Raw genomic sequence first — 57671 nt, forward strand, 5'->3', positions numbered from 1 at the left:
GGTAGCCGGTGCCATCGCCCGATTCGGTCATTTCTTGCAGGGAATTGAACCAGTTGGTGACGTTGTAACCGTCGGCATAATTAACGGTGATCAGGTTGCCCTGCTGGTCGTAGTTGTTGATGGTGACCGCCTGAACCGGGGTGCCGAGGGCATTGGTGATATAGCTCACGCCGCCGCAGGGACAATAGCCAAAGGCAGTGACGACGCTGTTGGCGTTGGTTTCGGCGATTTCGCGGCGAAGGGCGTCATAGACGTAGTAGGTCCAATAGCCGAGCCGGTCTTTGGCGGCGGTGAGGTCCAGGATGCTGGTGCCGCCGCTGCTGTTGGCGTAGGGCGAGCCGCTCAGCAAATAATACAGATTGGTGGTGGAGGTTCCGTCCGGGTAAAGCCTGCCGGTGGGCCGGTGGAGGGCGTCCCAGAAGTTGGTGACCGTCAGGCCGCGCTCGTCGGTGGAGCTGAAAACGGTTCCGTCCGTGTTCCAGGTATAGCTTCGCGTGCGGTTTATGGGCGAATCCGTCACCTGCTGGAGGCGGTGACCGGCGTTGTAAGCGTAGCTGGTTGTTAAGCCCGAGGCGTACGTTGCGTTGGTGATCTGGTGGGTTGTGCCGTCGTAGGCGTAGGTGGTCGCCTGCCCGAGGGCATCGTAATTGGTGGTGACCTGGTGGAAGGCATTGAAGATGTTACTTGTGGCGACAATGCCCAGGGTGTTTGTCCAGGCGATGAGGTCGCTGTTGTTTGCGGACCAGAAGTAGCCCTCGGAGCGGGTCAGGACCGAGCTGCCGCTGAGCCAGGCTTCGGTGATTTGCGTCGGAAGCCCGTTTGTCAGGAGCTGGAGGTACTGGTACCAGGTGCTGCCGTCGGGCATTACGCGGGCGATGACCGAGGGCATTTTTTGGGCGCCCACCTCGTAATCGACGCCTGCGGGTTTGCAAGCGTAATCGTACCAGGTGATTTGGCCTTCGGTGGTTCCGTCGGGGCTGGGGGCCTGTTCGAGGGAAAGGGAATCCCAATGGGTGTACGTGGGCTCCGTGTCCGCCAGCCAGTGACGGATGCGGGCCTGCTTGAAAATGGCCCAGTCAAAGCTGCCGGGATCGGTGTTCACGTAATTAGCGAACTGCTCGGGATTCCAGTAGAATGTGTTGCGCTCCTGGCGGCTGCCGGCGTCTTTGTCCAGCGTCCCAACAGGAGTGTTGGTGGGGATTTGACTGGTGGCGTAATCGGGCCAGTCGGTGTTGGTGTACTGGTTCATTTGGGCGTAGAACTCCTGTTGACCGAGGGAGTTGGTGACCAGGACGGTGCGGTCGAAAATCCCGGTTGAGTCGTTTTCGGCAAAGGACGTTGTGCCGTAAGGAGTTATCAACTGGCTCAGGGGGCCGCCCCAGGCGTTCGTATAGACGAATTGCGAAGCCAGTCCGGCGGCATCGACGAGGTTGGTCAGGATGGGCCAGTAATAATCGAAATAGCCGAAGGACACGGAGGCTCCATAGGAGGCTACCACGGCGGTCACCGCGCTTGCCGTGTTATTGGTGAACTGCAGGGAGAAGGTTGTGCCGTCTGCCGCAGTGACATTGGTCAGGTAAAAATTCTGATCATAGGCGAAAGAGGTGCTGATTCCCGAGGCATCTGATGCCTGGGTCATGTAGAAAAGCCCCTCATACGATGTATCGCTGCTGTCTTCCAGGCCATAACTGGCTTGCGAGCCGTTAGGAAAGTGCAGCACGAGGTTGGTGATAGCGCCCGCCGGTCCTTGCTTTTCGAGGTAAATTTGGTGCCAGTAATTAATCGAGCTTATACTCGAGCCCGATGCAAAGTCGAATGTGGCCCAGGCTCCTGTGGGCAGCATCAGGTCTGCCGTGTATTCGTCGGAGCTGAGTTCGACGAAGGAAAAGAAGGAGCAGGACCAGAGGCCGGAGCTGCCAGCGTTGTTTCCCATTTGGGCGCCGTGCCAGTAGGCGCCGGAAACCCTGCTCGCAGCGGTTCTGTCGTGGAAGGATAGTCCCAGTTGCACGACGGGACCGTAGGCAGGCTGGTACTGCATCGGGGTATCGTGCAGCCAGACGTTCACAAAGGGTTCCGTCACAAACCATATTGGCATGCCGCCGCAGGAACTGCACGTTTGGGCCTCGGGTGGTGGCGAGTTGGGAGGTGGACCCGCTGGTGGAGGGGCGCCGGGTGGGGGGCCGCTAGCTGGCGGCTCATTGGGGGGAGGACCTCCTGGAGGACCTCCGCCCCCGCCGCCGCTCGGGTTTGTTGGACAGGGGCACGATGTCGGCGTGGCGTTTGTGCACCCCGGATCGTTGTGGTCCGGTACGAAAGGGTTGTGGCACCGCCCACGGTAACCGGCCGCTGTGAGCGGATCGATGCTGGTGAGAGAGGTCGCTGTGGACGGCGGGAGCGCATCGCTGACCACAACACAGCCGGTAGCCTCCTGGGCCATTTCCGGCGCCGTTAGCCATGTTGAGCCATAGGCAACGGGATCGTAGATGTTGTAAAACGCGCCACGTTGCTCGCGGATAACCACGAAGTGGTCGGAGCGGAGGTGCATTATGGACGGAACAGGAAGCGCGCTAAAATTAGTAAGGAACGCAGCGTGCACCCTGAGGCCCGCTGCGGTGGCAATGGTGAGCAGGTCTGCGGCGGTAAAGCCGTTGGTTGAGGAAGCAACCTCATCCACGTCCTTCGGGAGGAACTGGCCCGGCTGGGTCAACCGGCCGAGCTGGTCCAGGCAGTAAAGGCCGCATTTGTAGGATTCGTTGGGGTGTTTGGCGACCCAAGCGCGCATTTCGCGCGCCCATCCCCACTCGCTACCACCAGCGGGCAAACCGAGCTGGGAAACTTCCGACTCCAAAGTGTTCAGGTCCGCAATCCTCCCGGTGAGGGCAAGCAGTTTTGCCAGTCCGGCGCTCGAGGAGATCGCGACGGATTGAGCCACCGCGTCGGAGGAGCCTTGGGCGGCGTCGAAAGCATCGAGGAAATGGTTCATAGCCAGAGAATAGCCGCAGCGCACGAGAGCGCGGCGCCCCAGCCATAGGTGAACGCTGGGCGTCCAGGCGGAGGCGGGGTTATTGGTTGTGAAGCTCTCGAGTTCGGCACGCAGTTCATCATCGACGGGAGAGGGCCTCGGTTTGTATATCCAGGTGCTGTTTCATAGGAAATTGATTTGGGTCTCATCCTCTTATACGGAGCGAGGGGTCAAAATCTTTCAAAGACTCGTCAAACTATTTGAGATTCTTTTTGGGGCGCAGTGTGGGAGGAGTGAGGTTGGCATGGTCCAACTTGCTGGCATCCGAGGGGAAAGCCACTGGGCATTTCCGAGGTTCGTTTAGGGTTTTGCAGGAGTGGCGGATTGGCTCTTTTCGCCCTGAGTGCGTTTTCCACTTCGCGTTGGCAACATCATCGTTCGCGTCCCTCCGTGGCTAATGACAGAGTCGAAGCAACGAGCCGCCATTCCTGAGTGTAGGAGACGACGTAAGGAGTCTCTGATCAGCAACTTCCGGGTGAACCAAAGGCGGCCAGTCTGACAATCTTGATTAGAGACTCCTTACGTCGTCTCCTACAAAGGTTTGGAACTGCCTCGCCATTTTCCAAAGAGGTTCCTAGGATGTCGAGAGCCTTGTTTGGAAAAGGCTCTGACATGAGAATTTTGGCCATCGACCATGGGACAAAGCGCATCGGCATTGCAATCAGCGATGAACTGAAAATGATTGCGCAGCCTCTCCAGTACATTGAGGCGGAGCCTTTCGAGGCGTTTCTCGCGCGGCTGAAGGAATTGCTGCGCCAAAAGGAGGTGGAACTGATCCTCATCGGGATGCCGCGCAATATGGATGGTACCTACGGGCCTGCAGCCGCCAAGGTACAGGAGTTCGTGAGCGCTTTGAGGGCTGGCCTGAGCGTGCCCATCAAAACATGGGATGAACGCCTGACCTCCGCGCAAGCCAATCGCCTTCTCATCCAGGGCGGTGTCCGGCGCCAGAAACGAAAGGAGACGGTGGATAAAATGGCGGCTGCAATCCTGTTGCAAAGCTATTTGGACGGCCTCTCCGGCTGATCCGGCCTCATGGGCACCGCATCAAAAGGCTCGGCCAAAATCGCCTCGATACAGCGCCTGGCGGCGGATGATTTGGCCAAATTTAAGCTGGTCATCGCGTATGACGGCTCGGGTTACGAGGGATGGCAGATACAAAAGATCGGCACAGGCGTGCAGGAAAAGGTCGAGCAGGCCCTGGCAAAGCTTTTTGCGAGCCGCCCTCGGGTGCACAGTTCGAGCCGCACCGATACCGGCGTGCACGCTTTGGGCATGGCCGCGCATTTTGAAGTCCCACGCGCCCAGGCCAGGCTCTCCGTGCGCAAACTGATGCTCGCTCTCAATGCCTGGCTGCCACAAGACATCCGGGTTGTGCGCGCCGTGCGGACCGGAAAGGATTTTCATGCCCGCTTCAACGCCAGCGGCAAGCAGTACCGATACTTCGTTTGGAATCATGCCGCAATGAACCCGTTGCTGCGCGCGAGTGCCTGGCACGTTCCGCGTTCGCTGGATTTCAAGGCAATGCGCCTGGCCGCCCCTCTCTTCATCGGCAAGCACGACTTTCAATCCTTTGCGGCAAATACCGGCTACGCCAGGCAATCCACCGTGCGCAACCTCCGCCGTTGCGAATTAAGGCGCGCGGGGCCTTTGCTCACTTTCATCATCGAAGCGGACGGCTTCCTCTACAAGATGTGCCGCGGAATAGTGGGAACCCTCGTTCAAGTAGGACTGGGGAAATTTTCTGCCGGCGAAATCCCGTCGATGTTGGCGAAACGGGACCGGCGCGTGGCAGGGATGACCGCCCCAGCGCATGGATTGGTTCTTTGGAAGGTGTTTTACAAACAACATGCACATCGTCCTGGTCGAACCTGAAATCCCTCCCAATACAGGCAATATCGCCCGGCTCTGCGCGGCGACGCACAGCGTCCTGGACCTGATCGAGCCGTTTGGATTCAAGCTCGATAACGCGCAGCTCAAACGGGCTGGAATGGACTACTGGGAGCATGTCCAGTGGCATCGCTGGGCAAACTGGGCGGCTTTTGCATCGAGCTTGCCGGAAGGCGCAGGTCTCTGGTTTGTGGAATCCCATGGGCCGCGCCTGTACAGCGAGGCACAAATCGCTGCAGATGATTATCTCGTGTTTGGCCGCGAGACGGCAGGATTGCCGGGAAAATTACTCGAAGAAAACCGCCAGCGCTGGCTGCGCATTCCGATGTTCAATCCCAAAGCTCGTTCACTAAATCTTTCCAATTGTGTGGCCCTGGTCCTCTTTGAGGCCCTGCGCCAACAGGGCTTCCAAGGCCAACTATAGGTGGCCAGAAGAAAGAACTGGGCAAAGCCCGCCAAATCCTGTTTGCTCGGCGCATGAATCGACGCGCCTTTGTGCGAACCGGCGCCGGGGCCGCGGCCATGCTCTTTGTCCCCTCCTCCTGGTCCGCCGAAGCTCGCCTATTCAGGCTTGCTACCGCAGCTCCACAACAGGCCGTCCCTTCACTTTCCGTTCCCGAAGCCACTCAAATCCTTAGTACTCTAAAAGCCGTTCACCCACGGCTTTTGATCTCAAAAGAATCGGTTGAACATCTCAAAATCCAAATCGCCTCTGACCCTCTGCTGCGGCAATGGCACAAAACCCTCATCAAAAAGGCCCAGGACATTCTGCTCGAAGAACCCTCGCGCTATGAAATCCCCGATGGCTTGCGGCTGCTGGACACCAGCCGCCGAGTGGTCAGCCGGGTTTACACTTTGGCCCTGGCCTACCGGCTTGATGGCGATCGGCGCTACGCCGAACGCGCTTGGCGCGAACTGGCCGCCGCCGCTGCGTTTAAGGACTGGAACCCGCGCCACTTCCTGGATACGGCCGAGATGACCCATGCGTTCGCGATTGGTTATGATTGGCTTTACGATGTCTGGACTCCGGAACAGCGAGAAACAATCTGCCAATCGATAGTCGAGAAGGGGTTCCAACCCGCTTTAAAGGTCTATCGCGCCAATAACTGGTGGGCCAGCGCGCGGCATAATTGGAACCAGGTCTGCAACGGCGGCATCGGCATGGGGGCACTGGCCGTCGGCGATGTCGAACCGCAGGTCGCGGGCGAGGTCCTTCACTTTTCCCTCAAATCCTTGCCGCTCGCTATGAGCGAGTTTGCCCCGGACGGCGCCTGGAAAGAGGGACCCGGTTATTGGAATTACGCAACATCTTATAATGTGGTGTTTCTTGCCGGATTACAGACAGCCCTCGGAACCGACTTTGGTCTCTCGAAGCTGCCAGGTTTCAGCGACACCGGCCTCTTTCCGCTCTATCTCACCGGGCCGTTGCGGCGCACGTTCAACTATGCAGATGGGGGTGATGGCGCCATTCGCGCCCCGCAGATGTTCTGGCTGGCCCGTCAATTTAACAGGCCTGTGTATGCCGATTACGAGCGTCAGTTGGCTGCCCCGGCTCCCCTGGACCTGGTCTGGTTTTATTCACCCGGCGACGCCCAGGCGCCCGGGCTGCCCCTTGATAAGTATTTCCGGAATGCAAAGGTCGTTACATTGCGAAGCGATTGGCACGATTGGAAGGCCTGGTTCGTCGGCTTCAAAGGCGGTGATAATAAAGCCAACCATAGCCACCTGGATTTGGGCACCTTCGTCTTTGACGCCTTGGGGGCGCGGTGGGCTGTCGATTTGGGCGCGGATAATTATAATCTCCCCGGTTACTTCGATTTCGCCAAAAGACGATGGACCTACTATCGGCTGCGCGCTGAAGGGCATAACACCCTGGTCATCAACCCCGGCGCGGGACCGGACCAGGTCCTCGCCGCCAGCTCGCCCATCGAGCGCTTTGACCCCAGACCGGACCGCCCGTTTGCCATCGCCGACCTGAGCCGAGCTTATCAGGGCGCCGCGCGCAAAGTGCGGCGCGGGATTTCCCTCGAGCGAGGCAATACACTGCTCATTCAGGACGAGATTCAAGCTGACAAACCCGCTGAGGTTTGGTGGTTCATGCATACCCCCGCAAACGTCGAGATAGAAAAGGATGGCCGCCGCGCCATCCTTCGGCAAAAGGGCGAAGAACTCGAAGCCGGCCTCCTCTCGCCGGCGAATGCCACGTTTGAGGTCATGGATGCCGCCCCTTTGCCGGAGTCGCCGCACCCGGTGAAACAGGCCAAAAACAATGTCAGGAAACTCGCCATCCACCTCACGGGCGTCACCGAGTCACGCCTGGCCGTGCGCCTGGCGGCTTCCTCCCAAAATGCGCGATCTAATTCAAACGCGCCCCTCGTGCCCCTGTCAGAATGGTGAAAAAAAGGTTTTGATGCCTTCGGATGAATGCAAGAGAAGGCGCACCTGCCCCCTTCGAGGTTGAATGTTCGACGTTGAGCGTTGAATGTTCAGGTTTGCGGCAATCCTGACCAGTGCCAGGAGTTTTCCAGGGACGCAGTTTTTTTATCCTTCAGTCACATTGAGCCTCCGCAGGGTCATCAAATTGACAAGGGCTTGAATCCAGTCGAGCATGACTTCGCGGAGCGCATGGGTATGACTGACTTAGACCAGGATGAGCAATTCTATCGGGACACCGAGAGCGTGGCCTTTCCCAAGCTGGATGACCGGCAACTGGCCATGCTCGAACCGCTCGGCGTGCGGCGCATGGTGCGGCGGGGCGAGTTGGTATTCAAAGCGGGTCAGCGCGACCTGGGGATGGCGGTGGTTTTGCGCGGCGCCCTGGCAATCTTCGAGTCGCGGGATGGCCAGGAGCAGATTCTCGCGACCCCCGGGCCTCGTGATTTTGTCGGCGACGTGGCAATGCTGATGGGCACGGCGGCGCTGGCCAGCGCCCGAGGCGAGGCGGAAGAAAGCGAGATTCTAGAAGTGCCGGCCAATCGGCTGCGGCAGGCGCTGGCGGACCTTCCCGGGGTGGGCGAGCCTATCGTGCGCGCCTTTATCATGCGCCGGCAACGGCTGCAACGAGACCGGGAGTTTGCCGGGATGCGCATTGTCGCAAAGGAGGGCTCGCGCGAAGGACTCCAGCTTGACGATTTTCTCGACAAAAACCACGTCCCACACCGAGTGATCGATTTTCAAAGTGAATATGGACGGGGCCTTTGCGAGAGACTGCACCTTGCCAGCCGGGATTTGCCCGTGCTGCTTACGGCCACCGGTAACCTATTGCGACATCCCTCCTTGCGCGAGGTCGCCCGGGTAGCCGGACTGCTGCGCTCCGTAGCGGCTGATGAAGAGAGCGAGATTACCTGCGACCTGGCTATCATTGGCGCAGGGCCGGCCGGCCTGGCCGCCGCCGTCTATGCTGCTTCGGAAGGCCTCAAAACCATAGTTCTGGAGAGCTACGCGCCGGGGGGCCAGGCGGGGGCCTCTTCATTAATCGAGAACTTCTTTGGCTTCCCCACCGGTGTGGCCGGCGGGGAGTTGACCTACAACGCGCAGCTTCAAGCGTATCGGTTCGGCGCGAAGTTCGCCACACCGGCCCAGGCGCTCTCACTGGAATTTACTGACGGAGACCACCGCGCGAGCCTGCGAGCCGAAGGCTGTACCGCAAGCTTGCGCGCCAAGTGCGTCGTTATCGCCACGGGGGCTGAGTACCGGCGGCTGGACGCCGAGAGACGCGAGGAGTTTGAAGGGTGCGGGGTTTATTACGCCGCAACTGGCCGGGAAGGACGGCTCTGCCGGGGCTCGACAGTGATTGTCGCCGGTGGCGGCAACTCGGCCGGGCAAGCGGCAATGTTTCTCTCCGAAGGGGCCGAGAAAGTGCTGCTCGTCATCCGCGGCGAGGGCCTGGCAAAAAGCATGTCGAGTTATCTGGCGCGGCGGGTTGAGGCAAAAGAGAACATCGAGATTCTGGCGCACACGAAAATCTGCAGGATGCTGGGTGGCAAGGCCCTTGAAGCCGCCGAGTTGGAGAATACCAGCACGCATGAACGGCGAACTATCCAGACGCCGGCCATTTTTTCCATGATTGGCGCGAACCCCTGCACCGGTTGGCTGCCCTCTGAGATTGAATGTGATGAAAAGGGCTTCATCAAAACCGGCAACGCCGTAGTCGGCGCTCCCGCGTGGAAGGGGATGAGCCGTTCGCCCGGCCCGCTCGAGACGAGCCGTCCGGGCATTTTTGCCGCAGGCGACGTGCGCTCCGGCTCGGTGAAACGCTGCGCTGCGGCCGTTGGCGAGGGCGGCATGGCGGTGGCCGGCGTACATGACGTGCTCGGAACCTACGATTGACCCTATTGACTCTGAAGCTCCTTGTATGTTGGATTGGCGCGGTTGAATATACGCGAACGAATCCTGTTCGTTATCTGCGCAACAGCGGCGCTTGCGCTTCCACCTCGTTCACCAAACTCGTGAAGTACTGCATCCTGCGCGCGCTGGTCGGCTTGGCCGTGTTGGCGCCGCTGATATGCGAACCCGCGCCCTTGAATCGGACTCTGGCCACCCTTTTTACGTACACTTTGGCGCGCGAGGGCGATGCCGAAGCCTATGACGAGGCGCTGGCGGCGGCTTGCCTGCAGGGGATCATCAACAGGGAATCGCCGCAGCTTTATCTGTTGTCGGGCAAGAACAGCCCGCCTCAGTACTGGCTCGACCTGCTTTCGGCGAAGGGCCGTTGGCTTGAACAACGCGAGCTAAAGCCGCTGCCGGACCTTAATGCGCTGGTAAAGCTGGCGGGAGCGCGATTGCGAGGCGCGGTCATTTGGGACCCCGCCGTGCCCGCCACAGTGAATGTCGCGACTACGGTAGCAGGCGTCGAGGACGGGGTGGTTCTCAGCCCGGAGTTCGCCAATCGTTATGTGTCGCGATGGGGCCTGAAAGTGCTTGCCGATTTGCGCGGGCGCTTCACAGGAACGGAAACCGGCAGCCCCAAAAACGACGCCTATCGCTGGGCAATCCGGGAGTACCTGGCCAAAGGGCGCTGCTTCCCGCATCGGCTTTGCCTGTTTGAAGATTCTTTTTCCACACGGTCGCGCGGTGACCTGGGTTATGTCGTCATGCGCGACTGGGCGGTGTATAATCGCGCGTTTGTTTTTGACCTCTCGCCCTGGGGCGACGAGCCACCGGCGGACGATGCTGCCCAACGCGCCGGGCTGGACCTGGAAACCTACAAAATGATCCTGGGCCAAATCCTGCGTCAATCCGCGGGAAAACAGATGACAGAAGTGGCGGGCTTTTTTGTGTTTTCGAAGTACAGCAACGTGCCCGGGCACAAAAGCGCGCATGAGCCGGTGCCGACCGAGTGGGAGACGGTCTGGCTGATAACCCCTTACAACTGTTACCAGAACACCGTGGCCAGCGATTGCTTCAACCAGTCGTTTCACACCCAGGCCCCTCGCCGCCCGCTCCAGCAGCATCCGGCAATCAAAACAGTCCCCTTGCAGAAAAAAAACTACATCTGCATTCTGATGGCGGACTATGATTCGGCACAACCCCTGTATGATTTCCTGCCGAAGTACTGGTCGAGCCCCGAGCGTGGCAGAATTCCACTGGCTTGGGGCATCAACCCGAATTTGCTGGAAACCTACCCGGACCTGATCGCCTACTTTTACCAAACGGCATCTCCGGCGGACACCTTCACGAGCGACGCCAGCGCCGCAGGCTATATGAACCCGAACCGCATCCGGAAGGAATACCTTCCGTTATTTGTGCGGCACAACCAGCGTTTCTTTCACGAGGCCGACATGACCATGGCGCCGATGGTGCTGGATTGGGATGAGCCCTCGGCCGAGGTGAAGGACGCCTTCCGGCAATTCGCGCCGGATGGCTTCGCCACCATCGTAATGGATTTGCACAATGGCGGCGGGAAAGCTCCTCGACCGCAAGTCTGGAAAGGGATGCCCGTGCTTGAACTCATTAATGATACCTGCAACTTCGCAGGACCGGAACAGACAGCGCAGGTCATGGCGCGGGCGATTACGGCGCATGGCGGACGGGCGCCAGGGTTCTATTTCTTTCGGATTGTGTGGGTCAGCCCGACAGATATTTCCGCAACCCTGACCGCGCTGCGCCAAAAGCGAACAGATTTCGAGGTCGTTGACCCGCACACCTTCTTTGCCCTCTTTAAGCAATCCCAGCAGACGCGCGACAAAGGCAGCCTGCCGCCAAGTGGCAAGTGAAGCGCGCCTCGTGGTCAATCGAATCACCGCAACACTGCCAACTGGATCATCAGACCCGTGCAAATGAACCCAAATAACGCGACTGTCGTTTCAGGCCGTCCCGGCGCGCCAACGGCTTCGTGGCTAACTGCAGGTTTTCTGGCAGGAACGGTTTGAGAAAGGGCGGCAGGTCGCGTCGGCCACCCCTCTGATAATCCTGCCAAACGGTTTGGGCCGTTTCCTGTTTTGGTTGGCCAAGTTCGGCTGTCAAGAACTCGAACAACAACGCCGCCAGGCGGGTGAGGGCGATGCTGTCAGTACGGCCGACGCGGGCGTAGAGCCACTCGCTCCAACGCAGAAACGCCCGGAATGGCGAAGGGGCGCTTTTCCAAATCAAAGGAGTGCTTTCGATAAAGTTGCCGCTGTTGCCCACGAGGTCCCAGTAACGGGCGAAGCGGCGCAAACACTGCATCTGGGCGAAGCTGATCAGCTTGTTCTGGAGCACTTCATAGGGCGGCTTTGGATGATAGACCATTTGCCATTCGGCGTCGTGGCGCACAATGGGTGTGCCGCGCAAACGCTTGAGGATGCCCACCTGGATTTCCTGCGGCCCCAGGGCTACCAGCCGGTCAAAGCCGCAACCAAAACTCTCGACTGTCTCCCCAGGCAACCCGGCGATGAGATCGGCGTGCAGATGCGCGCCCGTCTCTTGGCGCAGGAACCTGAAGTTCTCTTCGAGTCGTTGATAATTCTGGCGCCTCTTTATCAGCGCGCCCACTTCCAGGTTGAACGTTTGGATGCCCACCTCGAATTGCAGCGCGCCGGGCGGGAACCTGGTGATGAGGCTTCGCAACTCTTCGGGCAAACGATCAGGAACCATCTCGAAGTGCATGAAATGACCCGGCTGATAACGTTCGAGAAAAAATTCGAGAATGGCGCGGCCCGCGCGGGGATTCAGATTAAACGTGCGGTCCACGAACTTGAACTGCCTGGCGCCGCGGTCGAGCAGGTTTTGCAAATGGCCGAGCAAGGCCGGCAAGGGCGCCTGTCGCACAGGAATCTCAAGCGATGAAAGGCAAAACTCGCAACTGAACGGGCAGCCCCTCGAGGCCTCGACGTAAATGACCCGGTGAGCGATGTCCTGGCTATTATATAATTCGTAAGGCAGCACCAGGTCGCAAAAGGCCGGCGGTTCCGCGTTCATAATGCGCCCGGGAGGATTTTCCCCAGCCAGGAGCTGAGAGCAAAGCTTGGCAAATGCCAGGTCTGCTTCCCCCGTGATGAGATAATCGGCCATCCCGACGATGGGCTGCGCCTCCCATTCATAACTCACCTCCGGGCCGCCCAGGATAATAATAAGGCCCGGCAGCACCCGCTTGAGCGCGGAAACCAGTTCGGTCGTCTGTGCCACATTCCAGATATAGACGCCCAGGCCCACGATTTTGGGCTTTTGCGCCAGGATTCTTTCGGCAATGTCCAAGGGCCGCTGATTGATATCGAACTCGGCGAGTGCGGCGTTGTGTTGGAGCGGGCCCAGGTTGGCCATCAGATAGCGCAACCCGAAAGCCGCGTGGATATACTTCGCATTGAGAGTCGATAGGATGATATCGGCCATCGTCAGCGGCAAGATAGCGGACAGACCCAGTCCGCGCAATTCCAGCTAACCAGTTGATTCCGCTGCGGGTTGACGGGTGCCTTTCACCGATTTCGAGCGCCTGGCGCATCCGAAAGCAGTCAGCTTTACCAATTGAAAGGCAAAGGGTTCAACCCTCGACCCTAAACCTAAACCTAAGATCATTCGGATTATTCGGGACTAAAAAAGTGGCAGCGGCTTGACGCCGGTGCCACTTTGCAATGTGCAGATTTTCAAGCGGCTTGCCGCGTCTTTTCGGCGGACCTTTGGTTTACACCCGCCCTGGCAAGCTCGGTCAGTTTCTTATCGGTTTCTTCTTCCTCTTCAAGGGTTTGACCGAGAAGCCGTTTCACATCATTGCGCCCCAGCATAGCAGCCCAGGTGGCGGCACTGCCGTAGCTGGCAATCTCATAGTGCTCGACCTTCTGTGCGGCCATGATGATAGCCGCATCAAGCGTCTCGGGTGTGCCTTTTTGAGACATCACTTCCTCGCCTTCGTCCAGAATCCCTTCCATCCCCTTGCACTTAACGCTTTTGGCGGGCTGGCCAAGCATTTCAAAAATCTGCTCCAACCGGTTCACATGTTCCTCGGTTTGTTGCAAATGCTCCTCGATGGCATCCTTCAGCTCCTGGGAAGAAGCCTTTTTGGCTACTTTCGGGAGAGCCTTTACCAGTTGTTGTTCAGCGTTGTACAGGTCCTTGACTTCATGCAGAAGCAGGTTTTCAAGCGAATCGATTCTATCCATAATAAGCCTTTCTTTCGGTCTGGTTTTTGAGTTCGGAACTCAACGTGCTTGAGCGTATCTGGCACAAGGGGGTCCGCGCCATGGGGACAAGTCCCGAGTTGCAGTCCGGGCCGGACGCTGTGTTTTTGAAAGGCGCCTCAATGCTTTCTTACGCCCTCCACATGGCGTGATTCCTGCTATTTCATCCCTCAGAATTGGAATGAAAACCGGTGGACTACACGCGGCAGCGGGACCGTTTCTCTTCGGGAGGAGCGCTCCAGCCCTGCATAAAAGACTCTGATGACCTACTCCCCAGTCTATAACTCGGTGGTTGGTCTTCTGCAACTCATTGTCCCTTCTTATGCTTTGCGGTTGAATCGGCTGTTTGGGACGCGGCGGGTGGGCTGGCCGGTCTTCGTTACTTTTATCCTCCTGGCGCTGTTGCACCTGGTGCGGGCCTTTCAACCGGCTGGCTGGGGGTTCAATCCGGAGATGACCATCGAAGGGCTTTACATCCTGATTCCTATACTGCTGGTCATTGGAATGGCCCATATTGAATCCTTGTTTAAAGAACGATTGCGCGTCGAGCAGGAGGAGAAGCGATTGATGGCGGATTTGGAACGGCAAATCAAACAGCGGACAGCCGATTTGGCCAAAGCCAACGCCGACTTATCCCAGGAGATGGTCCTGCGCGAGCAAAATCAGGAAGCCCTCAAGAAATCCGAGGAACAATACCGCTTGATGTTCGTTGAATGCCCGGAACCCATGTGGATTTACGACCTGCGCTCTCTTGCGTTCTTGGCTGTAAACAAGGCCGCCATGCGCCATTACGGCTACAGCGAGGAAGAGTTCCTGGCCATGAGCGCAAAAGACATCTGCCTCCCGGGCCAGATGGCCGCCTTTGCAGCCGAGTCCGCCAAACCTCTGGCCGGCGTGCAGTCCCGAGGTTTATGGCGTCATTGCAAGAAAGACCGCAGCCTCGTTGAAGTGGAAATCACCGCGCTGGATTTAATGTATAAAGAGCAGCCGGCCCGCCTGATGATGGCCGAAGACCTCACCGAAAACCGCCAGCACCTGCGTGAATCCCTGCAGACCCAGAAGGTCGAGCTGACGACACGTCTGGCGGGCGGGGCGGGACAGCGTTTCAACGGACTTGTCAGCGTCATGGAAGGATATGCCGATATGTTGCTGCAGCGCGGACAGCATCCGGAGACGACTGAGTTGCTGATGCGCATCGTTGCCAACGCGGAGAGCGCATCGTGCTTTGCGCGTCAACTCCTGGCCATCGCCCGCCAACATCCCCAGCACATGGAGTGGGTTAACTTGAACGAGCTGGTCGAGAACCAAATCCGGGTGATGAGCCAAATGGTGGGTCAGACGGTTGTCGAGCGGCATCTCGCGTCCAAGTTGCCAGACATCCAGGCCGATCCGGGTCTCGTCGGGCAAATCCTCCATCACTTGGCTCTCAATGCTCTGGAATCCATGAGCGGCACCGGCGTGCTGACGATCGGCACCGCCCCCATCAGCATCGATGCCTCCAGTCAGCGGCGCCATCCCGATGCACGGCCAGGCGAGTTTCTGTGCCTGACCGTTTCCGATACTGGCTGCGGCATGACCCCGGAGGTTCAAGCCCATCTGTTCGAACCCTTCTTCACCACAAAACAAAGGGAGCAGGGCAAACCTGCCGCCGGTTTGGGCCTCGCCACCGCCCTGGGCTTTGTGCAGCAGCATTCCGGCTGGATTGAAGTTACCAGCCAGCCCGGCGCCGGCACACGCGCGCGAGTTTTCTTCCCTTTGGTAAAGCTCTAAACCGGGAGTTACGCAGTTGGTGCTTGGAATGATCAGAGCCTTGTCCAACTTGGCTCTGTGGATGGTCCCCTGAACACGCCGACTGACCCATCTGTTTTGTACGTTTTTGAGACAAAGGATGGTCCTGGAAAGCTCGGAGATGTCCAGTTATTGGCGGTCATCCCCGTCCTCATAGGGACGCTTAAACTCAATTCCGATGCCACGGGCTGAGCATTCGCGCCGAAAACGTCCCCTCCCTGGCCGAGCCAGACCGAAAGGACATGGCGGCGGGCGCAGCTTCTGTTTCCGTCGGCCCTTACGTTCTTCTAAGAGTTTCCGAAACGGGCGCCGCCGTTCCTCCGCAGATTATCGCGCGGATTTTCGAGCCGTTCTTCACCACAAAAGGTCCGGAGAAAGGCATGGTCACAGACGTAGAAATGCCGTTCCTCGATGGGGTGAGCGCCGTGCGCTCGGTGCGCAAGATTTCGCCGCACCTACCCATCCTCCTGGCCACCGGAAGCAGCAGACACGGCACCGAACACTTTTCGCAGAATGACTTGGCCGGCATCGTCAGAATCTCGAAGCCCTATAACGCGGAGCAACTTTTGACTGAAGTAGCCAGGGCCTTGCATTCTCCACTTAGGCCTTTTGCTCGACTCTCTTGCGGGCCATCGTATGAGTGGCGTGGCCGTAAAAGGCCTCGGCGGCCTCCATGAGCGTCTCGGACAACGTCGGATGCGGATGAACGGCCAGTGAAAGGTCCTTGGCCGTAGCGCCCATCTCCACTGCCAGGACACCCTCTGAAATCAGCTCACCGGCGCCCGTGCCGACAATCCCTACCCCCAGAATGCGCTCGGTGTCCGGGTCGATGATCAGTTTGGTCAAGCCCTCCGGGCGGTCAAATGACAGCGCCCGTCCCGAAGCAGCCCATGGGAACTTGGCCACCTGCACCTCGATGCCTTTGCTCTTGGCTTCCGATTCGGTTAAACCGCACCAGGCCAGCTCGGGATCGGTAAACACGACCGCAGGGATGGTGACGTTGGTAAACGCGCTGTCTTCGCCTGCAATGACCTCGACGGCTATGCGCGCTTCTTTGGCGGCCTTGTGGGCCAGCAGCACTCCACCTGCGATGTCGCCGATAGCGTAAATGGCCGGATCAGTCGTCTGTTGCTGCTCGTTGACGTGGATAAACCCTTTGTCATCGAACGAAACCTGGGTGTTTTCAAGACCCAGGTCGTCGGCATTGGGCGCGCGGCCCACAGCCACCAGAACACGGTCGTAAAGCTCCTCGGCCTTTTGGCCGTCGTGATCGAACTCGACTTTGATCTGCTTGCCGCTGGTGGCCATCTTGCCCACCTTCGTCTTGAGCCGCACTTCCTTAAACGCCTTCTTTGCATAAGCCATAATGGGACGTGCAAGGTCCGGGTCGGCGCCTGCAAGGATGCTATCGAGCGCCTCGACCAGAACCACTTTGCTGCCCAGGGTGGCATATACAGTGCCGAGTTCCATGCCGATGTAGCCGCCGCCTATCACGAGCAGGTTTTCCGGGATATCTTCGACATCCAAGGCCTCGCGCGAGGTCATGATGCGCGGATTCCCCAAATCGAAGGCCTTGGGCAGAGCCGATTTCGAGCCCACCGCAACAATGGCCTTGTCGTAGCGAACAAACTGCTGTCCTTCATCACTCTCGACACGCAACGTGCGGGAGTCCTCAAAGTAGCCGCGCCCGTACATAACCTGCACTCCGCGCATTTTTGCCAGTTGCGCAATCCCTCCCGCGAGCCGGGTGAGAATCGATTCCTTCCAAGTCCGAAGTTTGGAAACATCAATCGACGGTGCGCCGAAAACAATGCCCCGATGCTCTGATTCACGAGCCGAAGTGATGGTATGGGCGGCATGGAGCAGCGCTTTCGAAGGGATGCAACCCCGGTTGAGGCAGACCCCGCCCAAACGCGCATCGCGTTCGACCAACACGACCTTCTTGCCGAGGTCCGCGGCGTAAAAAGCTGCGGCGTACCCCCCGGGTCCGGCGCCAAGAACAACAATATCGGTCGTAATGGGTTCCATATTAAAATTCTCTCTCGTCCTTCCCCTGTGCTGTCCTCGTCCTCGTTCTCGCCCTCGAATTTCCTTTCCCGTAGCTCGCCCGGTCAAGTTGATCGCAGACTTCACGAGTTTTGCCGGCGACTCTTGCCTCCTCGATTAAAGGGGGCACCCAGGCAATGAACCCAAGCTCCAGTCGATACACATCGAGTTTTTCATGACCAATTACTGGAGCGTTTATGCTCATTGGCTCCTTATGATTTCGAGGACGAGGACAACTCTGGCATCACGTCCTGCTCTTTAAACTTTTCCAAGGCGTCCACCAACTCCACCATAAATCTTGCTGCGGCGCCACCGTCTATCACCCGGTGATCGTACGACAACGCCAGCGGTAACATCAGACGCGGTTCAACCCGGTTCTCCCGCACAACGGCCCGCATCGCCCCGCGACCCAACCCGAGAATCGCCACCTCTGGCCGATTCACAATCGGCGTGAAATGCGCGCCCCCTATCCCACCCTGGTTCGAGATGGTGAAAGTCCCGCCTTTGAGTTCCTCAGCCGAGACCTTCCGCTCACGCGCCTTCTTGGCCAATTCCTCCAACTCTTTAGAAAGATTTAGCAGGTCCTTCTTATCCACGTCTCTCAGGACCGGAACGATTAGCCCGGCCTCCGTATCGACAGCAATGCCGATATGAAAATATTCTTTCAAAACAATTTCCTGCGCCGCTTCGTCCAGGCTCGAATTGAAAACAGGATATTTCTTGAGCGCCTGAACGACCGCTTTGAGGACGAATGAAGTCAACGTGAGCCGCGCGCCCTTTTGCTCGTAGGCGGGCGCGTATTTCTTGCGCAGCTCATTGAGCACCGTCAGGTCCGCCTCATCAAACTGCGTGACATGCGGCACGGCGTTCCAGTTCTCGGCCATGCGCCGGGCGATGACCTGACGCAGGGGGCTCAAAGGCTTTTTCGAAATCGGACCCCACTTGGAAAAATCAATCGGTTCGGGGGCGGGCTTGGGGCTGGGGGCGGGATTCCCACTCGCCGCCGGACTCTTCGGCTCCGAGGCGAGGCGTTGGAGCCTCTGAATATAGGCGCGAACATCCTCGAGAACGATCCGCCCGCCGCGGGCGCTGCCGCGCACCTTCGTCAGGTCGATGCCCAGCTCCCGCGCCAGCTTGCGAATCGAGGGCGCGGCGGCGGTAGGAACCCCGGGTTTAGGCTCAGCAGGAGTCGGCTCCTCCTCCTGTTCCTTTTTGATCGGCGCCTCAATTGGTTCGGCTTCACCGTGCGCAGTTTTGGGAGCTATCTCCGCCTTCGCTTTCGGCTCGACCGGCGCGGCGCCGCTTTCCGCAACCGATAGGATACGCTGGCCGACGTTGATCTTGTCGCCGGTTTTGACAAAGACCCTGGAGATCGTTCCCGCCACCGTCGATGGAATGGTGGCAACGGCCTTTTCGTTTTCCAGTTCGAGGATCGGCTGGTCTTTGGCTATTGCTTCGCCTTCTTTTACAAAAAGGTTCACCACCGTTCCCGAGTCGGCGCCCTCACCCAAATGCGGCAGTTTAAAATCCATGTCAGTAGAATTTAGACAATGTCAGGATGAATTTTTTCCGGGTCCAAATCCAAGTCTTTGATGGCCTTCGCGACCAGGCTGTTGTCCACCTGCCCCTTTTGAGCCAGCGCATACAAGGTGGCGATAACAGTGGTTTCGGCATTAATCTCAAAAAACCACCGCAACCGTTCGCGAGTGTCGCTGCGGCCAAAGCCGTCGGTGCCCAGGGTGGTCAACCCGCCAGGGACCCATGGCGCTATCTGATCGGGCACTGTTTTAATATTGTCTGAGACGGCAACGAACATCCCGGTTTCGTTCTTCAAAAGGTCTTCAAGGTAGGATTTTCTCGGAGCCGCCGTTGGGTGCAGCATGTTCCAGCGCTTGGCGCGCAGGGCCTCGTTTCGCAGCAGCTTATAGCTGGTGGCGCTCCAGACATCGGCGGACACATCATACTTTTCGGCCAGGATTTGCTGCGCCCGCAGGGCCTCGCGCAGGATCGGCCCACTGCCCAACAGATGGGCTTTGAGCCGTTTCTTTTCCGAGCCTGCATTGAATCTGTACAACCCTTTCAGGATTCCCCTCTCTGCGCCATGAGGCATCGGGGGCATCGCGTAGTTCTCATTGTACAGAGTCAAGTAGTAAAAAATGTCTTCACCCGCCACGTACATCCGGCGCATCCCTTCCGCGATAATCACCGCCACCTCGTAGGTGAATGCCGGGTCGTAGGTCAGCAAAGTCGGGATCGAACTCGACAGCAGCAGGCTGTGGCCATCCTGATGCTGGAGGCCCTCGCCGTTGAGCGTCGTCCGCCCGGAAGTCGCGCCCAGCAGAAAACCTTTCGCGCGAATATCGCCCGCCAGCCACATCAAATCCCCGATGCGCTGGAATCCGAACATCGAGTAATAAATATAAAAGGGCACCATGTAGCGGCCAAGCGTGGCGTAGGACGTGCCCGCCGCCACAAACGAGGCCATCGAGCCGGCTTCGGTGATGCCTTCCTCAAGGATTTGCCCATCCTTGGCTTCGTGATAATAAAGCAACGACTTCTTATCCACCGGCTCGTAAAGTTGGCCTTTGGACGCAAAAATCCCTATCTCACGGAACAGGGCATCGAGTCCGAACGTGCGCGCTTCGTCAGGAATAATCGGCACGATTTGGCGGCCAATGGTTTTATCGCGCACCAGCAGGCTCAGCAGGCGGACAAAGCCCATGGTGGTTGACAACTCGAACCGGCCCGAACCTTTCAACAGCTCGGCAAAGGCCTCCACACCCGGCACATCCAGCGGTTCGACCTTTACAACGCGCTGCGGCAGAAAACCACCCAGCTTCTTGCGCCGTTCAAGCAAATACTGCCGCTCACGGCTCTCAGGGGCTGGACGAAAGAAAGGCGTCTCGGCTATTTCTTCGTCGCTTATCGGGACGCCGAATCGGGCGCGAAATTCTCGAAGCTCCTTTTCGTTGAGCTTCTTTTGCTGGTGCGTGATGTTGCGGCCCTCCCCGGCCTCACCCAGGCCGTAGCCTTTAACGGTTTTAGCCAGAATGACCGTCGGCTGGCCTTTGTGCTCGATGGCCGCTTTATAGGCTGCATAGACCTTGCGCGAATCATGGCCCCCGCGCAGCAGCTTATGAATCTGCTCGTCGGTGAGCGAATTGACCAGCTCGAGCAGCTCAGGATATTTGCCGAAGAAATGTTTGCGAGTGTAACTGCCGGGCTCTACGGAGTACTTCTGGTAATCCCCGTCCACGGCCTCTTCCATTCTTTTGAGCAGGAGCCCTGTTTTATCGGACGCCAGGAGATTATCCCAATCTGTTCCCCAAATCACCTTGATCACGTTCCAGCCGGCGCCCTGGAAAACGGCTTCCAATTCCTGGATGATCTTGCCATTCCCGCGCACCGGGCCGTCCAGCCGTTGCAGGTTGCAGTTGATGACCCAAATTAAATTATCCAGATTCTCGCGCGCCCCCAACCCAACAGCTCCCAAGGTCTCAGGTTCATCGGTTTCTCCGTCGCCCAGAAAGGCCCATACCTTCGGTTCCTCTCCGCCAGCAAGGCCCCGCGCGCGCAAGTAGCGATTGAACCGGGCCTGGTAAATGGAAAGCAACGGTCCCAATCCCATCGAAACAGTTGGGAACTGCCAAAACTCCGGCATCAAGTAGGGATGCGGATAGGAAGATAAGCCCCCTCCCTGGGCCAATTCCTGGCGGAAATTCTGTAAATGGTGGTCGTCCAGGCGGCCTTCAAGGAAAGCGCGCGCGTAAATGCCCGGAGTCGCATGGCCTTGAAAATAAACCATGTCCCCGCTGAAATTCTCCGTGCGCGCCCGGAGGAAATGATTGAAAGCCACTTCGTACAGGGTGGCGGCGGAGGCATAGGTGGAGATATGCCCGCCCAGACCGCTATGGGCCCGATTGGCATTAACCACCATGGCCATGGCGTTCCAGCGGATGTAGCTCTTGAGCCGCCGCTCCATTTCCCAATCCCCTGGAAACTGAGCCTGTTTATCCGCGGGGATGGTGTTGATGTACGGGGTGCTTACCACCCGCGGCGCTTCCACACCTTCTTCCTGCAACCGGGATGCCAGCCGGCTTAGAAACCGCCCGCCGGTCCCCGGAGGCTGCCCCCGCAGCGTGTGTTCGACAACTGATTCCAGCGAATCCAGAAGCTTGTCTTCCCCGCGGTCTTCGGGCTCGGGCAACACACGCAATTCCGGGGCGGCGCCCTTTTCCTGTTTTTTAGCCACTTTCACGTTTTCGATAAAAATGTTATCTGTTCACCTGGCTGTGATCATTATAGCACCAGTCGCCTAACTTATTCTTTAACAAGCCGCATAGCTTACAATCAGAACTCAGAATTGCAATGGAGCATTGCGAATTGACTTTCCATAACCCAGCCCTGGACCTGGCCTGCGATGAGGTATTGCTCGATGTGTGCGAGGCCGGGCGAGCGGGCAGCCTGTTACGGTTGTGGGAGCCGGCGCGGCACTTTGTTGTGGTGGGCTACGGAAACGCGGTGGCTTCCGAGGTGAACATTGAGTTCTGCCGCCGCCATTCGATTCCCATCCTGCGCCGCTGCAGCGGAGGCGGAACGGTGCTCCAGGGGCCCGGCTGCCTGAATTACGCTTTGCTCCTGCAGGTCGAGGACCACCCGGCCCTCCAGGGTATCGGCGGCACGAACGAGTTTGTTCTCCAACGCCACCGGGAGGCGCTAGCCGCGCTGCTCAAGACCCCGGTCGAGAAGAAAGGCCATACGGATCTCGCCATTGGCGGCCTTAAATTCTCCGGCAATGCCCAACGCCGCCGCAAACGCTTTCTGCTCTTTCACGGCTGCTTCTTGTTGAACCTGGACATCGACCTTCTCCAGCAGGTGCTTCCTCTGCCCTCGCGCCAGCCGGATTATCGCAGCAACCGTTCACATGCAGATTTTCTCCTCAACCTCAAAGTGCCGGCGCAGATGCTCAAAGCCGCCTTGCTCAAGGCCTGGGAGGCGACCGAGCCGCTCGCTCGCGCGCCTGTGGAGCAGATTACCGCCTTGGCTCGGGAGAAATACGCCCGTGACGAATGGAACTGGAAATTCTGAACTAAGCCTGGGTCTCCGAACCGGCCAGCGCAGGTGATCCAGCTTCCACCTCGTGGTCCCGTCGAGGAGGTGGCGTTGCATGAAGTCTTGCGCTCAAGTCGCTTAGTTGCTTTCGAAGCGCCTGGGGCAATTTGTCGCCGAATTTCGCAAAATAAACCTCGGCGTCTGTTGCCTCTTTCTTCCATGCCTCAGAATCGACCTGCAGCAGGGTCTGCAAATCGGCCATGCTCAAATCCAGCCCGTGCAAATCCAGCGCATTCAACCGCGGCAGCCAGCCGATTGGGGTCGAGACAGCCCGGCCCATCCCCTCGACGCGCTCGGAAATCCACTTGAGCACACGGCTGTTCTCCCCATACCCCGGCCACAGAAACTTCCCATCGGCATTTTTTCTGAACCAATTCACAAAAAAGACCTTGGGCAACTTCGACCGATCGGTGCGCTGCGGTAATGAAAGCCAGTGCGCAAAGTAATCGCCCATGTGATAGCCGCAAAAGGGCAGCATGGCGAATGGGTCGCGCCTAAGCACGCCCGCTTTGTGCAAAGCCGCGGCCGTGGTTTCGGACCCCGCGGATGCGCCCAGAAACACCCCGTGCTCCCAGTCAAACGCCTCCGTTACCAGCGGCACGGTGCTTGGGCGCCGTCCACCAAACAGTATTGCCGAGATCGGCACCCCTTCGGGCTTTTCCCAATTTGGGTCTATAACGGGGCATTGGCTGGCTGGGGCGGTAAAGCGCGCATTGGGATGGGCCCCTTTGCGCCCGGAGTCTGGCGTCCATTCTTTGCCTTCCCAATCAATCCCGCGCGCCGGAGGCGGTGTTCCCATGTCTTCCCACCAGACGTCCGCATCGGGGGTGAGCAAGACATTTGTAAAAATCGTGTTGCGGCTCATCGTCCGCATCGCGTTGGGATTTGATGCATTCGAGGTTCCAGGCGCCACGCCGAAAAAGCCCCACTCCGGGTTGACTGCGTACAGGCGGCCATCAGACCCGAGGCGAATCCAGGCAATATCATCGCCCACGCAACGCACTGTCCAGCCCGGCAGGGTCGGTTGCATCATGGCCAGGTTTGTCTTGCCACAGGCGCTGGGAAAAGCCGCCGTGACATAGTAGGTTTTGCCCTCGGGCGAGGTCAGGGCAAGGATGAGCATGTGCTCCGCCAGCCACCCCTCCCGCCGCGCGACCACCGAGGCGATTCGCAAGGCCAGGCATTTCTTGCCCAAAAGCGCGTTGCCGCCATAACCCGACCCGTAAGACCATATGGAAGGGTCATCCGGGAAATGCACAATGTACTTCTTGTTGGGGTCGGGCTCGCAGGGCCAGGAGACGTCTGCCTGGCCGGGCTTGAGGGGCGCCCCCACGGAATGAAGGCAAGGTATGAATTCCCCCTCGGTTCCCAGTTTATCCAGCGCCTTCTGCCCCATGCGCGTCATGATCCGCATGTTCACCACCACATAAGGCGAGTCACTGATCTCGATCCCTACCTTGGCTACCGGTGAGTCCAACGGACCCATCACAAACGGGATGACATACATCGTGCGTCCCGCCATCGCTCCCGCGAATATTGTTCGCAGCCGCTCCTTCATCTCGGTGGGGTCGGCCCAGTTGTTGGTCGGCCCGGCTTCTTGCCGGTTTCGCGCGCAAATGAATGTGCGGTCCTCGACCCGCGCCACATCGCTCGGATGCGAGCGGGCTAGAAACGACCCGGGCCGCTTCACCGGGTCCAGCCGCGTCAAAGTTCCCGCGCGGACCATCAACTCGCAAAGCTCGCGGTGTTCCTCTTCAGAACCGTCGCACCAATGGATTCGGGCAGGCTGGCAGAGGCGGGCAACCTCCTCGACCCAGGCGAGGAGTTTCGGATGGCGGCTTAAGGGAGCTGACATATATAAATTATTAATTTTAACCATGAGACTATGTGGCAACCGGGGCCATTAGCCTAATACGATTTTTCGATTGAGCTGATAGGTTTATTCAAATACCCTCCGGCGTGTGGCTTTTTTGAATTATCATCATCTGCGGTACTTCTGGGCTGTGGCCCAGGAGGGCAGCCTGCGCAAAGCTGCCGCCAAAATGCGGGTGTCCCAGCCGACGATCTCCGCCCAGCTCGCCGCGTTGGAAAGCGTGCTGGGAGAGCGGCTGTTCCGGCGCAGTCCTCGAGGCCTGAGCCTGACCGATGCCGGGCGCCAGGCCTTCAGCTATGCCCAGGAGATTTTCTCGCTGGGGGAGGAATTGCTCCACTCGCTCAAGCAGCCGGTGGATCGGCCCTTGCGCATCCACATCGGCATCGCCGATTCGGTGCCGAAGCTGGTGAGCCATCATATCATCAAACCCATTTTTCACCTCGAACAACCAGTCCAGGCGGCCTGCCTCCAAGGCAAAACCACCGATCTGCTGGCGCAATTGGCCGTGTTCCGGCTCGATGTCGTGCTGGCAAACGAGCCGGCCCCAACGTCCCTTCACGTCAAGGTCTTCAATCATTTGCTCGGCGAGTCCGGAGTGACCTTCTGCGCAGCCCCTGCTCTGGCGCATCAATTGCGCCGCGGCTTCCCTCGGTCATTCAACGAAGCACCGGTCCTGCTGCCCACCTCCAGTCCCCTGCGCCGCTCGATCGATGCCTGGTTTGATTCTCGCAAGCTGCGACCTCGGCCCGTGGCGGAGTACGACGATGCGGCCCTGATGAAGGTTGCGGCGGTGGATGGCCTTGGCTTTTTCGCCCTGCCCAGTGTAGCCGCCCAGGAAGCCGTCACCCGTTATGGCTTCCAAATCATTGGCCGGGCTCCGGAATGCCGGGAGCAATTCTATGTTATCAGCCCTGAGCGCAAGCTCAGCCATCCCGCCGTGCTGGCCATCACCTCCTCCGCACGCAATCAGCTCTTCGCCGGTTCGAAGTAATCCAGCGGTGGATCATCCGCTAAGGTAAAACCCGTTCTACTTCGCAGGAGGAATCAAAACCACCCTGAAACCAACAACCCGGGAAGGGTCGCTGAACGTGTCGGTAAATCGGTATTTGAATGAGGCCGCTGTGTCCGTATAGCGCCCCCCTTTGGCACGATAGCCGGGCAGCGCCTGGTCGAAACAAATCTGGTCCACATTCCCATATACGCCAAAAATGCCATGAGCATCGGCTACGGCGCTCTCGTCGGGTTTGGGGCGGTCCAATGGCAGCGCCGGCCTGGGCGCGGAAAAAATGCCCTTGCTCGGATCAGCGGCTAATTTGAGCTGGTCCCATTGTGCGACAGTCAGGAGCGAATAGACGCAACCGCCGGGGAATGCCGGGTCTTTTTTATCGGCATCGGTCAGTCGCTGGCAAAACGTGAGAGCATCTTGAGCGCTGACATTGTTGACCGGCAGATCGTCCTGGGCGGGTAGTGGTTCGCTTGGGTTGGCGTTCATAACCTGCCGGTATTGGCCCTGAGTGACATGAGTTCTGCCGACATATCCGCCGTCGCGAGTGCCAGGCAGGCCCGGCACCCACATCAATTCCAGACCGCTCGTCTTGCTCCGATACGGCAAGGGCAAGGGCGAAGTCAATACAACCCAACTGGCCCGCAAAACATTAGTCGAGGCCTGGTTCGTGTAACCCTCGCGCACAAACAGAAAGGTGGCCGGCCCTGGCCGCGCATAAATGGTCTCCGGGGCGCGCCCTTGAAAAACCAGCGAATTGGGGTCCGCCTGATATATTTCGGTGCCTGCGAGCAGGTTGGTGGTGATGACGCTTCCGTAATCTTCAAAGGTGAATGTATCGCGGGCGCTTCCAGACCGAGGGACGACCAGGGTGTGCCTCAAGGGCGCCAGATTGCCGTATTTGGCAACGAGGACGTTAGTCCCCCAAGCCAGATAAAAATTCGTTCCCTGGCCCAACGGCACTTCCCGCCTGTTTTCGTCCAGATACGAATAAGCCGCGCCGCGTAAATTGCTCTCCAGGACCATTGGTATTTGGTTTCTGCGCAACCTGACAGGAATTGTAGTTAAATCTCCGGCTGCGAGCGCCACCCAATTGGTCCACAACTGGTAATCATCCAACTGCACTTGATACAAGACCTTCTGACCGGGCCGCTGGTAAACCGTTTCGCCGAATGGAACCAAAGCTCCAGAGGCATTTCTGACTAGGGGATTGGTGCCAATCTCTGCGGGCATGCTGTTAAAAAACGACACACGGCCATACTGGAATCTGAACGTGCCCAGGTTGGTAACCTGTCCAGGGAAAATGATAATGTTGCTCCGCCATACGGGGTCCAGTCCGCTGAATAACGCCACCAAATCGGTTGTGCCCCGGGCCAATGGGACCCGAGTCATTCCTCCCACCAACGTATGGGTCAGGACCTTGCCCGTTCGGTCCCGGATTTCCGCCCCGAGCGGGTCGCTGGTCAAATCCACAAAACCACCCAGCGGGTCAAGAACGGGTGACAGCCGGTTGGTGACTCCATCGGATACCAATGCCGGCTGGATATTGGTTTTAAAGCCACTGGCCCGAAACTCGAGTTCATACGCCCCGGGCGGCAGCAGAAGGTTCGTAGGCGAGACACCCGCCAATTGGTTTGTTAAAAAAATCTGCAGCACCGGCGGCGTGCTGCTGACGACCGTCAGGGTGCCATGGGGGAAATAAAACCTCTGCGATGGGTTTTGCCCCTGAACAACCTCAATTTGCTTTGTAATCGGGGCAAAGGGCGCTGGCAATTCAGCGCGGATGGTATGCGGCGCAATTTCAAGCGATACTCGGATGGGCAACGACGCCTTTCCTTTGGAAACGCCATCGACGTAAATCACCGCGCCAGGCGGGTCACTGAGAAACTCAACCAGCCTGCTGCCCGGCGGCGGTTTGCGCAACTGCGCCACCCACGAAACCACCTGATGGTTGGTTGGAACCGTTACCGTGAGATTGGTGGTTTCGTAACCTTCCAACTGAAGCTGCAGATCAAGGACCGCCGGCGGGTAAGAATAATTCGTAAAGGGCGTGTGGAAAACGGTGTCGCCAACCTTGAAAGAGGCCCCTGGCGGTTGGCTGACCACGACCAGGCCCCCATAGGCCAAACTCAAATTCGTCCGCACCGTCTGGCCCGCATCCAGCCTCACCGTGAGCCGGCGCGATGGTTCGAGCTTGTTCTCCGGAGATTCCGCCCTGATCCGGTATTTCCCTTTTTTAAGGACCAGCTTCAAAACGCCCTTCACCGCGGGCCGCGTCTCGGAGATGCCCTCGACATCTTCCTCGTCAAGAGGCGTGAGGACGACCCGGGCGCCTTCAGGCTCGACTCCGATGATCAGCGTGCCAGTCTGGCGTTTGTGCAGCAGCAGGAAAGCCATCAAGCCCCCTACCAGCAGCACCCCCGCAGCAATCCCCACCGGCATCACCGGCACTGGCGGCTTGGGCTCCAACCGGCGAAGGTCCTGCTCCAGACTCGCCAAATTGGTTTTATCGAGCGAAAGGCTCGGATCAAGCAGGCGATTGCAGAGCGCCAACCAGGCGCTGGTCTTCTTCCCAAAGATACGCGCCCACTCAGGCGATGTTTCCAACGGAACAATTACCCACGCGAAATCGACTGCCCGCTTGAAAACCAACTGGTAAATCAATTGGCCTATTGCCCGAAGGTCCTCCCGTTCATACCGCTCTGCCTCAGCCGCATCCCCCGGCTGGGGGTCCGCCACAACCACCCGTGAACTCCTGGGTTTGCGAACACCCTCCACAAAGATGTTCGAGGGTTTGAGATTGCCATGGGACCGGCCAGCGGTCCGCTGCAAGTGCAGGGCAGCGCGCACTGCGGACTGAACCACACGAAAGAGGTCGGGCGCCTCCAACGCCACGATGCGCTCGAGCATGGCCTTGATAGAGCGGGGATAAAAGCGGGTCACATACCAGGCCCCTCGCTCATCGTGGCCGGCGGCAAGAATAGGCGCAAAGTAAGGCGAGGAGTCGGCCGCTTTCTTCTGCAGGTTAACACGGCTGGTGAAAGACGCCCCGAGGTCTTTGAAGAGCGGTTCCAGCGCCGAGCGCTCTTCGCCGGCCTCCTCGGCCATTAACCGCTCCGGCGCGAACACCTTTAAGACATAGCGCCCTTTGGAATCCCCTTCTTTCCGGGCCTCATAGACAATCGCCCCGTTGCCGGAATCCAGAACCCTCCCGGCTTCAAAGGCTCCAAAACGCTCCATGGCTCAAGTGCATTGTACCGCCAAACCGGCCCGCCCCGCAGGTGGAATGGCTGGCAGCCAGGGCATAGGGCAGCGGTCGATTGTTACCAGTTGCCCAGGCGGCAGAAGTTCACCACGCGGGAAGTGTCCAACCTTCACGCGGCGCATTGACCAGGCTGACTCCGCCCGCCTGCGCTTTAACATCGAGGTCGCTCGTGTTATCAGGCCAATAACACTTGCACAGGGGAATCAATTGACGCCTGGGGTCCTGGCTGCCAGCCTTGCCTTCCTTGCTTACCAGCGGAAGGTCGGCCAGAACCACCAGGTACTGCGCACCGGACTTCATCCACTTGTTCCATAATGGATCGCCCTTCTTCAGCGTGATCGGGTTTTGTTTTCCCGGCACGAATTCCGCCGTAAACTTCACTGCATCCTGGCGCACCGGATCGTTCGGAGTGAAGTAATCCCGGATGCTGTAAGTCTGCCATTTCGGCAACTCCGAAGGATTAATACCCACCACGTCCACCAGGACTGAGCTGTCCTTTAAGGAATCGCCTGGCGTAATGGTCAAATTGTAGCTGAGGGCCGGCCCCGGAGGGCCGCCGGGTTTGCAACTTTTGCAACCGGCAAAAACTCCCGTGCCGAGGGCTAGGAGAACCAACAAGAGGCATTTCAAAAACTGTTTCATGATTCGCTTTTTTCGTGTACAGGCGCCGAACCTGGACTTTTTTTATGTTTGTGTTGAAATTAGGCTACATCAAATCAATCTCTGGTCAACTGGAAACTTTCGATTCTGCTCCTTTGTTAGATGCGTTGGAGAAAAGTCTCAATCGTATCGCGAATTTCCTGGTTAAAGGTCCAATCAATCACAACGAGGCTGCGGGAGCGCAGCAGCAGGTTTTCCAGCGCCGCCATTGGCCGGTCAAAAACGGCTTCCAACGCCAGCGCCGCCACATCCCCAAAGTCGCGGCAGACGCTATCGGGCCCCAAACCGGGAAAGAGGCTTGCCACAACCGCAAGGCTATCGCACCAAAGGTCCATCGGGATGACCTGGGCCAGCGGCTTCGCATCCGGCCCGGCTGCTGCCAGCCGATGCGGCCCCAGCGACTCGGCATACCGCGTGTCCCGCTCGAGGATAGCCCGGATACGGGCGCCCAGGGCGAGATTAGGCTGGTGTTCGGTCGCTGCCTGGCGCGCGAGGCTCAGCAATTCGTCCAATGCGATAGGCAACGTGTTCTCTCCATCCACCAGCAACGTGCGCACTCCCAGCACTCCCAGCGCGTAGAGATCGCAAGGCGAACTCAACAGCGGCACCACTTCAAAGGGCGCGCGCGCGAACGAGACCCCTTCTGCAGCCTTCAGGTTTTCAACCACTCCCGGTGGCAACTGCTGCGGGATTGTGCGGAACCGAACCTCTCCCTGCGCCAGGGCCTCAGCCGCGTATAAATGGCCATAGAGGTCTTGCCGGCCGGAAGCCAGCGGCAGCCGAATCCAAAGCAGGTCGTGCGGAGATATGGCCAGCCGCTCCTGCAGCACCAGCGTCCCCTCCACGATTGTCCGGCCCTGGTCCGGCGGCAATACCTGGCGAATTCGAGCGCTCGCGCTTCCCTGCAACGGTGCGCTCAATCCCTCCGGCAAATAAATCGATGCCCCACCGGAACGGGCGCGGATAAAGTACCGGAAATCACTCGTCTCGACGGGCAAGGCGAAGGCGGAACCAGGCCGCACCAGCGCGCAGTGTGCGGTCCACAGGATGGGCAGGCCGGCCCCCGGCTCTTTGAGGCTCACCCGAAAGCTCTCGCACGTCAGGTTGAGCAATGGCAACTGCTGCTTCTGCACAAACGCGCGCGTCTCTCGCATGGCATCCACCAGCAACTGAAGCTTCAAGTGAAACGTCTCGATGAGACGGCCAGCCCGGCCTTGGGGACCCAGAAACAAATGGGCGCTCTCCTGCTGCCCCTGCTCCCAATCGGCCAGGCCGCCATAAACCCCGTTCAACTGCAGCCGCTTTCGCCCATGCTCAATCCCTCCCCAGGCCTTTCCGCCCAGCAAATCCACGTATTCCTCAAACGGGATGGGCGAAAACCCCAAAGCCAGCATTAATCCCCCCTGCGGGTTGAGGCTCAAATGCTGTTCCATCGTCGCCACCGCTTCGCGCAGCGGGCGCGTCGCGCCATTCTCGGGCGCGCCCGCCGTGACTGGGATGAAATGCGTCGCAGAGCCCGCTGAGGGCTGATAAAGATAACGAAAGAGCGAGGTGCTGAAGGCCGGCAGCCCCGCAGCGCGAAGCAAATCGTCCTGGCGGCATAACTCCCATGGCCCTTCCGGCCCCGCAGGGTGGAGCGGATTGCCTTGCGCAAGGTCCAAAAACGATGGGAGCGGGTGGGTCTCTTCCCATCCTGTCCAAAGACAGTTCGGGCCGGCCAGCTCTCGAAAGGCCTTGGCCTGCTCGGTCCATCGCGCGTCCAGGGAAAAATTGGAAAAAGCCTCTCGGTATGCGGGAAGACTGGCCTCGAGCCCATCCACGTTTTGAACCCACAACTCCAGCCACTCGCGCACTTGCCCCGCAGCATCGACCAACGCCCCTAAGTACACCAGCGCGTCGTGCAGGTCGCGCAGGAGCAGAAAATGCCCCGCCACCGGGTCTGGTGTTTGGCGCACCAGCACACAAATCCGCAATGCGGCATTTTGATCCGACTGGCTGATCGGAATCGCGCGATATCCTTCCGGAACGCGAGCCTTCACTCCGGTCGTTGCGGTGGTGTCCATGCCTCGCATTTTGGACCAGTTTCCTCCGGCCAACAAGTCCAAAGAACAGCTCGAGTTTGGACATTTTCATAACGATCTCATCTCCCTTTGTCGGAACCTTTGTCGAAGCCCAACCTCGCTGAGCCTCAGAAGCAATATCCAGAAGGCTCTGCGGTCCTCCCAGTATTAGCCGGCTGCGGAAAGAGTCACCCTTTGAGAACAGTTTGTGACAAGCGGCTATCCATGGTAAGAATCTCCTGCGAATTATGGAATTGGCCGCATACGAACCCGTTATTGGCCTGGAGACACACGTCCAGCTTAAAACCCAATCCAAGATGTGGTGCGGGTGCGCCAATGAGTTCGGCGCCCCGCCCAATACCCGCGTCTGCCCGGTTTGCCTCGGCCTGCCGGGGGTCTTGCCTGTCGCCAACCAGGAAGCCCTCCGCTTGACTGCCCTCGCCGGGCTTTTGCTGAATTGCGCCATCCCATCCCGCTCGAAGTTCGATAGGAAAAATTATTTCTACCCGGACATGCCAAAAAATTACCAGATCACGCAATACGACCAGCCCTCGGCGGTTCGGGGCTGCGTCGAGTTCGAGTTTGGCGGCGGGCTGGCCCGGGTGCGCATCACCCGCGTGCATCTCGAAGAGGATGTAGGAAAGAATTTCCATTTCGAACGCCAGAGCGGAGTCGATTTCAACCGGGCCGGTGTGCCTCTAATGGAGATTGTGTCCGAGCCGGACATCTCCAGCGCCCCAATGGCCTATGAGTACCTCAACGCACTCAAGGACATCCTCATGTACGGCGGCGTGAGCGATTGCGACATGGAGAAGGGCATGGTCCGGTGCGATGTCAACGTCAGCGTCCGGCCTAAAGGACAGACCGCGCTCGGGGCGAAGATCGAAATCAAAAACATGAACAGCTTCAGCGGGGTCCGCAAAGCCCTCGAATATGAAATCCCCCGCCAGATTGCGGTCCTCGAGGGCGGAGGCGCTCTCCAGCAGTCCACACGGCGCTGGAACGACGCGGCGGGCATTACCGAGGAAATGCGCACCAAAGAACAAGCCCATGATTACCGCTATTTTCCCGAACCGGACCTGATGCCTTTCGAACCAACTGAGGCCTGGCTGCAAGAAGTCTCCAAATGCGTCGTCGAGCTCCCGCTGGCGCGCAAGCGACGTTTTATGCGCGATTTCAACTTGCCCGCCTCCGATGCCCAGACGTTTGTTTGGGACGTGCCGCTAGGAAATTATTTCGAGACCGCCGCCCGCCAGGCCAAGAACCCCAAGGCAATCGCCAATTGGGTCATCAATAATCTGCGGGCCAAGCTCGCCGAGACCCAAACCAGCCTTGAAAATTTAAAGTTTCCCCCCAGCGCTCTCCGGGAACTCGCCGGGCTGGTTGACGAGGGGAAAATCAGCACCCGAACTGCGCAGGACGTGTTTTCAGAGATGTTTGAATCGGGTGAATCTGCGGCGAAAATCGTCGAAAGAAAGGGATTGGCCCAATTGAGCGATCACGGGGCAATCGAGCAGTTTTGCGACCAGGTGATTGCAGCCAATCCGGGGCCGGTTGTCGATTACAAGGCCGGAAAAAGCGCAGCGTTGAATTTTCTCAAGGGCCAAGTGATGAAGCTCAGCAAAGGCAAGGCCAACCCAGCCCTGGCTGGAGAGATTCTGGAACGAAAGCTACGGGCAGTTACCTGAGGAGTCCGTTATGAAAAGGTCCTAACTCCAGGCTCACGCTTCGCGTCAGTACCCGTTTCGGAGCAAAAAATACACGGCCCCCATCAGCCCCATGCACACCAGCGACATCATCAACGCGGAGAAAAAGTACGAGGCCGCCATCATCAGGACACCAGCGATCATTGGCGGCCAGGAGGCCTGTTTCTTCCCATAAATAAAATAGCCCATGCCGACCGAGCCCCAGATTAACGAGGCGAACAGGAAGTTTGTGCTGAACATCTTCAGGAATTTTCACGCCCGACACGAGGTTGTCAACGAAGTAACCGGAAAGTTTTCAATCTCCGCGCGGAACTTCCCTCACCAAAATTCAAGCTTGTGAGGGGCTGCCCGTCGCCAGCACACTAAAGAAAACCAATCACCGTTAAATTGAAACACAATCACAGAGCCAGATTGTTCCTCGCGTTCGCTCCGGGCTTTTTATGCCTCGCCGTTTTTGCCGCAGAACCACCAGCGCCATACGGCCCCATCCCGACCACCCGCCAATTGTTCCGCCAAACCAGCGAGTTTTACGGCTTCCTCCATTTTACCGTCAACACGTTCACGGACCGGGAATGGGGTAATGGCGATGAAAACGAAAGCGTGTTTAACCCGGCGCATTTCGACGCCGATCAAATCGTTCGCACCGCCAGGATGGCGGGCATGAAATGCCTGGTTCTCACGTGCAAACATCACGACGGCTTTTGCCTCTGGCCTTCGGCCTACACGGAACATTCCGTCAAGAATTCGCTCTGGGAACACGGCAAGGGCGACGTGGTGAAAGCCATTGCCGGCGCCTGCCGAAAATACGGGCTGAAGTTCGGGGTGTATCTCTCGCCCTGGGACCGCAACAACGCCAGCTACGGCACACCCGCCTATATTACTTACTACCGCAATCAGCTCCGCGAGTTGATGACGCGCTACGGGCCGATTTACGAGGTCTGGTTCGACGGCGCCAACGGCGGCAGCGGCTATTATGGCGGCGCCCGCGAAACCCGCCGGATTGACAACCACACCTACTACGACTGGAGCAATACGTGGCAAATTGTGCGCGAGCTTCAACGCAATGCTGTCATGTTCAGCGACGCGGGACCTGACATTCGCTGGGTCGGCAATGAAGAAGGCAAGGCCGGGGACCCCTGCTGGGACACTGTGGACCCCACCGGCTGGTGCCCCGGCAACGCCGATAACCAGCAACTCTTTCACGGCTTGCGCCCGCAGCCACCAACCCCCGGTTTGCGCTGGATTCCTGCCGAGTGCGATGTCTCGATTCGCCCTGGCTGGTTTTATCATCCGAGCGAAGACGCCCGGGTCAAAACATCGCCCCAATTGGTCGATCTCTATTACGACTCGATTGGCCGCGGGGCGGCGCTGCTGCTGAATATTCCGCCGGACCGAAACGGGCAAATCCATTCCACTGACATCGCGGCGCTCCGTGAATTCCGCAGCATTTTAGACCAAACTTTCGCGCATGATTTGGCCCGCCACGCGAAGGTCACCGCATCGAATGTCCGCGGCAACGACAGGCGATTCTCGCCAAAAAACGCCCTCGACCCCCATCCCGGCACCTACTGGTCAACAGACGATTCCGTGACGAACGCAGAATTGGTTTTGGATGTGGGCAAGCCCATAACGTTCAATGTCGTTCGTCTCCGCGAATACCTGGCGCTCGGCCAGCGCGTCGATGCCTACGGCCTGGATCAATGGCAGGATGGGAATTGGGTCGAATTTGCCAAAGGCGCAAGCATTGGCAATTGCCGCCTGGCGCGCGTGCAGCCAATTACTTCAAGAAAAGTCCGCGTGCGTTTCACCGGACCTGTTTGCCCGGCTATCTCTGAAGTCGCCCTGTTCGCCGAACCGATGAAATTGGACACAGGGACCCATCCATAAGAGGAGGAGTTCAATAGCGCCACGGCCTGATCGTGCCACTTATCCGAAGCGCGTAAGTTAGCTACATCTCTAATCTGCCGATCCTTCTCCCTCTCCCCTTCCGAAGTAGAGAAGGCCGGGAGAGAGGGGTCCCAGGGAGTCTATGCCACGCTTCTAATACGGCCCTAATCCCCGTTCCTTTCTTTCTCCGTTCCTCGGTGGTTTTCATCTCTTTGGACGCAGGAAAAGAAAGCTATCGACTCTTTACTTTGCTCCGTGCGGGCTCATACTCCCTTCATGAGAGCGGAACGGCACTTATGATCGCTGTCAAGCAATTGTCAAAAAGGTTCGGCGACCTGCGCGCCGTTGAACGCATCTCATTCGAGGTGGCCCCAGGCGAACTGTTCGGGTTTCTCGGTCCAAACGGCGCAGGCAAGACCACCACCATCTCGATGATCTCCGGCCTGCTCAGGCCCGACGAAGGGACTGTGACGGTTGGCGACTACAATCTCTGGGAGTCGCCTCGCCAAGCCAAGGCGCTGCTGGGTTTGGTTCCCCAGGAAGTTGCCCTGTACGAGGAGTTCAGCGCGAGGGAGAACCTGGCCTTCTGGGGCGGCTTGTATGGATTGCCCAGACCCGTGCTTAAAAAGAGTATCGACGAAATCCTTGGTCGGGTGGGCTTGGCTGACCGCGCGCGCGAGCCCGTATCGCGCTATTCAGGGGGGATGAAGCGGCGGCTCAACCTGGCGATTGGCCTGGTCCACCGGCCCAAGGTGCTGCTGTTGGATGAGCCCACCGTCGGCATTGATCCTCAAGGCCGGAACGCCATTCTCGAAATCATCCGCGACATCGCCGGCGAAGGCACCACCATCATCTTCACCACCCATCACCTCGAAGAGGCCGAAAAACTCTGCGACCGCGTTGCCATCATGGACCACGGGCAAGTCCTCCAGACCGGCTCGTTGCGCGAACTGGCCCGGGTGGTGGGTGATCGGGATGTCATCACGTTGCGCGGCAAATTCTCCGCCCGGCAAATGCAGCAGTGCCTGGGAGAACAGCCGGTTTTGGTTCTCAATGTGGCCGATCACCTGGCCACCCTGCACCTCGCTGACGGCCAATACGGCTTGGCCTCTTTGGTCGATCGGGTTGCCAAAGCCGGCATTGAACTGGCCGATTTATCTGTTCAAAAGCCGACGCTCGAGAGCGTTTTCCTCAAGCTAACAGGCCGGGAGCTGCGCGATTGAAAACTGCCCTTCGCCTGCTGCTTAATGATTTGCGGCGCGACGCCAAACGCCCCTGGTCGATGTTGCTGCTGGGGGCCATGCCCTTGGTCTTATCGGTCCTGATTGCCTCGGTCTTCGGCGGACACGGCTCCGGCCCAATGCCGACGGTCCATGTGGCCGTTCTGGACCAGGACAAGGACCTGTTGACCCGCATGCTGCGTTCCCTGCCATCTCAGGGTGATGCCGCCAGCCGCCTGCGCCTCCACTTTGTCGAGAGCCGCGAGGAAGGGCTGAGGCTGGTCGAGCAGCGCAAAGCTTCGGCCCTGGTGGTGCTGCCTAGAGAGATGACAGCCAATTTGCTCGAGGGCCAAACCAATTCCATCGAGCTGTATGAGAATCCGGCCGAGCAGGTCCTGCCGAAAGTTGTCCGCGAGGGCGCCTCGCTTCTGGCGCTGGGCCTGTCCGCCGCGGCTGATTTATTGGGTGAGCCGCTCCGCGAGATGCGCGCAATGATCAAGAGCAATGACTTCCCCATCGACGCCTCCGTCAGCGGGGTCGCCTCCAAATCGGTGAGCAAGCTCCGGGGTATGCGCACGTATCTCTTTCCGCCCATCATCAAGTTCGAAACCGTCGCGGCGGCGGACTACACTCCCACCCTCACCAACACACCTGTCATCCCCAAAACGCCATGAGCGATTTTCTGTTCATTCTCTTGCCGGGCGCGATGTACTTTTGGGTCCTGTTCATTGGCCAGGGACCGCTCCAGGAAATCCTGCAGGAAAAAGAAACCCGCGTCCTGCCGCGCATCCTGGCTTGTCCGGTTGCCCCTAGCCAGTACGTGCTGTCCAAGATGCTGCGCTGTTTTGTCCTCTGCAGCCTGGCGGTCGTCCTGCTCATGATTTCGAGCGCCCTCTTGTTTGGCATTAAATGGGGAAATCCCTTAAAGCTGGGCATCGTGATCGCTGTGTGGGCTGTCTCGATGACTGGCCTGCTGGCGGCCATCTATGCCTCCGCGCGCACCCGCGAGCAGGCCAACGTCCTCGCGCCGCTGGTGCTGATGCTCTTTGCCATGCTGGGCGGGAGCATGTTTCCCTATGAAAACCTTCCCAGTTTCCTCCAGATGTTCGGCCAGTTCAGTCCGAACCGCTGGGCCGTGCTCGCCTTGCAAGGAGTCGCCCGCTCCAAACCGTGGCTCGATTTGCTCAAGCCCTTCTCAGGGTTGGCCGCTATCGGGACGTTAGGGTGCCTCTTCGCCTTCCTCCGCTTCCAACGGCAACTGGCCAATGGGGGCCGCGTATGAACGGCTTGCGCATCGCCTTGGCTGATTTGAAACGCATCGCCAAAGACAGAATGGCCATTGTCTGGTTGCTGGCCATGCCGCTGATTATGGCTTACGTCTTTGGCAGCGCCATGCGCGGCGGCGGCCAGCAGGCCACCTGGATTCCTGTCATCGACCTCGATCACCACGAGCTCTCCGCACTGTTCATCGACCAACTCCGCGCAGAAGGCTATTTCATCGACACCCAGGATGCCTCATCACAACTCGAACTCAAGAATAAGTGGCCTTACGGCGTCGTCATTCCAGCCGGCTTCGGCGACGCCATCTTGCGCGGCAAACAAGTCAAACTCCCCTTTGTGAAAGGCAACAGCGCGCCCGAAAAGATCATGGAGGTCCAATCGCGCCTGCTCCATGCCATTGTCCGGTTTACAGAGGGCCTGGCCATTGCCGACACAAGCCACCGTCCGTGGGACACCGCCTCCAAAGCGGCGCTCAAGAAGGCGCTGGGGCGGCCTCAGCTTCTGACAGTCTCGCCTCAAAGCCATCGCACCTTGCGCCCGCCGCCAACGGGTTTCAGCCAGAGCCTGCCTGGCATGCTCGTGATGTTCATGTTGCAGATGATCCTCACCTACGGGGGTGTCTCGCTCGTCAATGACCGGCTCGGCGGGCAATTGCGCCGGGTGCTGGCGACACCGGTGCACCGGTTCGAGGCCTATGGCGGAAAGGTCCTCGCCCGCGTGCTGCTGGGTTGCTTGCAAGCCATCGTGTTGCTGGCCTGCGGCGTTCTCATCTTCCGGCTCCCAATGGGCGATCACCCGCTCTTTGTTGTGCCCGTGGTCCTCTGCCTGGCTGTCTTTTCAGGCAGCCTCAGCATCGTCGCCGGCGTCCTCTGCCAAACGGAAAAACAGGTCATCCTGGTGGCCATCTTTGGAGCCATGGTCCTCTCCGCCCTCGGCGGCTGCTGGTGGCCTATTGAAATCGTCCCCGACACGTTCAAAACCATCGCCACCCTGACTCCAAGCTATTGGGCCATGCACGGCTTGCAGAGCGTTTTGTACTTCGGCAAATCCTACGAAGTCCTGCTCCTGGATTGCCCTGTGTTGTTGGGATTTGCCGCAATCTTAGGCCTGGTTGCCCTCCTGTCCCGCCGCCTGCTGCACGCCGCACCCATCGTACCAGCCGGCCCCACCCCCCTAAAAGTAGCAGCCGACGCCAGGAGGCTCTGATCCCCTCCGTAGGTCTCTCCTTCCCCTGCGCACGACATGAGCTGCGAACTGGAGTTCGAAAGTCCAGGTCATGCCGGCGCTACCCCAGTGACCGACCAGCCCGTCGAGCCGCTTCCCGCGGGCAGTCATAAGTGGTCACTTCCGCTACCGCGGAAGTGATCGTTTCGAAATTTTTTTGCGGGGGCACCTGGAAATCTGTGAAGGGTCCGGAGAAGAAACTTTTGTTTTAGCCGCGGAAAGCCGCGGAAAGGTGCGGAAAGGTGCGGAAAGCCGCGGAAAGGTGCGGAAGAGGGAGGCATGATCCGCGCCTTTCCGCCGCTATCGGGGGTGAGGTCCGAGGGTATCCGAGGGTGGAAATCGAACTGAGTCGAAGGGCGGTCGTTTGTTTTGGATAAAAAAATTTGGCCGGGCACCTGGTTCAGGTCGGCGAGAGGGGGGGCCCGATTTGTGGTGACCATTGGTGACCATTGGCGACAACAGGTGACATCTGGTTACAGGAAGGCTGAGAGTGTCCAAGATTTGGATAGCCAGGGAACAGGGAGAGGGGGAGGGGGGGAGTGTTTAGGTGCTACAGGGCGTTACACCGTTACAACCCGCATAAAACCGAAGGATTTTGAAGATCAAACCGTTACAAGGGCGTTACAAAGGCGTTACAGGGTGTTGCAAAGCGTTACAAAAGAGGGGACGGGGGGCGTAGGGCGAGGAGCGGGGAGCGACCTACCCTTTGCGGTTGAAGAAGAGATAACGTAGGGAACGAAGGGGGACAAGGGCGATCCAAAACCTGGCCTAACGGATCTTTGAACCGCGGAATGCCCTCACTGAATACGAGGAAGAATCGGGCGAGATGGCGGGGCCGGTTCGGGAAGGAGGAAACACCAGGCGAGAGGCCTGGTGAACTCTCCGGCGGGGACGCCTGGGGTACAGGGGAGAGCACGCCAGTTTGTGTTATGGAAAAGATTATTGTTTTCGATAACTTATGCTGTGAGAGCTAACTGGAATAGAAACCGCTGCTAATTAAGGATTGGACGGCGTTTTTTTGGCGATTGCCCGACCTTGGGTTGAATGAGGCGGGCAAAGAAAGCTGCCGAGCCGTCCTGGAAAGGGCATAGCAGATGAGTATCGAGAATTCGGAATGCAAAGCAGGTCAAACCAATGAAAAGCCGAAGGAGATTGCGTCATTGGGAAGAATACAGACAGAGGGAACAAGGGGACCCCTCTCCCCGACCCTCTCCCCTTTGGAAAGGGAGAGGGAGAAACCTCAGCAGCTTACGGTTGTAGCGCGCGTTGCAGACTCCTCTGACGAGGCAAAGGCGCCGGAGCACCCGGTTAGCGGGCCATCCGGGGAAGCTGGAGGCAAGAACGGATGGAATGGCGGCAATGGTGGGAATGGGAACGGCGGGTTTGTTAAAGGGCGGGGGCCGCGCCGGGTGGAGATGCCGGTGGTAGAGCCGTGGCACGAGCCGGTGAACGGTGCGGAATTGCTGGACCGATTAGTGGCGGAATTGGCGCGTTTCGTGGTATTTCCGAGGTGGGCGGCAGAAACGGTAGCTTTGTGGATATTGCACACCTTTGCGTTCCGTCTGCGGGATGTGACGGCGTATCTTGGGATAGAGTCGCCGGAGAAGGAATGCGGGAAATCGACGTTATTGATGTTGCTGAGCTATTTTGTGGACCGTCCGGCGGTGTCCTCGAACATCAGTTCATCAGCGTTTTACCATGTAATCGAGGAGATGGACCCGACGTTGCTGCTGGACGAGGGGGACACGACGCTGAGGGGCCGCGACGAGCTGACGGGGATATTCAACGGGGGCTACACGAAGCACACGGCTTATGTATGGCGGATATCGTATGACCCGCTGCCGGAAGATGGGGAGGCGGGAGCGGGGAAAGAGGGAAGCGAAGGGATGAGCCAGGCGGGGCATGTAACGCGGTATTCGACATGGTGCCCGAAGGCAATTGCGACGATTGGGAATTTGGACCCGACATTGGCGAGCCGTTGCATTGTGATCCGGATGCATCGCAAGACGGAGAACGAGGAATGCGCGCGGTTAAAGTTGCTGGAGGCGACGGAACTGAAGCGGAAGTGCGCGCGGTTTGTGGCGGACCACGCGGAAGAGATAGCGAAGGCGGAGCCACAGATACCAAAGGGGCTGACGAACCGGGCGGCGGACATCTGGGAACCGCTGCTGGCGCTGGCGGATGCGGCTGGCGGGCGGTGGCCGGAGATGGCGCGAGAAGCGGCGAAAGGGTTGACTGCCCGGGCACAGGGGCACAGTCCGGCGGGGTCGTTGCTGTTGGACATCTTCTTTGTTTTTATTCTGGGGCACAAGGAACGGGTATTCAGCCGGGACGTGGTGACGGCGTTGACGGCTTGCGACGAGCGGCCCTGGGCGGAGCTGAGGAAGGGCAAGCCGATAACTGAGGCGTGGCTGGCGCGACAGTTGCGTCCGTATGGCATCACACCGCGAACGATGCGGATTGGGACGGAGGTGGCAAAGGGTTATGTGCAGGAGGAGATGATGGAGACCTTTCGGCGGTATATACCGAAAGCGGAGCTGGAACGGGTGAAGGTCGAGCTGGCCGAGCAGTCGGCAGCGATAGAGGAGAGACAGAGGGTGGATGGGAAGGTTCAAGGCGCGGAGGGGACGGGTATATCCATGCCGATGGCCGCCTCGAACCTCACGCGGTAGCGATGGATCGCCTGTTTGATCTGACCGGCGTCCCGCGAGAGGATCTGTTTCGATCACGGGAGGAACTCTTGAACGAGGTTCTGTTGCGCCAGGAGCGGCAGATCGCCTTCGTAGCAAGCGGCGGATTGAGGAGCATATCCCCAAGGAAATAGTCGCCGAGGGTTGTTTGCTCTGTAGCGAAGACAAACCTCATCATTGCCACCGTCGTTTGGTAGCGGAATATCTGAGGCAACGTTGGGGAGACCTGGACATTTTGCATTTGGGATGAGGGCACGGTTCAGGGCCGTTCGATGGGCAGGGCCCGTGCCGTGTGCCTATAGAACCAGCCGGGGCCGTCGAGTTAAGGAGCAATGTCTAAATGACAAGACGTGACCCAGACGTGTCCCCAATGCTTTCACACAAAGGTCAGAGAATTAAGACCGAACTTTTTCTATTGTTTGACTCCCTTTCACCGTGCAATTGGGATACTCCGGGTTCTCGATGAGCAGGTGAATCCGCATCATCCGCTCCATCGCCGCCCGCCCGCATCCACGCGCCCACAGCCACCCACCCGCCTCGGAACCATACCTTGCTGTAACGGCCCTCGTCTTGGTAACTAGCGGCATGCCGCATGAGCCAAAATCTCAAGAGCATTGATGGTCGCCTGAATGAACTCTGGTCCAACGGAGAGTTTAACCGGGCGTACGAGGTCATCGTGCAGGAGTTGGTTCCAGCCCTCCAGGATTACCTTACCAGCGACGGGGTAGTCCGCCACAGCGGCTTCGACTTCTTGGCGTGACCAGACGTCTGACATAGCGCGGGTGCCGAATGCGCCCAAGATGGGCAAAACCACAAACGGTAGCAAGCCTGGGAACCATGGAGCACGCTGGGGAGACCGCCCCTTTGCGGGTCGCGGAGCGACGGTTGAAACCGTGGTTTGGATTTCAGGCGTCGCTCCGCGATGCAATTCCTGTTGTTCGAAGCATTGGGGTCAGGTCTTGTCATGTGGACAATACGTTTTGGAGGGAGGCTCAACTGCTTGCGCAAGGAGGCGTCCAAACAAAGCCGGCGACCAAAGGGCGCGCTGGCTTTGCATTACTGCTGCCGCTGGGAACCAGCCTGGCGGCCTGGACGAGCAGATCCTCGACATGGTCGCTTTAGAGCGGTGGCGTTCAGACTGCAAAGGCGGCTCTACAGAGGAGCTGAAGGGCGCGAAGAACTTGTGGTGCCGTGGCGGGGCTGGTCGGGGGACAAGAGCGCCCGCCGAGCACTGCCGCGGGGCGCGGAGCCAAATTGCGGCTTTGCCCTGCGAGCGGACGGGGGCCATGACCTGGCTACGCTTTGCTTTGCTGAAGACGTCTGGAATGCGTTCAGCCTAAATTAGGCGATTCTTCATGCGGTGTCAGAACTGCGGAAGCTGATGCCTGGTGGAATCAAGGCATCTCCTCATACACCGGAACAAGTTCGAGCTGTCGAGCTGTGGGAGCAGGGGCTATGACAGGCGAGGATCAGAGCCTCCTGGCGTTGGCTGCTACGATTTAGGGGACTGCCAGGGAGCGGACCTGCGGTCATCCAATACTTGCCAGCGCGCAGAAAACCTTTACGCTACCGATTGTGAAAATAGACCGTTGGAGAGTAGTTTTCCTCGTGCTCTGGGCCGGCCTGGCCATGTCTTGTCTGTCGCAGCCGGCCCAAGCCGACCGCGAACTATTCGCCCAGGTCAAGGCGCAGGCAGAAAAAGGAGATGCGGAGTCGCAGTTACGTCTTGGTTCCCTTTATGCCACCGGCGCCGGTGTGGCCAAGGACCTGTCCAAGGCTGCCCGGTGGCATCGCAAAGCCGCCGAGCAAGGCCTGGCTCGCGCCCAATACCGATTGGGCCTCGATTATGCCAGCGGTTCAGGTCTGAAGCCCAACTCTTTCGAGGCCGTCAACTGGTTTCGCAAGGCAGCCGAGCAAGGCCTGCCCGAAGCGCAGTATGAACTGGGCGCTTGCTCGGCGCGCGGCTCCGGCGTTGGCGAGAACTACTCCGAGGCCGCCCGCTGGTTCCTCAAAGCGGCCCAGCAAGGCTACCCTCCAGCCCAATTTCAACTTGCCCAATGCTATTTTGAAGGCGCCGGGGTGGTGAAGGATATCGAGGAGGCGGTCAAATGGACTCGCCTGGCTGCCGACAAGGGCTATGCACCCGCCCAGAACCGCCTGGGCGCCTGCTTCGAAAAAGGCGAAGGAATGGCCCAGGATTATTTGCAGGCCTACAAGTGGTTCCTCCTGTCTGCCGCACAGGACGACGAAATGGCTCCCGACATCCGCGTCAGCATCGCCAAAATCGAAACCTCCATGAGCCCGGAGCAAATCGCCCAGGCCCAGCGCACCGCCCGCGACTTCAAACCCATCAACGCCTCTGCACCCCCCTCAGACCCCATTTCCTCTGGCTCGGCCACGGGTTTCGTCTCGGTGAACCTGAACGAGCTAGACAGTGAAATTTTCGTGGATGGCGCGTTCGTTGGAAACCCGCCGGCAAAGCTGAAGCTCGCCCAGGGTTCGCACCTGGTCGAGGTCAGGAAAACCGGTTTTAAAGATTATCGCAAAGCGCTCACGGTGAATGCTGGCTCGGACCTGACGCTGCGGGTGGTGCTGGAGAAGAATTGAATGCCACCCTCTCAGGGCGCCAGCGGTTGCGATGTGAGCCGGATCCTGAGGCTCGAACTCTCGCCCGGCGGCAGGCTGATTTGGTTTGAGGAAACGTTGCCGGGCTCGACACACACCATGCGCTGGTACTCGTCATTGCCGAAATCAGGCATTTGCTGGGCTTTGGCAATCCAGGGATTCCAGACTACCGTCGAGAGAGCGCTTTGTTTTTCCACGCGGATGCTGCGCCGCAGTCGCTCGTCCACAATCTCAACGGGATTGATCGTGTCCAAATAGATGCGGTCCACCTCGGATTCAATGCGGATGCTTTCCTGCCTCTCGGTCTTGCGGGCGAAATGGTCAACCTTGTCCAGGTAACCGCCCCCTTTCAGCCCCTTAATGGAAACCGCCGTAATGTCCCCTACCTCAAAATAAGAGTGAAGACAGTTCTCAAACGTGAAGGACTCCTCCTTTGATTGGTTGGTGACGGTCAATTGCAGGCTCAATGCCTCATCGACTGTGACCGTGTAGTCGGCTGTGAACGCTGGAATCGAGCCGGCCTCGGGGCATTCGGGCAGACGAAACCGAATGCTGACGCTCCCGTCGGGAGCGGGTGAGAACTCCTTGAGTTCCCACTCTTTTACCCGGGCGAAACCGTGCTGGCCGAACCCCTCACGCATGCCGAACCACGGAAAAATGATAGGGATTCCGCCTCGGATAGGCTGCTCCGGCGCAAACCGGCTGCACTGGCTCATAAACAGCAGCGGGGGTTCGCCATTTTTGCGGAAGTGGGTCACGTGGGCGCCGTGAAGGTAAATCTCCGCGGTGCTCCAGCGAGTAGTCACCTCCAGCATGGGCAACTCTCCGCGGCCATCGAGAAACATCACCCGGCCCAGCGCCCCGCTTAGGGGTGCGGCTTCATTGGTTTGCATAACTCACCTCTGCGCATCGGCTGCTGCCGAGGAAACCGCACCCTCGGCCTCGCCAACATCCTATAGAACAGGCCGGCTCATTGCACTCATTTTTTTGCTGTTCTTTGAATCCCGCCGCGCTAAGGTCGCCCCTTACTATGCCAAAAAACCAATATCGATTCTGCTTCGGTCCATGGAACATCAGCGAAGGTCAGGACCCCTACGGCCCCACCACCCGCCCTGCACAGACCTTCGACTGGAAACTTGAACAACTCAAGAAGCTCGGGTTCGACGCCATGATGTTTCACGATGACGACGCGGTTCCCGATATCGACGGCAAATCCGACCAACAGCTCCGCAAAGAGGCAAAGACGCTCAAGAAAAGGCTGGACGACCTGGGCGTCGTGGCCGAGATGGTCGCGCCGCGCCTTTGGTTTAGTCCGATGACCATTGACGGCGCATATACCAGCAACGATCCCAAATGCCGCCGCTATGCCATCGAGCGCTCACTCCGGTCGATTGACATCGCCAATTATCTCGACACCGATCTGATCGTCCTCTGGTTGGCGCGGGAGGGCACTTATCTGCGCGAGGCCAAAAACGGACGGCGCAGCTTCGATCTGTTGGTCGAGGCCCTCGATAAGATGCTGGCGCATGATAAGAGAATCCGCCTGGCCATCGAGCCCAAGCCCAACGAACCGATGGACCACGCCTATCTGCCCACCATCGGCCATGCCCTGGCCATCGCGCAATTGACCCGCGACCCCAAACGCGTCGGGTGCCTCATCGAGTCCGCTCACGCACTGTTGGCCGGCCTGGACCCGGCAGATGAAATCGATTTCGCCATGACCTTTGGGAAATTATGGTCGCTTCACCTGAACGACCAAAACGGCCTGAAGTTCGACCAGGACAAACCGTTCGCCAGCTCGAATTTGCGAGTTGCCTTCAACCAGGTCCGCGCCCTGGAGCGCAACGGCTACGGCAAACATGGCGAATTTGTCTGCTTCGATGTGCATCCCTTCCGCACGACAAAAACCGAGCATTGGCTGGCGCATTTGGAAAACAGCCGGCGCACTTTTCTCCTGCTCCTGAAAAAGGCGCGAGCATTCAACGAAAAGAAAGCCCAAGCCCTCGTTGCCCAACGCGATTACGCCTCCCTGGACCAAATGGTGTTGGAGCATTTGATGGGGGTCTGAAGCTGAGAGGCTTTCAGAGCAGCGCCTTGAGCAAATAGTAAACGCCCAGGGCGCACACCAGGCTCGAGACACTGCTGAGCAGCAGAATCGCTTTGGCCCAGCATCGGGAAACCTTTAGCATTCGGCGCAGGGCGGTCATGATAGAAAAGACGCCCAGGCTCAGAAGAATGATTTTGACGCTGCACCAGGCGGCTGGCCAATCCCACCAGTGGTTCCAAGGGGATTGGCGAGCCACGTTGAAAAAGGAGCGGCCTTCCCAATAAGCCTCGTCAGGAAATAAAAAGGCGAATGCCAGCATGCAAAAACCGGCTGCATACAACAACAACGCCCGGCGGTTGGGCCATTTTTCGTGATCTGCGGCCATAATACCGCTTTCTATTCTCACGCGCATGGCGCGTAGGGTCTTTGGCTCGCCCGCCCAGCCTTCTTATAGGATGATTCAAACCCACCCAGCCGCAGAAGTCAATGAGGGAATGAGAGTAGTTGTAATGCCTCAGTGACTACGGGGCTGCCGGCTGAAGCCGGCGTTCCGGACGCGCGGAACGCCGCCTTTAGGCGGCAGCGCCCGCCGTCACTAACCGATTACGAGTAGTTTCTGCGCTATCCGCTTCTCAGTACCCCATCGCTTCGCCGTCCTTGCGCATCTCCGATGCGCCCCAATAAACGTGGTTCGTCGCGTCGAACTCGATTGCCTGATAGCCGCCAAACCCGCCGGTGCCCGGCACTACTTTGTAACCGCGCCTTTCAAGTTCCGCCTTCACCTCCGGAGCGAACCCGGATTCCATTTCCACCGTCCCGATCCCCTGTGATGGTTCGCCGGTCGGTTCCGCATTGCCAATGTGACGCCAGCGCGCGGCGTCTCCGGCTTCCTGCACGTTCATGCCAAAATCGATGATATCGGTCAGGATTTGCACGTGGCCTTGAGGCTGCATGTCGCCCCCCATCACCCCAAACGACAGGAAGGGCCTGCCCTCCTTCATCACGAACGCGGGTATAATCGTGTGGAAAGGCCTTTTACCCGGCCCATAAACATTGGCTGCATTCGGATTGAGCGCGAACAACTCGCCCCGGTCCTGGAACATGAAACCCAGATGGTCGGCGACCAACCCGGAGCCCATGCCCCGGTAATTGGACTGGATCAACGACACCATCATGCCGTCTTTGTCGGCTGTAGTCAGGTAAATGGTGTCACCATCTTTCGGGTTCGGAGCCCCCGGACCAACGTCCATATTGGCGTGGTCAAGATGGATGAGATGACGCCGCTGCCTCGCGTAAGACTCCGAAATCAGTCCCTTCATCGGCACCTGCACAAACGCCGGGTCCGCATACCACCTGGCCAGGTCTTCGTATGCCAGCCGCTTGGCTTCCAGCAGGACAATCAGCGTATCCGCGGAACCCGCCCCCATCTTCCTTAGGTCGTAGCCCTTCAGAATCTGCAACATTTCCAGAACCGCGCCGCCCTGGCCGTTGGGTGGAAGCTCATACACCTCGTAACCGCGGTAGTTGACCGACAGCGGCTCGACCCATTCGCCGCGATGGCCCGCAAAATCATCGTAGCGCAGGTCGGCCCCTATCCGCTCGAAATATGAGGCCATCCGGTGCGCGAGTTCACCCCTGTAAAAGGCCTCCCGCCCTTTCTTTGCCAAAACCGAAAGCGTGTTGGCCAGGTCCGGATTGCGGAAAACCTCCCCTTCCTCCGGGGTATGCCCGTCGATCAGATAGGTAGCGCGGGCGTTGTCGAGTTCCTCGATGAGTTTCTTGTGCTTTTCAAATGACGCCATGTTTCCTTTCCAGTAACGCGCGATCAGTTGCGTTACGGGAAAGCCGTTCCTTGCGTATTGTATTGCCGGTTGCAAATCTTCCTTCATGGGCAGCTTGCCGAACCGGCTGTGGAGCGCGAACCAGGCATCTACTGTCCCCGGCACCGTCACGGGTAACGAGCCGACAGGCGGGATATGCGCTCGGTAAGGCTCTCCGGCTTTCTGGTAGGCCGCTCGGACCTCCTCGTTTAAGCGGGTCAGGCCTCGATTTTTCGGCGAGCGGCCCGAGCCGTTATAGCCGTAAAGCTGCCTGGTCTTGGGATCATAGACAATGGCGAACAGATCACCGCCAATACCATTCAGTACCGGCTGCATCAAACCTATCGCCGCGTTGGCCGCTATGGCCGCATCCACCGCGCTGCCTCCCTTCTTGAGGATATCGATGGCGATCTGCGTAGCCAGCGGCTGTTCGGTCGCCGCCATCCCGTTTTGCGCCAGAACGGGCGACCGCGTCGCCCATGGCGCGCCGGCATACCGGTCACCTCGGCTCAACTGGCCGAAGCCTCTCAGGGGTAAACAAGCTGCAACCAGCATCACCGCCGCCGCTGCGATATTCATCAGAATCCTCATCGCTTTGCAGCTTTTAATTCAGCAGGTTTCACTCCGGGAAGCTTGCGTCTGACCTGCCGTTTTCATTACAAATGGTCGGGGCGGTGAGATTTGAACTCACGACCTTCTGAACCCCATTCAGACGCGCTACCAAGCTACGCTACGCCCCGAACCATTGTGCCGGCCTCCACGAGGCCGCCACGCGAGAATACTACCCCCTCGAATTCTGATTTCAACCTTTAATCGGGACCGCTGCATTCCAACATTATAATCCGCGGTTTTCTTAATTAATTCCTCAAGGAACTTGTCCTTTCCGGTCCCGGTTTGTCAGCCAAACACCGACAAAAACCCTTCGCTGGAGGCGGACAGGATTACAGGAGCCCTTCCGATTTTTAAGCCTGCACCCAATCGACAAGGTGTTCGCACTATGAGAAAAGCTATATCTCTCGTATTGAGCCTGCTGTCTCTGTTCGCGGTCACGCATACGGTCCGCGCTACGGAAATGACGTGGGAATTCTCTGTCCAGGTCAGCGCCGCGGTCCAGGCCACTCCCGCTCAGATAACTCTGAGCTGGCCCCAAGACCAGTACATGCTCCCCAACAGCTATACAGTTTATCGAAAAGCTCCCTCGGATAGCTCCTGGGGCGCCGGCGTCCTTCTCCCGGCCACCGCCACCAGTTACACCGACAACCACGTCACCGTCGGCACCCCTTATGAGTACCAGGTGGTTAAAGTCACCTCCCAATACACCGGTTACGGCTATGTCTATTCGGGCATCAATGTTCCCATGACCGATAGCCGCGGCAAACTGCTCCTGGTCATCGATAACACTTATGCCGCCAGCCTCACCAACGAGCTGGCCCGCCTCCAACAGGACCTCGTCGGCGACGGCTGGACCGTTATCCCGATCTTCGTCAACCGCTCCGACTCGGTCGTCAGCGTTAAGAATCTCATCAAGGCCCAATACGCAGCCGATCCGGCCAACGTGAATTGCGTCTTCCTCTTCGGCCACGTCCCAGTCCCATACTCGGGGAACATTGTCCCGGACGGCCATACCCCCGATCACCAGGGGGCCTGGCCTTGCGACGGTTACTACGGCGACATGGACGGCATTTGGACCGATAACTCGGTCAACGTCACCGGCCAATATGATCCCCGGAACACAAACGTCCCCGGCGACGGCAAATTCGATCAAAGCTCGTTCCCTGCTCCGATCAAACTCATGGTTGGCCGGGTGGACCTGGCCAATATGCCGGGTGAACTGTGGTATGGCGGCCCCACGACCATGCCCAGCGAACTGGAGTTATTGCGCAATTACCTCAACAAAGACCACAATTTCCGCACCAAGCAGATGGACCTGCCCCGGCGCGGCATCGTCGGCGACTTCTTCGGCGTGCGCAGCGGCGAGGCCTTCGCGGCGAGCGGTTGGCGCAATTTCGCCCCGTTCTTCGGCGCCAACAACGTCACCACCGACCAGACCATGGGCGCCTGGACCCCTATCCTCAGCACCAACGCCTATCTGTGGGCCTACGGCTGCGGCGCAGGCAGTTTTACCAGCATCGCCGGGCTGGGCAACAGCGATTCCTATAACGACGTCACAACACCCGAGCTCTACACCAACGACATCAAAGCCGCCTTTACCCTCCTGTTCGGGAGCTGGTTGGGCGATTGGGATGCCAAAGACAATATCATGCGCTGCGTCCTGGCCTTGCCCTCCTGCGGCCTGACCTGTGCCTGGTCCGGGCGTCCGCATTGGTTCTTGCACCACATGGCCTTGGGCATGCCCATCGGCTTTTCCGCGCGCCTGACACAAAACAATGGCCCGGGCGGGATTTATTCCAATGAAGTCAACAGCGCCGCAGGCGAAATCCATATCGCTCTGATGGGCGACCCCACTCTGCGCATGCACGCCGTCGTGCCCCCATCCAATATTGCCGCCACAACTAACGGCAGCGCCGTCACCCTGAACTGGACGGCTTCCACTGATTCGGTCGTCGGCTATCACATTTATCGCGCCTCGGGCACCAACAACTCATTTGCCCGCCTCACCACCACACCCATTACCGGCACAACCTTTACCGATTCCAGCGCCTCAGGCGCCTCCGATTACATGGTTCGCGCCGTGAAACTCGAGACTTCTTCGAGCGGCACCTACTTTAACCCCAGCGAAGGCGCGTTCCTGGCGCCGGTCGGCAGCGCGACTGGCTACCTGGGCGTGACCGGCACTTCCGGCTCAACCTCGGGCACTAATGGAACTGTTTCGAGCACCGGGGGCACGGGCTCGACCAACAGCGTGACACCCACTGGAACCAGCCCCAACCTGGTCGCCTGGGTTGACGACGCCCTGCCCGCCGGGGCTACTGCCGGCACCGACGGTGGCGACGCCTGGAATTGGGTCAGCAGCAACCCTGCTCCCTTCTCCGGCAGCCTGGCTAATCAATCCACGATTAGCGCCGGTCTCCACCAGCACTTCTTCACCGGGGCGACCCAGCCCCTGACGGTCAACACCGGCGACATCTTGTTCGCCTATGTCTATCTCGATCCCAATAATCTCCCCAGCCAAATTATGCTCCAGTGGAACGACGGCTCTTCCTGGGAACATCGGGCGTACTGGGGCGCTGATAACATCAATTACGGCTCTGACGGTACAACCAGCCGCGTTTATATGGGGCCGCTCCCCGCTGCGGGTCAATGGGTCCTCCTCCAGGTCCCCGCCAGCAAGGTCGCCCTGGAAGGCAGCACCGTCCCTGGCATGGCCTTCAGCCAGTACGACGGACGCGCCACGTGGGATTACGCCGGCAAATCCTCGGCATTGCTCACCGGCACAACGCCTTCAAACGGCGGCACCAACACCGTTGGGTCGTCCGGCTCGACCAACTCGACCGGGACCGTTTCCAGCACCAGCACCACCAACACTCTGGTCAGCCCGCTCGCCTGGGTGGATGACACCTTGCCCGCCGGCGCTGTGGCCGGTGCTGATGGCGGTGATTCCTGGAACTGGATCAGCAGCAATCCCGGTCCCTTCTCCGGCGCGCTGGCCAATCAGTCCAGCGTTGCCCCTGGCCTCCACGAGCACTTTTTCTCCTGGGCATCTCAAGGCCTCAGCATCAATTCCGGCGATACACTCTTTGCTTACGTCTATATCGACCCCAACAATCCCCCCAGCGAGCTGATGCTCCAATGGCACGACGGCGCCTCGTGGGACCACCGCGCTTATTGGGGTGCTAACAACATCACCTACGGCACCGACGGCACCGCCAGCCGCTCTTACATGGGGCCGCTGCCCGCCGCAGGCCAATGGGCACTGCTCCAGGTCCCGGCCAGCCAGGTCGGTATGGGCGGCGCCACCGCTGTGGGCATCGCTTTCAGCCAGTTTGATGGACGCGCCACCTGGGATTACACCGGCAAAGCCGCCGGCGTTGTCTCAACCACCACCGCTTCCGGTGGCGGCACAAACACTTCGGGCACCGGTGGCACCACCGGCACCTCCAGCACAAACAGCACTGGCGCCTCCCCAAATCTCACCGTCTGGATCGATGATGCGCTCCCCGCAGGCGCCGTCCCGGGCAGCGACGGCGGCGACGCCTGGAATTGGGTCAGCAGCAACCCGACCCCGTACTCCGGCTCGCTGGCAAACCAATCCGCAGTTGCCTATGGCCTGCACCAGCACTTCTTCATGAGTGCGACACAGACCTTGAGCATCAATTCCGGGGACATCCTGTTTGCTTACGTTTATATTGATCCGAGCAACATCCCCAGTGAGATCATGCTGCAGTGGAACGACGGCACCTGGGAACATCGCGCATATTGGGGCGCTAACAAAATCAACTACGGCACCGATGGCACAACCAGTTGCACCAACATGGGGCCCGTTCCCGCAGCGGGCCAATGGGTCTTGCTCCAAGTCCCGGCCAGCAAGGTTGCCCTCGAAGGCAGCGCTATCAATGGCATGTCTTTCAGCCAATATGATGGCCGCGCCACCTGGGATTATTCCGGCAAATCCTCCGCCCTGCTCACCGGCACCGCGCCTGCCAGCGGCGGTTCTACCTCCTCGACAAATACCGCCACCCTGACCAATGCCACCGTTTGGGTCGATGACGCCCTGCCCGCTGGCGCCTCGCCCAGCTCCGATGGCGGTGACTCCTGGAATTGGGTTAGCAGCAATCCAGCCCCATTTTCTGGTTCATTGGCAAATCAATCCAGCATCGGCTCCGGTCTGCATGAGCATTTCTTCACGGGCGCCACCCAAACCATGGCTGTGAATACCGGCGACAATCTGTTCGCCTATGTTTATCTCGACCCCAATAACCTCCCGAGCGAAATCATGCTCCAATGGAATGATGGTTCCTGGGAACACCGCGCGTTCTGGGGTCAGGACAATATCGGTTACGGCACCGCCGGGACTACCAGCCGCGTTTATGTCGGCCCATTGCCTGCCCCAGGCCAATGGGCCCTTCTCCAGGTGCCCGCCAGCGCCGTAGCGCTCGAAGGCAGCACCGTTTCTGGCATGGCCTTCAGCCAATTCGACGGACGCGCCACCTGGGACTACGCAGGGAAGGCCTCCGCGCCACTCGTGAGCACCTCGGGCGGCGGCACCGTCGGATCCGGCACCAACTCGACTGGGGGGACAGGCATCACCGGCACGGATACGAACTCAACGCCTGTCACAACGACCAACAACCCGCCGGTGGTTAGCACCAATTCGCCCTCGAGCACCAACACCATCGTCGCCAGCACCAACGCTGTCTCCGGCGTGAGCCTCATCGATTATGTCACCCCTCAACTGCCGCACGTGGGTGATAATACCCTGCATGTCCTGACGCCGACATTGCTCGAACTCAAACTTATCAACACCAAACAGCCTGACCCCGCCCAGGTCGCTCAATGGAACCTGGTCGATAGCCTGGGCAACTTCCAGGCCCCGGGGGCCGGCGCCTTTGCCGTCACGGCCAATGGCCAAACCGTCGCCGTCACAGCGGTTGGTTTCAAACGGCGCCCGCTCTATGCGCCGATGGCCGGATACGACCTGCGTATCGACAACTCCCTCTATCTGCAGTTGGCCAGTCCCATCTCAGACAACCAGACTATCGAGGTGAAAAACACCGATGGCTCGCTCTGGCCTTCGAGCATGCAATTCATTGCAACCGTCGATCCGCTCCGCTATAGCCCGGCCATCCACGTCAACGAAGAAGGCTACATGCCCAATTACTCCAAGGTCGCCATGGTCGGCTATTACGCCGGCAGCATGGGCGAAGTCTCCATCCCGGCCTCAGCGGGTTTTAAGATCGTGGATGCCGCCACAGGCAATTCGGTGTATCAAGGCACCCTGGCCCAGCGTCCGGACTCGGGTTATACCTATTCCCCGACCCCTTACCAGAAGGTGTACCAGGCTGATTTCAGCAGCTTCAACACGCCAGGCGAATACCGCCTCGTAGTGCCCGGCATGGGCGGCTCGCTGCCGTTCATGATCCACGATGGGGTTGCCATGGCCTTTGCCCGCGCCTATGCGCTCGGACTCTATCACCAGCGTTGCGGCACCAATACTGCCATGCCTTTTACGCGCTTCACCCACGACGCTTGTCATACGGCTCCGGCCAGTGTGCCCGCCTCCGCATCGGCCTACCCGTTTACCTGGACGACCATCGCCGGTTACGCCAACACGCTCAACGCGAACAATCCTACCCAGATTGCCCCGGCCCTCACCAGCCCTTCAGCCCAGCTCTTCCCCTACATCAACCAGGGGCCGGTGGATGTCACTGGCGGACATCATGACGCCGGCGATTACAGCAAATACACCATCAACAGCGCCAGCCTTATCCATTACCTCATGTTCGCTGTCGATTCGCTTCCTGGGGTCGCCGCGCTGGATAATCTCGGCATCCCCGAAAGCGGCGACGGCATCAGCGACGTCATGCAGGAAGCCAAATGGGAGGCAGACTTCCTGGCTAAAATGCAGGACTCAGACGGCGGCTTTTACTTTCTGGTTTATCCACAGAACCGCGAATACGAAGGCAACGTCACGCCTGACCATGGCGACCCGCAAGTGGTCTGGCCTAAAACCACCTCGGTGACTGCCGCCTCTGTAGCCGCCCTTGCCCAATGCGCCTCGTCGCCGCTGTTCAAGCAAACCTATCCAGCCGCCGCCGCCGCATACCTCCAAAAGGCCAAGCTCGGCTGGCAATTCCTGATGAATGCCGTCAACAAATACGGCAAGAACGGCGCCTACCAGAAGATCACCCATTACGGCGACAACTTCGCCGATAACGATGAGATGGCCTGGGCGGCCTGCCAGATGTACCTCGCCACGGGCGATTCGTCCATTCACCAACTGCTGCTCTCCTGGTTCGATCCGGCGGACCCGGCCACGTGGCGCTGGGGCTGGTGGCACATGTCCGAGTGCTATGGCCACGCCATTCGCAGCTATGCCTTCGCCGTCCAAAGCGGGCGCGCCACGGCCAGCCAGCTCGACGCCACCTTCCTAAGCAAGTGCCAGGCCCAAATCGCCGCCGGCGCAAATGACATGGTCTCGTTCTCCCAGCAGAACGCCTACGGCAGCAGTTTCCCCATCGACACCAAAGCCGTCCAAAGTGCCGGCTGGTACTTCTCGTGCGACCAGGCCTTTGACATCGCCGTTGCTTACCAGTTGAACCCAAACCCGGCTTACATCAATGCCATGCTCGCCAACATGAATTTCGAAGGCGGCTGCAATCCGGTCAACGTCTCCTATGTGACGGGCCTTGGTTGGAAACGCCAACGCGACATTGTCAGCCAGTGGGCTTTGAATGATACCCGCGTCCTGCCGCCCTCGGGCATTCCCGTGGGCAATATCTCCGCCACCTTCGGCTATCTGTGGGATTACTCCGGCGAATTGGAAGGGCTTTGTTTTCCATCCGACGGCGCGACAACCGCCCCTTACCCGTTCTACGATCGGTGGGGCGACAGTTGGAATGTCAGCAGCGAAATGGTCGTGCTCAACCAGGCTCGCGGCATCGGCATGCTGGCCTTCCTTGCGGCCCAAGGCCCCTATAAAACCCAGCTCTGGACCGCTCCGGCCAACGCTCAGATCGTTGTGCCGGCCTCGGTGGTGCCCGTCGGCTCACCGGTTACGCTTTCCTTGCAAGCGCCCGGCATGGACCTCAGCGGCGCCCGCGTTACTTGGGAAGCGCGCGATCAAGAACCCATCTTTGGCCAAACCTTCACCTACTCGCCCCAAAACAATGGCCTCCAATGGGTCGAGGCCGAAGCGCAGTGGCCGGATGGCCGTCGCGTCTTTGCCAAGGCAAGCTATACCGCCAACTCGCCCAATATTGTCTGGATAGATGACACCGTTCCGGCGGGGGCGGCCGCTTTGGCGGATGGGGGCGATGCCTGGACATGGCTCAGCAGCAACCCAACTCCTCATTCGGGGACCCTGGCGAACCAATCCAATATTGGCGCCGGTGAGCACCAGCATTATTTCCAGAACGCCACCGCTACAATGAGCATCGGCACCGGGGACGTGCTTTATGCCTGGGTGTATATCGATCCAAACAACATGCCCAGCGAGCTGATGTTACAGTGGAACGACGGTACCTCCTGGGACCACCGCGCCTACTGGGGCGCCGACTCCCTCGGCTATGGCGCTGACGGCACACCGGGCCGCGTCAATATGGGCCCCTTGCCTCCTGCCGGCCAATGGGTGCAACTCAAAGTGCCCGCCAACCAGGTCAATCTCGAAGGCGCCACTCTGAGTGGTATGTCCTTCACACTCTATGGCGGGCGCGCAACGTGGGATGCCGCTGGGCGCCTGAGTTCGGGCGGGACCTCGAACACCACGGCGACCGTGACGGTTAATGCCACAGCCACACTGGCGTCTCGAACCACACCGAGCCTGGGGACATTTACCTTCTCGCGCGGCGGGGATCTCACGGCCAATCTGCCGCTGCAATATGCCCTGGGCGGCACAGCCGTCAGCGGACTCGATTACCAGGTATCCGCCCCGGGGGTGACCATCCCGGCGGGGGCGTCCTCGACGACCCTGAACATCGTTCCGCTGATTTCCAGCAACTTCATTGCAGGCCGCAGCGTCATCCTCACGCTGGCATCCAACGCCTCTTATGCCATAGGCGCCCCTGGCTCGGCCACCCTCGCGGTGGGCGGCAATACCATGCCGCTGGCCTTGAGCCTCTCCCCGAGCGGCGCGACCCTCTCCTGGAACAGCGCCTCGGCAAAAAGCTATCAGGTCTCCTACAAAAATAACCTGACCGACCCAACCTGGACCACCGCCGGCCAAATCACCGCCACCGCCGGCACCAGCTCGTGGGTCGATCCCAGCGCCCTGAAAACCAACCAGCGCTTTTATCTCGTGGCCCAGGTGGATTAGGAAAGAGAGATGCTCTTTGAATCCACTTGACGGGAGCCGATGTAACCGCCGATAAGCGCAGCTATCGGTTTAAGGCGCTGCACAGTCGGGTCCGCCTGAACTCCGAAATTCTCCAGCGCCGTTGCTCCGAGAAGATAAAGCGAACCGGTGGGAGCGAAGACAACCGGGCAGGTCAACGTCTCTTCCAGTTCGGGCAAGGACAGCAGCGCTTCGCCCAGTAAACGGCGGTCACGGCGTCCGTCCGCGAGGACCAAGTCGCGACTGCGAAGCGGCTTTAAACCAATACCGGCAAGCCGGTCTTCGGGCACAAAGGTGTACGATGCTCCCGTATCTACCCAGAACCGCTTTTGGATGTCCTTTCGGTCTGACCATGCCCGCCCAATTCAATGCCACTGGGCGTGGGAGTGGAATCTGACGCAAGGTGCGGCCTAAATGCGCCAGAGGACTGGCGCAGTCCACGACGCTTCGCGCGGAAAGGCGCCGGAAGGCGCGCCAGCGTCTTGGACTGCGGTAGTCCTCTCCCTGCCAACCTTGGTGCTTGCTGCGCCCGGGCCGGGGCACTCCTTTTACCCTTTTACCCATAGGTTCTCAGGTTCCATTCTTCGACCAATTCCTTGGAGATTTCCCCCAGGAAACGGGAAGGGTGCTGCATCATGTCGCCGCTGGCGCCGTAACTGGCGCGAATCAACGGGTAGCTCAGGTACAACTCGTTGCGCGCCCGCGTCGTTGCCACATACATGAGCCGCCGTTCCTCCTCCTCGCCTTCGGGCGTTTCAAGCGAGCGCGCCGAGGGGAAAAGGCCATCGCACAACATAATAACAAACACCACGTCGAATTCGAGGCCCTTTGACTGGTGAATCGTCGAGAGGCGCAGCAGTTCGTCGTCGCGTTTGGCAGGCTGCTCGTCCTCTGCTTCGAGGTTGCTCAGC

General features: G+C 59.0%; 37 protein-coding genes and 1 tRNA gene (1 of these 38 running past the window's edge). 21 read left to right on the forward strand and 17 right to left on the reverse strand.

The window, feature by feature from the left end:
- A partial coding sequence (locus tag VG146_21325) for a cysteine peptidase family C39 domain-containing protein (protein HEV2394899.1) occupies positions 1-2983 on the reverse strand: 2983 nt, incomplete at its 3' end.
- Between the two features lie 651 nt (positions 2984-3634).
- On the opposite strand from VG146_21325, the gene ruvX reads away from it, so the two are divergent.
- The 6 genes from ruvX (at position 3635) to VG146_21355 (ending at position 11127) form a co-directional block, all read left to right on the forward strand.
- Positions 3635-4048, forward strand: a complete 414-nt coding sequence (gene ruvX, locus VG146_21330; GenBank protein HEV2394900.1) for a Holliday junction resolvase RuvX — start codon at positions 3635-3637, stop codon at positions 4046-4048.
- Between the two features lie 9 nt (positions 4049-4057).
- A complete protein-coding gene (gene truA, locus VG146_21335) occupies positions 4058-4897 on the forward strand; it encodes a tRNA pseudouridine(38-40) synthase TruA (protein ID HEV2394901.1) in 840 nt (279 codons plus the stop codon).
- A complete protein-coding gene (locus VG146_21340; GenBank protein HEV2394902.1) occupies positions 4872-5336 on the forward strand; it encodes a tRNA (cytidine(34)-2'-O)-methyltransferase in 465 nt (154 codons plus the stop codon). The genes truA and VG146_21340 overlap by 26 nt, the downstream gene beginning before the upstream one ends.
- A gap of 53 nt (positions 5337-5389) precedes the next feature.
- Positions 5390-7309, forward strand: a complete 1920-nt coding sequence (locus tag VG146_21345) for a heparinase II/III family protein (protein ID HEV2394903.1) — start codon at positions 5390-5392, stop codon at positions 7307-7309.
- Between the two features lie 234 nt (positions 7310-7543).
- Entirely contained in the window at positions 7544-9241 is a 1698-nt protein-coding gene (locus tag VG146_21350) for an FAD-dependent oxidoreductase (GenBank protein ID HEV2394904.1), read from the forward strand.
- Between the two features lie 5 nt (positions 9242-9246).
- A complete protein-coding gene (locus VG146_21355) occupies positions 9247-11127 on the forward strand; it encodes a GxGYxYP domain-containing protein (protein HEV2394905.1) in 1881 nt (626 codons plus the stop codon).
- A 49-nt stretch (positions 11128-11176) separates the two neighbouring features.
- Here VG146_21355 and VG146_21360 read toward each other — a convergent pair whose 3' ends face one another.
- Positions 11177-12760 carry a DUF4080 domain-containing protein gene (locus VG146_21360; protein ID HEV2394906.1) on the reverse strand — a complete coding sequence of 528 codons (1584 nt, stop codon included), beginning with the start codon at positions 12758-12760 and terminating at the stop codon, positions 11177-11179.
- 212 nt (positions 12761-12972) lie between these two features.
- The gene (locus VG146_21365) at positions 12973-13485 is read right to left on the reverse strand and encodes a ferritin-like domain-containing protein (protein HEV2394907.1); all 513 of its coding nucleotides are present in this window, start codon (positions 13483-13485) and stop codon (positions 12973-12975) included.
- A gap of 279 nt (positions 13486-13764) precedes the next feature.
- On the opposite strand from VG146_21365, the gene VG146_21370 reads away from it, so the two are divergent.
- A complete protein-coding gene (locus VG146_21370) occupies positions 13765-15273 on the forward strand; it encodes an ATP-binding protein (GenBank protein HEV2394908.1) in 1509 nt (502 codons plus the stop codon).
- A 618-nt stretch (positions 15274-15891) separates the two neighbouring features.
- Here VG146_21370 and lpdA read toward each other — a convergent pair.
- From lpdA to aceE, 3 genes are all read right to left on the reverse strand, one after another.
- Positions 15892-17319 (reverse strand): dihydrolipoyl dehydrogenase, encoded by a 1428-nt coding sequence (gene lpdA, locus VG146_21375; GenBank protein ID HEV2394909.1) that lies wholly within the window; start codon positions 17317-17319, stop codon positions 15892-15894.
- Positions 17320-17549: 230 nt separating this feature from the next.
- Positions 17550-18869, reverse strand: a complete 1320-nt coding sequence (locus tag VG146_21380; protein HEV2394910.1) for a 2-oxo acid dehydrogenase subunit E2 — start codon at positions 18867-18869, stop codon at positions 17550-17552.
- Positions 18870-18880: 11 nt separating this feature from the next.
- Positions 18881-21595: a pyruvate dehydrogenase (acetyl-transferring), homodimeric type gene (aceE, locus tag VG146_21385; protein ID HEV2394911.1), complete on the reverse strand. Its 2715-nt coding sequence runs from the start codon at positions 21593-21595 to the stop codon at positions 18881-18883.
- Positions 21596-21705: 110 nt separating this feature from the next.
- On the opposite strand from aceE, the gene VG146_21390 reads away from it, so the two are divergent.
- The gene (locus VG146_21390) at positions 21706-22425 is read left to right on the forward strand and encodes a biotin/lipoate A/B protein ligase family protein (GenBank protein ID HEV2394912.1); all 720 of its coding nucleotides are present in this window, start codon (positions 21706-21708) and stop codon (positions 22423-22425) included.
- 1 nt (position 22426) lies between these two features.
- Here the strand turns inward: VG146_21390 and VG146_21395 are convergent, their stop codons facing one another.
- Complete coding sequence (locus VG146_21395; GenBank protein HEV2394913.1) at positions 22427-24304, reverse strand: phosphoenolpyruvate carboxykinase (GTP); 1878 nt, start codon at positions 24302-24304, stop codon at positions 22427-22429.
- A gap of 106 nt (positions 24305-24410) precedes the next feature.
- Here VG146_21395 and VG146_21400 point away from each other — a divergent pair, with 106 nt between their 5' ends.
- Complete coding sequence (locus tag VG146_21400; GenBank protein HEV2394914.1) at positions 24411-25313, forward strand: LysR family transcriptional regulator; 903 nt, start codon at positions 24411-24413, stop codon at positions 25311-25313.
- A 36-nt stretch (positions 25314-25349) separates the two neighbouring features.
- On the opposite strand, the gene VG146_21405 is transcribed toward VG146_21400, so the two are convergent.
- The 3 genes from VG146_21405 to VG146_21415 all read right to left on the reverse strand — a co-directional run bounded on the left by VG146_21405 (position 25350) and on the right by VG146_21415 (position 31313).
- Complete coding sequence (locus tag VG146_21405; GenBank protein HEV2394915.1) at positions 25350-28565, reverse strand: PEGA domain-containing protein; 3216 nt, start codon at positions 28563-28565, stop codon at positions 25350-25352.
- Positions 28566-28674: 109 nt separating this feature from the next.
- The gene (locus VG146_21410; GenBank protein ID HEV2394916.1) at positions 28675-29232 is read right to left on the reverse strand and encodes a hypothetical protein; all 558 of its coding nucleotides are present in this window, start codon (positions 29230-29232) and stop codon (positions 28675-28677) included.
- Positions 29233-29348: 116 nt separating this feature from the next.
- Positions 29349-31313: a hypothetical protein gene (locus tag VG146_21415; protein HEV2394917.1), complete on the reverse strand. Its 1965-nt coding sequence runs from the start codon at positions 31311-31313 to the stop codon at positions 29349-29351.
- A 245-nt stretch (positions 31314-31558) separates the two neighbouring features.
- Here VG146_21415 and gatB point away from each other — a divergent pair, with 245 nt between their 5' ends.
- Positions 31559-32998 (forward strand): Asp-tRNA(Asn)/Glu-tRNA(Gln) amidotransferase subunit GatB, encoded by a 1440-nt coding sequence (gatB, locus tag VG146_21420; protein ID HEV2394918.1) that lies wholly within the window; start codon positions 31559-31561, stop codon positions 32996-32998.
- A 45-nt stretch (positions 32999-33043) separates the two neighbouring features.
- Here gatB and VG146_21425 read toward each other — a convergent pair whose 3' ends face one another.
- On the reverse strand, positions 33044-33256 hold the full coding sequence (locus VG146_21425; protein HEV2394919.1) for an amino acid transport protein: 213 nt from the start codon (positions 33254-33256) through the stop codon (positions 33044-33046).
- Between the two features lie 147 nt (positions 33257-33403).
- Here VG146_21425 and VG146_21430 point away from each other — a divergent pair, with 147 nt between their 5' ends.
- The 9 genes from VG146_21430 to VG146_21470 all read left to right on the forward strand — a co-directional run bounded on the left by VG146_21430 (position 33404) and on the right by VG146_21470 (position 43925).
- Complete coding sequence (locus VG146_21430) at positions 33404-34903, forward strand: alpha-L-fucosidase (GenBank protein HEV2394920.1); 1500 nt, start codon at positions 33404-33406, stop codon at positions 34901-34903.
- Between the two features lie 296 nt (positions 34904-35199).
- A complete protein-coding gene (locus VG146_21435; protein HEV2394921.1) occupies positions 35200-36126 on the forward strand; it encodes an ABC transporter ATP-binding protein in 927 nt (308 codons plus the stop codon).
- Positions 36123-36797, forward strand: a complete 675-nt coding sequence (locus tag VG146_21440; protein ID HEV2394922.1) for an ABC transporter permease — start codon at positions 36123-36125, stop codon at positions 36795-36797. The genes VG146_21435 and VG146_21440 overlap by 4 nt, the downstream gene beginning before the upstream one ends.
- Entirely contained in the window at positions 36794-37405 is a 612-nt protein-coding gene (locus tag VG146_21445) for an ABC transporter permease (GenBank protein HEV2394923.1), read from the forward strand. Before VG146_21440 ends, VG146_21445 begins: the two co-directional genes overlap by 4 nt.
- Entirely contained in the window at positions 37402-38610 is a 1209-nt protein-coding gene (locus VG146_21450; protein HEV2394924.1) for an ABC transporter permease, read from the forward strand. Before VG146_21445 ends, VG146_21450 begins: the two co-directional genes overlap by 4 nt.
- Before the next feature lie 1112 nt (positions 38611-39722).
- Positions 39723-41300: a DUF3631 domain-containing protein gene (locus VG146_21455; protein ID HEV2394925.1), complete on the forward strand. Its 1578-nt coding sequence runs from the start codon at positions 39723-39725 to the stop codon at positions 41298-41300.
- Positions 41301-41424: 124 nt separating this feature from the next.
- Positions 41425-41568 carry a DUF488 family protein gene (locus VG146_21460; protein ID HEV2394926.1) on the forward strand — a complete coding sequence of 48 codons (144 nt, stop codon included), beginning with the start codon at positions 41425-41427 and terminating at the stop codon, positions 41566-41568.
- A 342-nt stretch (positions 41569-41910) separates the two neighbouring features.
- Positions 41911-42078: a hypothetical protein gene (locus VG146_21465; GenBank protein HEV2394927.1), complete on the forward strand. Its 168-nt coding sequence runs from the start codon at positions 41911-41913 to the stop codon at positions 42076-42078.
- A gap of 815 nt (positions 42079-42893) precedes the next feature.
- A complete protein-coding gene (locus VG146_21470) occupies positions 42894-43925 on the forward strand; it encodes a PEGA domain-containing protein (GenBank protein HEV2394928.1) in 1032 nt (343 codons plus the stop codon).
- A gap of 11 nt (positions 43926-43936) precedes the next feature.
- On the opposite strand, the gene VG146_21475 is transcribed toward VG146_21470, so the two are convergent.
- Positions 43937-44836: a D-hexose-6-phosphate mutarotase gene (locus tag VG146_21475; protein ID HEV2394929.1), complete on the reverse strand. Its 900-nt coding sequence runs from the start codon at positions 44834-44836 to the stop codon at positions 43937-43939.
- A 137-nt stretch (positions 44837-44973) separates the two neighbouring features.
- Between VG146_21475 and VG146_21480 the strand changes: the two genes are divergently transcribed.
- Complete coding sequence (locus tag VG146_21480) at positions 44974-46011, forward strand: TIM barrel protein (GenBank protein ID HEV2394930.1); 1038 nt, start codon at positions 44974-44976, stop codon at positions 46009-46011.
- Between the two features lie 13 nt (positions 46012-46024).
- Here the strand turns inward: VG146_21480 and VG146_21485 are convergent, their stop codons facing one another.
- The 3 genes from VG146_21485 to VG146_21495 all read right to left on the reverse strand — a co-directional run bounded on the left by VG146_21485 (position 46025) and on the right by VG146_21495 (position 48550).
- On the reverse strand, positions 46025-46375 hold the full coding sequence (locus VG146_21485; protein ID HEV2394931.1) for a hypothetical protein: 351 nt from the start codon (positions 46373-46375) through the stop codon (positions 46025-46027).
- Positions 46376-46622: 247 nt separating this feature from the next.
- Positions 46623-48401 (reverse strand): gamma-glutamyltransferase, encoded by a 1779-nt coding sequence (gene ggt, locus VG146_21490; protein HEV2394932.1) that lies wholly within the window; start codon positions 48399-48401, stop codon positions 46623-46625.
- 72 nt (positions 48402-48473) lie between these two features.
- Positions 48474-48550: transfer RNA gene (locus tag VG146_21495), tRNA-Pro, on the reverse strand.
- Between the two features lie 257 nt (positions 48551-48807).
- On the opposite strand from VG146_21495, the gene VG146_21500 reads away from it, so the two are divergent.
- Positions 48808-56742 (forward strand): glycoside hydrolase family 9 protein, encoded by a 7935-nt coding sequence (locus VG146_21500; protein ID HEV2394933.1) that lies wholly within the window; start codon positions 48808-48810, stop codon positions 56740-56742.
- Here VG146_21500 and VG146_21505 read toward each other — a convergent pair.
- On the reverse strand, positions 56739-57050 hold the full coding sequence (locus VG146_21505; GenBank protein ID HEV2394934.1) for a hypothetical protein: 312 nt from the start codon (positions 57048-57050) through the stop codon (positions 56739-56741). The two genes, VG146_21500 and VG146_21505, sit on opposite strands and share 4 nt — an antisense overlap.
- Positions 57051-57316: 266 nt before the next feature.
- On the reverse strand, positions 57317-57671 hold the final stretch of the coding sequence (locus VG146_21510; protein HEV2394935.1) for an ATP-dependent helicase. It continues 1802 nt past the right edge of the window; only the last 355 of its 2157 coding nucleotides appear in the window; the start codon falls outside the window, past its right edge; the stop codon is at positions 57317-57319.

Source organism: Verrucomicrobiia bacterium, from assembly GCA_035946615.1.
In the GTDB taxonomy this organism is placed as follows: Bacteria; Verrucomicrobiota; Verrucomicrobiia; order Limisphaerales; family UBA8199; genus DASYZB01.

Bases quoted from the DNA above. Each gene is read 5' to 3' on its own strand.
- VG146_21370 (HEV2394908.1), top strand. From the start codon at position 13,765: ATGACCTACTCCCCAGTCTATAACTCGGTGGTTGGTCTTCTGCAACTC.
- ggt (HEV2394932.1), bottom strand. From the start codon at position 48,401: ATGAGGATTCTGATGAATATCGCAGCGGCGGCGGTGATGCTGGTTGCA.
- VG146_21425 (HEV2394919.1), bottom strand. From the start codon at position 33,256: ATGTTCAGCACAAACTTCCTGTTCGCCTCGTTAATCTGGGGCTCGGTC.
- VG146_21415 (HEV2394917.1), bottom strand. From the start codon at position 31,313: ATGGACACCACCGCAACGACCGGAGTGAAGGCTCGCGTTCCGGAAGGA.
- VG146_21405 (HEV2394915.1), bottom strand. From the start codon at position 28,565: ATGGAGCGTTTTGGAGCCTTTGAAGCCGGGAGGGTTCTGGATTCCGGC.
- VG146_21395 (HEV2394913.1), bottom strand. From the start codon at position 24,304: ATGTCAGCTCCCTTAAGCCGCCATCCGAAACTCCTCGCCTGGGTCGAG.
- VG146_21350 (HEV2394904.1), top strand. From the start codon at position 7,544: ATGACTGACTTAGACCAGGATGAGCAATTCTATCGGGACACCGAGAGC.
- truA (HEV2394901.1), top strand. From the start codon at position 4,058: ATGGGCACCGCATCAAAAGGCTCGGCCAAAATCGCCTCGATACAGCGC.
- lpdA (HEV2394909.1), bottom strand. From the start codon at position 17,319: ATGGAACCCATTACGACCGATATTGTTGTTCTTGGCGCCGGACCCGGG.
- gatB (HEV2394918.1), top strand. From the start codon at position 31,559: ATGGAATTGGCCGCATACGAACCCGTTATTGGCCTGGAGACACACGTC.
- VG146_21485 (HEV2394931.1), bottom strand. From the start codon at position 46,375: ATGGCCGCAGATCACGAAAAATGGCCCAACCGCCGGGCGTTGTTGTTG.
- VG146_21475 (HEV2394929.1), bottom strand. From the start codon at position 44,836: ATGCAAACCAATGAAGCCGCACCCCTAAGCGGGGCGCTGGGCCGGGTG.
- VG146_21435 (HEV2394921.1), top strand. From the start codon at position 35,200: ATGATCGCTGTCAAGCAATTGTCAAAAAGGTTCGGCGACCTGCGCGCC.
- VG146_21465 (HEV2394927.1), top strand. From the start codon at position 41,911: ATGAGCCAAAATCTCAAGAGCATTGATGGTCGCCTGAATGAACTCTGG.
- VG146_21500 (HEV2394933.1), top strand. From the start codon at position 48,808: ATGAGAAAAGCTATATCTCTCGTATTGAGCCTGCTGTCTCTGTTCGCG.
- VG146_21390 (HEV2394912.1), top strand. From the start codon at position 21,706: ATGGAGCATTGCGAATTGACTTTCCATAACCCAGCCCTGGACCTGGCC.
- VG146_21365 (HEV2394907.1), bottom strand. From the start codon at position 13,485: ATGGATAGAATCGATTCGCTTGAAAACCTGCTTCTGCATGAAGTCAAG.
- VG146_21455 (HEV2394925.1), top strand. From the start codon at position 39,723: ATGAGTATCGAGAATTCGGAATGCAAAGCAGGTCAAACCAATGAAAAG.
- VG146_21410 (HEV2394916.1), bottom strand. From the start codon at position 29,232: ATGAAACAGTTTTTGAAATGCCTCTTGTTGGTTCTCCTAGCCCTCGGC.
- VG146_21345 (HEV2394903.1), top strand. From the start codon at position 5,390: ATGAATCGACGCGCCTTTGTGCGAACCGGCGCCGGGGCCGCGGCCATG.
- VG146_21380 (HEV2394910.1), bottom strand. From the start codon at position 18,869: ATGGATTTTAAACTGCCGCATTTGGGTGAGGGCGCCGACTCGGGAACG.
- ruvX (HEV2394900.1), top strand. From the start codon at position 3,635: ATGAGAATTTTGGCCATCGACCATGGGACAAAGCGCATCGGCATTGCA.
- VG146_21450 (HEV2394924.1), top strand. From the start codon at position 37,402: ATGAACGGCTTGCGCATCGCCTTGGCTGATTTGAAACGCATCGCCAAA.
- VG146_21340 (HEV2394902.1), top strand. From the start codon at position 4,872: ATGCACATCGTCCTGGTCGAACCTGAAATCCCTCCCAATACAGGCAAT.
- VG146_21480 (HEV2394930.1), top strand. From the start codon at position 44,974: ATGCCAAAAAACCAATATCGATTCTGCTTCGGTCCATGGAACATCAGC.
- VG146_21445 (HEV2394923.1), top strand. From the start codon at position 36,794: ATGAGCGATTTTCTGTTCATTCTCTTGCCGGGCGCGATGTACTTTTGG.